The sequence below is a fragment of the Streptomyces sp. H51 genome, from assembly GCF_035656535.1.
GTDB lineage: Bacteria > Actinomycetota > Actinomycetes > Streptomycetales > Streptomycetaceae > Streptomyces.
Map to the genome: position 1 here is coordinate 198,492 of NZ_JAYMHD010000067.1, position 49,655 is coordinate 248,146.

Sequence of the window (49,655 nt, forward strand, 5' to 3'; positions counted from 1 at the left end):
CGCGAGGCGGAGATCGCGTCGGTGGCCCGCTACGAGCGCCTCTTCACCCGCTACCTCCTCGGCCACTTCGACGAGCACGCCCACGACGACGACGCCAACGACGATCCGCTGCTGGCGGAGGTCGCCGCGTCCGCCGTGGTCACCGCCCACAACCATGTCCTGCGGCGCTGGCTGCGGGCCGGCGGGCAGGGTGACGTGGAGACGCAGCTGGACCACGCCTTCGCGATCGTGCGCAGGACGTTCGGGACCGGCATCGGGGCCGGGCGCGGCCCGGCCGCGCGGTCCGCGGCGCCCGCCGCGGTCTCCGCGCACGGCGAGGTCCTGGTCACCGTGGCCCGCACCGACGCCCCGCTGGACGAGGTGATGCGGGCGATCGAGGAGGCCCTCAAGGACCGCTGAGCACCGCTGGACCCTCCTGACGCCATCGTGCCGAGGTGCCCTCGGACACATCGCCGCTGTGATGACGGCCACCCCTCGGGGTGGCCGTTTTGCCATGTCAGAAGTGCTTTTCTGGCAGCTTTCACGGTCCGTTCGATCGATCATCGCTCATTTGTTACGTAAAGATTTCATCTGAGGGCAATTTCTGGCACCCAGTGCCTTGTCAGGTGACACGGCGTGCCATACGTTGAAGATGTCCGGGCGGCCGGCGTGCGGAGACCTCGCGTACGCCGACTGTCCCCGCAAGCCCTCGGCCTGCGCGCCCGGACGCCTGCGTCACAGGCACCCTTCCGCGCCACAAAGCGCTGCCAGCAAGCACCACCCGCCGAACCGACGGCCCACCTCACACCCTCAGCAGCACCGACGTAACCCTCAGCGTCTCCCCTCAAGACGCCATTCGCCGGAGGCAACACCGTGACCGTGAAGGACATCCTGGACGCGATCCAGTCGCCCGACTCCACGTCGGCCGACTTCGCCGCCCTGCCGCTCCCCGAGTCGTACCGCGCGATCACCGTGCACAAGGACGAGACGGAGATGTTCGCGGGCATGACCACCCGCGAGAAGGACCCGCGCAAGTCGCTGCACCTCGACGAGGTGCCGCTGCCCGAGCTGGGCCCGGGTGAGGCCCTGGTGGCCGTCATGGCCTCCTCGGTGAACTACAACAGCGTCTGGACCTCGATCTTCGAGCCGCTGTCGACCTTCGGGTTCCTGGAGCGGTACGGCAAGCTCAGCGAGCTCACCAAGCGCCACGACCTGCCCTACCACATCATCGGCTCCGACCTCGCGGGCGTGGTCCTGCGCACCGGCCCGGGCGTGAACGCCTGGAAGCCGGGCGACGAGGTCGTCGCGCACTGCCTGAGCGTGGAGCTGGAGTCCAGCGACGGCCACAACGACACCATGCTCGACCCCGAGCAGCGCATCTGGGGCTTCGAGACGAACTTCGGCGGCCTCGCGGAGATCGCCCTGGTGAAGTCCAACCAGCTGATGCCCAAGCCCGGCCACCTGAGCTGGGAGGAGGCCGCCGCGCCCGGCCTGGTCAACTCCACCGCCTACCGCCAGCTGGTCTCCCGCAACGGCGCCGGCATGAAGCAGGGCGACAACGTGCTGATCTGGGGCGCCTCCGGCGGCCTCGGCTCCTACGCCACCCAGTTCGCCCTGGCCGGCGGCGCGAACCCGATCTGCGTCGTCTCCTCGCCGCAGAAGGCGGACATCTGCCGCTCGATGGGCGCCGAGGCGATCATCGACCGCAACGCCGAGGACTACAAGTTCTGGAAGGACGAGCACACCCAGGACCCGAAGGAGTGGAAGCGCTTCGGCAAGCGCATCCGCGAGCTGACCGGCGGCGAGGACATCGACATCGTCTTCGAGCACCCCGGCCGCGAGACCTTCGGCGCGAGCGTGTACGTCACCCGCAAGGGCGGCACCATCACCACCTGCGCCTCGACCTCCGGGTACATGCACGAGTACGACAACCGCTACCTGTGGATGTCCCTGAAGCGGATCATCGGCTCGCACTTCGCGAACTACCGCGAGGCCTGGGAGGCCAACCGCCTCATCGCCAAGGGCAAGATCCACCCGACGCTCTCCAAGGTCTACTCCCTGGAGGACACCGGGCAGGCGGCCTACGACGTGCACCGCAACCTCCACCAGGGCAAGGTCGGCGTGCTGTGCCTGGCCCCCGAGGAGGGCCTGGGCGTGCACGACGAGGAGATGCGCGCCAAGCACATCGACGCCATCAACCGCTTCCGCAACATCTGAGGACAGCGGAGGTATCGCACATGACTGAGCGTCAGGCGCCGCAGGCGCGCAAGGACAGGGACCGGCCGTGGCTCATGCGCACGTACGCCGGCCACTCCACGGCCGAAGCGTCCAACGAGCTGTACCGGCGCAACCTCGCCAAGGGCCAGACCGGCCTGTCGGTGGCGTTCGACCTGCCGACGCAGACCGGCTACGACCCCGACCACGTCCTCGCCCGCGGCGAGGTCGGCCGGGTCGGGGTCCCGGTCTCGCACCTCGGTGACATGCGCCGGCTGTTCCAGGACATCCCCCTGGAGCAGATGAACACCTCGATGACGATCAACGCCACGGCCATGTGGCTGCTGGCGCTCTACCAGGTCGTCGCGGAGGAGCAGGGCGCGGACATCACCAGGCTCCAGGGCACGACCCAGAACGACATCGTCAAGGAGTACCTGTCCCGGGGCACGCACGTGTTCCCGCCGGGGCCGTCGCTCCGCCTGACGACGGACATGATCGCGTACACGGTCTCCCACATCCCGAAGTGGAACCCGATCAACATCTGCAGCTACCACCTGCAGGAGGCGGGCGCCACGCCGGTGCAGGAGATCGCGTACGCGATGTCCACCGCCATCGCGGTGCTGGACGCCGTGCGCGACTCCGGTCAGGTGCCCGCCGAGAAGTTCGGCGACGTCGTCGCCCGCATCTCCTTCTTCGTGAACGCCGGCGTGCGGTTCGTCGAGGAGATGTGCAAGATGCGCGCCTTCGGCCGGATCTGGGACCAGGTCACCCGCGAGCGGTACGGCATCCAGGACCCCAAGCAGCGCCGTTTCCGCTACGGGGTCCAGGTCAACTCCCTCGGCCTGACCGAGGCGCAGCCGGAGAACAACGTCCAGCGCATCGTCCTGGAGATGCTGGCCGTGACGCTCTCCAAGGACGCCCGCGCGCGTGCCGTGCAGCTCCCCGCGTGGAACGAGGCCCTCGGCCTGCCCCGGCCGTGGGACCAGCAGTGGTCGCTGCGCATGCAGCAGGTGCTGGCGTACGAGAGCGACCTGCTGGAGTACGCCGACATCTTCGAGGGCTCGAAGGTGATCGAGGCCAAGGTCGCCGAGCTGGTCGAGCAGTCGCTCGCCGAGATCGAGCGCATCCAGGAGATGGGCGGCGCGATGGCGGCCGTCGAGTCCGGCTACCTCAAGTCGCAGCTCGTCGCCTCGCACGCGGCCCGCCGGGCCCGTATCGAGTCCGGCGAGGAGAAGATCGTCGGCGTCAACATCTTCGAGACGACCGAGCCGAACCCGCTGACCGCGGACCTGGACACGGCCATCCAGACGGTCGACCCGGCCGTCGAGGCCCGCGTCATCGCCTCGCTCCAGCACTGGCGCGACACCCGCTACCAGCCGCCCTTCAACCACCCCCGGCCCTGCAAGGCGCTGGAGCGGCTGAAGGAGGCCGCCAAGGGCACCGAGAACCTGATGGAGGCCACCCTGGAGTGCGCCCGCGCCGGGGTGACGACCGGCGAGTGGGCCGGCGCGCTGCGCGAGGTGTTCGGCGAGTTCCGGGCGCCCACGGGCGTGTCGTCGGCGCCGGTCGCGGTGACCGCGGAGGCCGGCACCGCCCTCGCCGAGGTCCGCCGGAAGGTGGACGACACCGCCCGCGACCTGGGCGTCGGCAAGCTGCGCTTCCTGGTCGGCAAGCCGGGCCTGGACGGGCACTCCAACGGCGCCGAGCAGATCGCCGTGCGGGCCCGCGACGCCGGGTTCGAGGTGGTCTACCAGGGCATCCGGCTCACCCCGGAGCAGATCGTGGACGCGGCGCTCGCCGAGGACGTGCACGCGGTCGGCCTGTCCATCCTCTCCGGCTCGCACTCCCAGCTGGTGCCGGACGTGCTGGAGCGGCTCCGTGTGGCCGGTGCCACAGATATACCGGTGATCGCCGGTGGCATCATCCCGAGTGGCGACGCCGAACAGCTCAGGGCCGCCGGAGTGGCCGCGGTCTTCACCCCGAAGGACTTCGACATCACCGGCATCATCGGCCGCATCGTCGACGAGATCCGGAAAGCGAACAAGCTCGACCCCCTGGAGGTCCCCGCATGACCAGCCCTGCTCCCCAGGTCAACCGACTGCGCCCACGGCGCTCCTGCCTGGCCGTCCCGGGCTCGAACCCCCGCTTCCTGGAGAAGGCGCAGGGCCTCCCGGCCGACCAGGTCTTCCTCGACCTGGAGGACGCGTGCGCGCCGCTCGCCAAGCCGGAGGCGCGGCACACCATCGTCAAGTTCCTCAACGAGGGCGACTGGACGGGCAAGACCAGGGTCGTGCGCGTCAACGACTGGACGACCGAGTGGACGTACCGGGACGTCGTGACGGTCGTCGAGGGGGCCGGTCCGAACCTCGACTGCATCATGCTGCCGAAGGTGCAGAACGCCCAGCAGGTCGTCGCCCTGGACCTGCTGCTGACGCAGATCGAGAAGACCATGGGCTTCGAGGTCGGCCGCATCGGCATCGAGGCGCAGATCGAGAACGCGCAGGGCCTGAACAACGTCAACGAGATCGCCCAGGCGTCCCCGCGCATCGAGACGATCATCTTCGGCCCGGCCGACTTCATGGCGTCGATCAACATGAAGTCGCTGGTCGTGGGCGAGCAGCCGCCGGGCTACCCGGCGGACGCCTACCACTACATCCTGATGAAGATCCTGATGGCCGCCCGCGCCAACGACCTCCAGGCGATCGACGGCCCCTACCTGCAGATCCGCAACGTCGACGGCTTCCGCGAGGTGGCCGGCCGCGCCGCCGCGCTCGGCTTCGACGGCAAGTGGGTGCTGCACCCCGGCCAGGTCGACGCCGCCAACGAGGTCTTCTCGCCCTCGCAGGAGGACTACGACCACGCCGAGCTGATCCTGGACGCGTACGAGTACTGCACGTCCGAGGCGGGCGGCAAGAAGGGCTCCGCGATGCTCGGCGACGAGATGATCGACGAGGCCAGCCGCAAGATGGCCCTGGTCATCGCGGGCAAGGGCCGCGCCGCCGGCATGCAGCGCACCAGCAAGTTCGAGATCCCGGAGGCGTAGGGCCATGCAGTTCGGACGCACCTACGAGGAGTTCGAGGTCGGGGCGACGTACAAGCACTGGCCGGGCAAGACGGTCACGGAGTACGACGACCACCTGTTCTGTCTCCTCACCATGAACCACCACCCGCTCCACATGGACACGAACTATGCGGAGAAGACGACGGACTTCGGCAAGAACGTCGTCGTGGGCAACTACATCTACTCCCTGCTGCTCGGCATGTCCGTCCCGGACATCTCCGGCAAGGCGATCGCCAACCTGGAGATCGAGTCGCTGAAGCACGTGGCGCCGACCTTCCACGGCGACACGGTCTACGGCCAGACGACCGTGCTCGACAAGTGGCCGTCGAAGTCGAAGAACGACCGCGGCATCGTGTACGTCGAGACCAAGGGCTACAAGCAGGACGGCACGCTGGTGTGCGTGTTCCGCCGCAAGGTGATGGTCCCGACCGAGACGTACATCAAGGAGCGCGGCGGCGAGCAGCCCGGCCGCCCGGAACTTCAGGAAGGCTGATCGATGGCGCGCCTCGCCCAGACCTCCGGTCTGACCGACGTCCAGCAGGAGATCCTCTCCACCGTCCGCGACTTCGTGGACAAGGAGATCATCCCGGTGGCCACCGAGCTGGAGCACCGCGACGAGTACCCGCAAGCGATCGTGGACGGCCTGAAGGAACTCGGCCTGTTCGGTCTGATGATCCCCGAGGAGTACGGGGGCCTGGGCGAGTCGCTCCTCACCTACGCGCTGTGCGTCGAGGAGATCGCCCGCGGCTGGATGTCGGTGTCCGGCATCATCAACACCCACTTCATCGTGGCGTACATGCTCAAGCAGCACGGCACGCAGGAGCAGAAGGACCACTTCCTGCCGAGGATGGCGGCCGGCGACATCCGCGGCGCCTTCTCGATGTCGGAGCCCGGCCTGGGCTCGGACGTGTCCGCGATCACCTCCAAGGCGGTGAAGGACGGCGACGAGTACGTCCTGAACGGCCAGAAGATGTGGCTGACCAACGGCGGCACGTCGTCGCTGGTGGCCGTGCTGGTCCGGAGTGACGAAGGACACCCCGAGGGAACCGCGCCCCACAAGTCGATGACGACCTTCCTGGTGGAGAAGGAGCCCGGCTTCGGCGAGGTCCGCCCCGGCCTCACCATCCCGGGCAAGATCGACAAGATGGGCTACAAGGGCGTCGACACCACCGAGCTGATCATGGACGGCCTGCGCGTTCCGGCCGACCGGGTGCTCGGCGGGGTCACCGGCCGAGGTTTTTACCAAATGATGGACGGAGTCGAGGTCGGCCGCGTGAATGTGGCGGCGCGCGGCTGCGGCGTCGCTCAGCGCGCGTTCGAGCTCGGCGTCCAGTACGCCCAGCAGCGTCATACTTTCGGCAAGCCGATCGCCCAGCACCAGGCGATCCAGTTCAAGCTCGCCGAGATGGCCACCAAGGTCGAGGCCGCGCATGCGATGATGGTGAACGCGGCCCGCAAAAAGGACTCCGGAGAACGAAACGACCTCGAAGCAGGGATGGCGAAGTACCTCGCCTCCGAGTACTGCAAGGAGGTCGTGGAGGATGCCTTCCGGATCCACGGCGGCTACGGCTTCTCCAAGGAGTACGAGATCGAGCGCCTCTACCGGGAGGCCCCGATGCTGCTCATCGGTGAAGGTACCGCCGAGATCCAGAAAATGATCATCGGGCGCCGGCTGCTCGAAGAGTATCGATTCCAGGGTTGATTGTCCGGAGACGGGGTGTTTTCTTCGAGAAGAAGATCACACCCCGTAGGCATTCTTCGGACGCCGACTCGGCTGCCTGGCTTGCCCAGTTGTGGCCCTCGACCGGTACGATCCCGGAAAAGCCGCCGTCCCCCGTTCCAGCGCGGCATCATCCGCTACGAAGGTCATCCATGCCCCACAGCCAAACCTCTGCACCACGCGACAGCCTGGTCGGCGTACGCCTCGCGCGCGGAGCATCGCCGTGGCTCCTCCCGACCGTCGCCACCGCAGCCCTCAGCCTGATCCGGGCACGCCGCTCCGGTGTCGCCAAGGCCGTCGCCGTGCCCACCACCGCGCTCGCGGCGGGCATGCTGTGGTTCTTCCGCGACCCCGAGCGCGAGATCGCCCGGGGCCGGGTCATCTCGCCCGCCGACGGTGTGGTGCAGAGCATCATGCCGTGGAAGGACGGCCGCACCCGCGTCGCCATCTTCATGAGCCCGCTCAATGTCCACGTCAACCGGGCGCCGCTGGCCGGCACGGTGACGTCGGTCGAGCACATCCCGGGCGGGTTCGTTCCGGCGTTCAACAAGGAGAGCGAGAACAACGAGCGCGTAGTCTGGCATTTCGACACCGAACTCGGCGACATCGAGATGATCCAGATCGCCGGCGCCGTGGCCCGTCGCATCGTCCCCTACGTGCCGCAGGGCACCAAGGTCGAGCAGGGTGACCGCATCGGTCTGATCCGCTTCGGCTCGCGTGTCGACATCTACCTGCCCGAAGGCGTGGATGTCGCGGTCGAGGTCGGACAGAAGACCGTGGCTGGGGTGACTCGCATTGACCGTGATTGATCCGGATACACAGGCGGGCTGGGTGCCCGAGGCGGACGAGGCGGACGACGAGGAGGAGATGCCGCTCTCTCTCCGCCTCTCGATAGCGGACACGCTCACCCTCGGCAACGCCACGTGCGGCTTCATGGCCGTGTACTTCACCACCACCGGCATCCTGATCCCGCACCTCACGGGCGACCAGGAGACCGGCATGGCCCGCCACAGCGCGGCCACGGCGGTGATCCTGATGCTGTGCGCCGCGGTCTTCGACCTGTTCGACGGCCTGGTGGCGCGCAAGCTGCGCAGCTCGCCGATGGGCGCGGAGCTGGACAACCTCTCCGACCTCATCAGCTTCGGGCTGGCGCCGGCGTACTTCGTCCTGGTCTACGGGATGGTGGCCGACGACGCGCACCAGCGGGTGGCGGCGCTGGGCGCGATCGTGGTGCTCCTGGCGGTGGTGCTCAGGCTCGCGCGGTTCTCGTGCGTGACGATGAAGGACGGCATGTTCCAGGGCATGCCGTCGCCGTTCGGCGCGCTGACGGTCGTCTCGATCGTGCTGCTGGAGCTGCCCTTCGTGGCGACCCTGCTGGCGATCCTGGGCACGGCCTGGCTGATGGTGAGCCGGGTGGAGTACCCCAAGCCCCGGGGCCGTCTCGCGGGGGCGATGCTCTCGTGGATCGTCCTGTCGATGGGCCTGCTGGCGGCCTGGGCGTTCGACGCCCCGAGCGGCCAGCTGCTCCTGCAGACCGGCTGCGCCCTTCAGCTGGTCATGGGCGCGGTGATCCCGCTGTTCGCCACGGCCCGCCGGGTGAACAACTTCCGCGGCAACCGCCGCGAGGCGCGGGCGGCGCAGCTTCCGTAGGTCTCCGCGGCTTCCGAAGGGCCCGAGCCACCCGGCTCGGGCCCTTCGCCGTCTCCCCGCGGCACGGGCCGGCCGCCACCGGCCGGCCGCCCGTTCGCCCCGGCGTTGTTGACGCGCGTAGCGCTCTGGCCCACCCTGGTCGGGACTGCCGTGGGCGCGGCAACGCGCCCATCCATCCGGTGAGACGGTCGGGAGGCCGGGATGCTCAGACGGGCAACGCGTACTTTTCTCTCTTTTGTCATGATCATGTCTGGCGTGGTGCTCGGTGTGGGGGCGACCGCGGGCTCGGCACAGGCCGACGAGTGCTACACCTGGAGCCGCACCCTGTCGGAGGGCTCCTCCGGCAGCGACGTGACGCAGTTGCAGATCCGGGTCGCCGGCTGGGTGACGTCCGGCGAGCGGCTCGCCTACGACGGGAACTACGGCGCCCGCACCGCCGCCGCCGTCAAGAAGTTCCAGGCGGCGTACGGGCTCTCCGCCGACGGTGTCGCCGGTCCCGCGACCTTCAGCAAGCTCTACGCGCTGCAGGACCCCGACTGCACCCCCGTCCACTTCAGCTACTCCGAGCTCAACAAGTGCAACTCCGACTGGTCGGGCGGCGCGGTCTCGGCGGCCACCGCCAAGGCGAACGCGCTGAAGACCATGTGGAAGCTGGAGGCGATGCGGCACGCCCTCGGTGACGTGCCGATCAACATCTCCAGCGGCTTCCGCTCCTACGCCTGCAACAACGCGGTCGGCGGCGCGGCGAACAGCCGTCACCTCTACGGCGACGCGGCCGACCTGGTCGGCTCACCGAGCCTGTGCACCCTGGCCCGCGAGGCACGCGTCCACGGCTTCTCCGAGATCCTGGGCCCGGGCTACCCCGGCCACAGCGACCACACCCACGTCGCCTTCGACCCGTCGCCCTACTGGTCGGCACCCGACTGCGGCATCTGACGCGGCCCCACGGCGAGACCGGCGCCGTGCTCCCGCGGCGCGCGGCGCGCGGCGCGGGCACGTCACGGCGGCCGGAGCGCCGACGGTCACGGCGGCCAGGGCGCCGGCGGTCACGGCGGCCAGGGCGCCGACAGGCACGGCGACCGGAGCGCCGGCGGTCACGGCGACCGGTACGTCCCGCCGGGCCGGCGCCCGACGTCACCACATCCCGGCCGGGCGTCTCAGGTCAGGAAATCGCGGGCGATGCCCTCTGCCACCCGTTCCAGGATCGGGCCCGCGTCCGCGATGCACCTGGCGACGTCCGGCTCGGCCTGCGTCAGGGGGTAGGCGCGGCGGATGCCGGCCCGGCCCAGCGCCTCCGGAGGCAGCGCGAGGCGTCCGCACACCGCGACCACCTCCTTCCCGGCGGCGCGCGCCGCGGCGGCCACCCCCGCGGGGGCCTTGCCGTGCAGGGTCTGCTCGTCGAGGGAGCCCTCACCGGTGATCACGAGATCGGCCCGGTCCAGCGCGGGGGCGAAGCCCAGCACGTCGAGCAGCACCTCGATGCCGGGGCGGAAGCGGGCGCCGAGCAGCAGCGCGCCGAAGCCGATGCCGCCCGCCGCGCCCGCGCCCGGCGCGGCGGCGTACTCGGTGGCCCGGGCGCCGACGGCCTCCTCCAGCACCTTGGCGTAGTGCGCGAGGGCCGCGTCCAGCGTCTCCACGTCGTCCGGCGAGGCGCCCTTCTGCGGCCCGTAGACGGCCGGTGCGCCCTTCGGCCCGGTCAGCGGGTTGTCGACGTCGCCGGCGAGCACCAGCTCCACGGAGGCCAGGCGCGGGTCCAGTCCCGACAGGTCGGCGGACGCCAGGCCGCCAAGGCCGCCGCCGCCCGGCGTCACCGGCTCCCCCTCCGCGTCCAGGAACCGCGCCCCGAGCGCGGACAGCATCCCGGCGCCGCCGTCGGTGGTCGCGCTCCCGCCGACGCCGAACACGATCGTCCGGGCCCCCGCGTCCAGCGCGGCCCGCAGCAGTTCCCCGGAGCCGTGGGTGGACGCCGTCAGCGGCGCGAAGACGCCGGCCGGCAGGCGCTGCAGCCCGCTCGCCTCCGCCATCTCCACCACCGCCGTGTCGCCGCGCAGCGCGAACGCCGCCGTCACCTCGTCACCGAGCGGCCCCGCGACCCGCGCCTCCCGCCGCTCGAACCCGGCCGCGACGGCAGCGTCGACGGTTCCGTCGCCGCCGTCGGCCACCGGCAGCGACTCCACCGTCACCCGCGGCGCGACCCGGCGCAGTCCGGCCGTCACGCGCTCCGCGACCTGAACGGCCGTCAGCGACCCCTTGAACTTGTCCGCGGCGATGAGCACGCGCTGTGTCACTCGGATTCCCCTTGCTCCCCGGGCCTCGGGCACGTCAGGGCCAGTCGCGCCGCTGCGACCTTAACCGGCGGGCTCCCTCGCCGTCATGCCCCGTCCGTAGCCCGGGAACACCCTGTCGGACCCCTGTGCCGGGGAGCCGGGGGCGCGGGCGCCGCCGGATGCGGGTACACCGGTGCCATGACCCCTGTCGGTACTGAGAAGGAGCTCGCCGACCGCGTCCTCGGAGGCTGGCTGGGCCGGATCGCCGGCAACATGCTCGGCAAGCCGGTCGAGCAGGGCGAGGTGTGGACGCGGGACCGGATCGACCGTTACCTGCGGCGGGCGGGCGCCCTGCCGCTGACCGGCTACCTGCCGGAGCCGGCCGACGAGAGCGACCGTCTCGCGCTGCGGCCCGAGTGGCGCCGGTGCGTGCGCGGCCGCGTCGACGGCAGCTGCCGGGACGACGACGTCGACTACGCCGTCCTCGGCCTGCACCTGCTGGAGACCCACGGCTTCGCCTTCAGCACCGAGCAGGTCGGCGAGCTGTGGCTGCTGCGCCTGCCCTACCTCCAGACGTTCACGGCGGAGCGGGCCGCGTACCGCAACCTCACGGCCGGGCTCGGACCGCCGCTGACGGCGACGTACGACAACCCGTACCAGGAGTGGATCGGCGCCCTCATCCGCGCCGACGTCTACGGCTGGACCCGTCCCGGCGAGCCGCACCGGGCCGCCGCGCTGGCCCGCCGGGACGCGGTCCTGTCGCACACCGGCAACGGCGTGTACGGCGCGATGTGGGCGGCGGCGCTGATCTCGGCGGCGTTCACCGCGCCCACGGTCCGGCACGCCCTGGACACCGCGCTGACGGTGATCCCGGCGGGCAGCCGCCTCGCCCGCACCGTACGCCGCGTCGTCTCGCTCCACGACACCCGGATGAGGTGGGAGGACACGCTCTCCACGGTGGCGGAGGAGACGGCGGGGCTGCACTGGATCCACGTCGTCCCGAACGCGGCGGTGCTCACCGCCGGGCTGCTGTACGGCGACGGGGACTTCACCCGCACCGTCGCCCTCACCGTCCGCGGCGGCCTGGACACCGACTCCAACGGCGCGACCGCCGGCTCGGTGGCCGGGGTGCTGGCCGGGGCGGAGGCGATCCCCGCGGTGTGGAAGGACCCGCTGCGGGACACGGTGCGCAGCGCGGTGTTCGGCTTCGACGGGGTGGCGATCAGCGAACTGGCGGAACGCACCGTCCGGCTGACTCTGGCTACCCTTCCGGGATGACCACCACCCAGGACTATGCCACGTACATCGCCGGACTCCCCCGCGTCCTCGCCGCCACCGCCGTCCTCTTCCGCGACGCCGCGGGACGGGTGCTGCTCGTCGAGCCCGACTACCGTGACGGCTGGGTCCTGCCGGGCGGCACCGTCGAGTCCGACGACGGCGAGACCCCGCGCCAGGGGGCGCGCCGTGAGACCGCGGAGGAGATCGGGCTCGACCGCGAGCTCGGGCGGCTCCTCGCGGTGGACTGGGTGCACGGCACGGGCCGCCCGCCGCTGGTGGCATACCTGTACGACGGCGGGGTGCTGGCCGAGGACGAGTTCGGGGCGATCCGGCTGCAGGAGGAGGAGCTGCTGTCCTGGCGCCTGGTCCGGCCCGGGGAACTCGCCGACCACCTGCCGGGCGCCCTCGGCCGCCGCGTCCTGGCGGCCCTGGACGTCCTGGCCACCGGGTCGGGCACGGCGGAGCTGGAGAACGGGCACCGGGTGGACCGGTAGGCGTTCGCCGCGTCGCGGGCCGACAGGTTCGCCGGACGGCGGGCCGATAAGCGTTCGCCCCGCGACCGGGCCCCGCCTACCCTCGGCACCATGACCAAGCCCCTCGTCGCCATCCTCAGCGGCGCCGGTGTCTCCACCGATTCCGGCATCCCCGACTACCGCGGCCCGAACGGGCTGTGGCGGCGGGATCCGGAGGCCGAGAAGCTCGTCACCTACGAGCACTACATGGCCGATCCGGAGATCCGGCGGCGCTCCTGGCGGATGCGGCGCGACAACGGCGCCCTCCGGGCCGAGCCGAACGCCGCGCACCGGGCGGTGGCGGACCTGGAGCGGGCCGGGGTGCCGGTGCGGGTGATCACGCAGAACGTGGACGGGCTGCACCAGCTCGCCGGGATGCCCGCCCGCAAGGTGCTCGAGCTGCACGGCACCGCCCGCGGTGTGGTCTGCACGCGGTGCGGGGCACGCGGGTCGATGGAGGACGCCCTCGCCCGGGTCGCGGCCGGCGAGGACGATCCGCCCTGCCGGGACTGCGGCGGCATCCTGAAGTCGGCCACCGTGATGTTCGGCGAGCGGCTCGACCCGCAGGTGCTCGGCGAGGCCGTCGCGATCACCAAGGCGTGCCAGGTGTTCGTCGCCGTGGGCACCAGCCTGCAGGTGCAGCCCGCCGCCGGGCTCGCCGGCGTCGCCGCCGACCACGGCGCGCGGCTGATCATCGTCAACGCCGAGCCGACGCCGTACGACGAACTCGCCGACGAGGTGGTGCGCGAGCCGATCGGCACCGCCCTGCCCCGGCTGCTGCGGCGGCTGGCCGGCGAGGGCGCCGAGGACACCGAGGCTGCCGAGGGGCGGGTTCCGCGGGGGCGGTGACGGTACGGGCCTACGCGGCGCGCACCCCGTAGGGCCCTGGCCGGGGCCGGTCACCGGACGAAGAGGGCGGCTCCGCGTTCGAAGTCCAGCAGGCGGCGCTTGCGGTCCAGGCCGCCGCCGTAGCCGGTCAGGCTGCCGTTCGCGCCGACGACGCGGTGGCAGGGGACGATGATGCCGACCGGGTTGCGGCCGTTGGCCAGGCCGACCGCGCGGGCGGCGCCCGGGGCGCCGAGGGCCTGGGCGAGCTCGCCGTAGGAGCGGGTCTCGCCGTAGGGGATCTCGCGCAGCCCGTCCCAGACCCGGCGCTGGAACGGGGTGCCGTTCATGCGCAGTTCGAGGGCGAACTCCTTCAGCTCGCCCGCGAAGTACGCCGCCAGTTGTTCCTCGGCGGCACGGAAGAGGGTGTCGTCGCGCGGGCCGAAGGTCTCCTCCGGCGGGCGGTGGCGCTGCTCGGTCATGTAGAGGCCGCACAGGACCCCGTCCTCGGCGACCAGGGTGAGCGGGCCGCAGGGGCTGTCGGTGACGGTGTGGTGCTTCATGGACGTCCTCACACGGGAAGGAAGTTGATCGGGTGGCTGTCGGTCGCCCACAGGTACTGGACCGCGTACGCCCGCCACGGCCGCCACGCCGCGGCGCGCGCGGTCAGGGCCGCGGGGGTGGAGGGCAGGCCCAGTTCCCGGGCGGCCCGGCGGATGCCGAGGTCGGTGGGGAGGAAGGCGTCGGGGTCGCCGAGGGCGCGCATCGCGATGACGTCGACCGTCCAGGGGCCGAAGCCGGGCAGCGCGAGCAGGCGGGCGCGGGCCTCGGGCCAGTCGCTGTCGACCCCCAGGTTGAGGGTGCCGTCGGCCAGACCGCGCACGAGGGTGGTGAGCGTGGCGCGGCGGGTGCGGGGCATGGCCAGGGACTCGGGGTCGAGGGCGGCGAGCGCCTCGGGGGTGGGGAAGAGGTGGGTGAGGCCCCCCTCGGGGTCGTCGATCCGGTCGCCGTGGGCGGTGACCAGGCGGGCCGCGTGGGTGCGGGCGGCGGCGGTGGAGACCTGCTGGCCGAGGACGGCGCGCACGGCGAACTCCGCCTCGTCGACGGTGCGCGGCACGCGCCGGCCGGGCGCCTTGTCGACCAGCGGGGCGAGCAGCGGGTCCGCGCGCAACTGGTCGTCGACGGCGACCGGGTCGGCGTCGAGGTCGAGCATGCGCCGGCAGCGGCTGATCGCGACGGGCAGGTCGCGCAGGTCGCCGAGGGTGAGGCGGCAGGCGATGTGGTCCGGCTGGGGGGTCAGGGCGACGATGCCGTGGCCGTAGGGGAGGCGGAGGGTGCGGCGGTAGGCGCCGTCCCGCCATTCCTCCACGCCCGGTACGGCGGTGGCCGCGAGGTGGCCGAAGAGGTTGTCGGGGTTGAGGGGGGCGCGGAACGGCAGCCGGAGGGTGAGCGTGCCCGGGGTGGCCCGGGCGTCGTTCCGCGGTGCCCGGGCGCGCAGTTCGCTCGGGGTCAGGGCGTGCACCTCGCGCACCGTGTCGTTGAAGGTGCGGATGGAGGAGAAGCCCGCGGCGAAGGCGATCCGCGCCATGGGCAGCGCCGTCGTCTCGATCAGCAGGCGGGCGGTCCGGGCGCGCTGGGCGCGGGCCAGGGCGAGGGGGCCGGCGCCCAGCTCGGCCAGCAGCTGGCGCTCGATCTGCCGGGGGCTGTAGCCGAGGCGGGCGGCGAGTCCGGGCACGCCGTCGCGGTCGACGACGCCGTCGGCGATCAGCCGCATCGCGCGGGCCACGAGGTCGGCGCGCTGGTTCCACTCCGGGGAGCCGGGGCTGGTGTCGGGGCGGCAGCGCTTGCAGGCGCGGAACCCGGCCTGCTGGCAGGCGGCCGCGCTCGGATAGAAGGTCATGTTCTCCGGCCTGGGCGGCACGACCGGGCAGCTGGGACGGCAGTAGATGCGGGTGGTCAGCACCGCCGTGAAGAACCAGCCGTCGAAGCGCGCGTCCTTGGACCGGACGGCGCGCACGCAGCGCTCGGTATCGGTGTGCATCCCCTTCTGCATGTCTCCAGCATCGGGGACGGACCGGGCAGGAGCTGGCGGGAATCCGACATCGACCTCGCCTGTCCTGCGCCGGCCCGGATCGCATGACCCCGGCTGGTCCGAGACCCGCGTCAGTCCGAGAACCGCGTCGACGTCGGCCGCCGGGAGGCCGGTGTGGCCGCGCGGACGCTCGTCAGCGGGCGGAGCCGGTAGGTGTAGGCGTAGTCCCGGTCGGCGAGGAGCTTGTACGCGTCGTGCGTGTGGGCGCCCCAGCTGTTGTCGCCGCCGACGCCCATCTGCCGGTGGTTCACGCGCAGGACGACCTGCTCGCGGGGGTTGAGCTGGTAGGCGTGGCGGGCCCCGGCCGACAGGTCCTCCGGGGTGAAGTGGGAGGCGTTGACCTCCAGCAGCGGTTCCGCGGAGACCAGCAGGCCCCGGCCGCGCCCGTCGGTCAGGGCGGCCCAGCGCACGTCGGTCTTGTTGCCGTTCTCCTGCGGGCGGATGTACGGCGTCCACTGGCCGGAGACGGTCCCGGAGTACAGGCCGACGTCGGTGCCGGTGTTGCGGTCCCAGTGGTTCTCCTCGGGGCCGCGCCCGTAGTAGTGCAGGTGCTCCAGCCGGCCCGGCAGGAACAGCAGGGTGCCGACCTCGGGAATGTAGGGCAGGCTCGCGGCGCCGGGGTGGAGGGTGTTGTCGACCTTGATCTCGCCGTTGCCGAAGACGGTGTACGTCGTGGTGTACGCCGACTCGACCGTCGTCGGCAGCGTGCCGGTGACCTTGATCTCGACGGCCCGGTCGCGCAGGGCGCGCACGGTCACGTCCGTCACGGCGCGCCGGGCCCCGGCGTCGCGCCAGGTCCGGTTGCGGACGTGCTGGCCGTTGCCGCGGTCGTTGTCGGTGGGGGCCCGCCAGAAGTTGGGCACCGGGCCGGACTCGATCAGCCGGGCGCCACGGGCCTCGTACGAGGTGATGAGCCCGCTGCGCTTGTCCACGGTGACGGAGAAGCCGTCGCCGGTGACGGTGACGGTGCCGTCGCGGTCGTCGTGCCGCAGCGCCGGGACGCTCTCCAGGGGCACCGGCACCACGTCGGGGCTGCCCGCGTCCAGGGCGAGCTGCTGCCGGGCCACCTCGAAGCCGGCCGGCGCCCACCTGGTGGGCTCCTTGGTGGTGAACGACAGCTCCAGGAAGTACTCGGTGCCCGGAGCCGGGTCGCGCGGCAGCCGTACCGGCACCGTGACGTCGCGGCCGGCGAGCGGCGGGACGTCGAGCTGGGCTCGGCTGAGCCGGCCGCGTCGGACCGTCCTGCCGTCGGCGACGAGTTCCCAACAGCAGTCGAATTGCTGGAGGTCGGTGAACAGGTACTCGTTGGTGAGGGTCACCGTCCCGGGCGCGCCACCGGCGGCCGGGGACACCTGGACGGCCTGGTAGACCCGTTTGATCTCCGCCGCCTTGCCGGTGTGGCCGCGGTCGGCGGTGACGATGCCGTTCGCGCAGAAGTTGCCGTCGTTGGGGTTGTCGCCCCAGTCGCCGCCGTAGGAGAGGTACGTGTCCTCGGTGGGGCGTTGTTCGGTGAGGCCGGCCGTGGCCGCGTCGAACCAGAAGCGCACCCCGTCGTCGCCGGGACCGCGGTCGTCATCGGCCAGTTCGGCGGCGGTGAGGGCGCGGGCGTGGACGCGGGCCCGGCGGACGGTGCCGCTGAACTCGCGGGTGGGGTTGTCGGCGTCACCGGCGATCGCGAGGGGCGCGGCGCCGCTGTCGGGCCGCCGGGTGGTGGCGCGGGTGGCTCTGGCCACGCCGTCGACGTACAGGGTCAGCGCGCCCGCCGTCGCGTCGAAGACGCCCGCGACGTGGTGTTCGGTGCCGGTCCAGCCGCTCGCGGGCAGGGTCCAGCTCGTGCTGACCCACTGGCCGCCGCCGTGGACGAAGAACTCGAGTCTGCCGTCGGTCTGCTTCAGGGCGTACTGGGTGTCGCCCTTGGCGATGACGGGCTGGTGACCGCCCGTCACCTGCGGGGTGATCCACGCCTCCAGGGTCAGGGAGCCGGTGAGGTCGAGGCCCGGGTCACGGGCGAAGACGGTGGCGCCGCGTACCCCCTTGTCGCGGTCGAATTCGCCGGTCGGGTTCATCAGTTCGCCGCGCAGACCGCCCGGTCCGGTCTCGGTGAGGAACCTGCGCCGCGGGGCCGGCCGGCTCAGGGACTGGTCGACGAAGTCCCAGATCCAGCCGCCCTGCAACACGTCGTGGCGGCGGACGACGTCCCAGTACTCCTTGAAGTTGCCGTTGGAGTTCCCCATCGCGTGCGAGTACTCGATCATCACGTAGGGCCGGGTGTCGGCGGTGTCCCGGGCGCGTGCCTCGACGTCTGCCGGGCTCTCGTACATCTTCGAGCGGATGTCGCTGATCCCCGGGCGGTCGTCGCCCTCGTACTGGATGACGCGGGTGGGGTCACAGGAGCGGATCCAGTCGTGCATGGCGACGAAGGTGCTGCCGCCGCCCGCCTCGTTGCCGAGGGACCAGATGACGACCGAGGCGTGGTTCTTGTCGCGGTGGACCATGTTCCTCGCGCGGGCCACGCAGGCGGCGGTCCACTCGGGGTGGTCGCCCGGGTACTCGCCGCGGATGCCGTGCGTCTCCAGGTTGGTCTCGTCGACGAGGTACAGGCCGTACTCGTCGGCCAGTTCGAGCCACTGCGGGTTGTTCGGATAGTGCGAGGTGCGTACGGAGTTGATGTTGAGGCGTTTGACGATCTCGATGTCGCGGACCATGTCCGCGCGGGTGAGGGCGGTGCCGCGGAGGGGGTGCATCTCGTGCCGGTTGGTGCCGCGCAGCGAGACCGGCCTGCCGTTGATCCGCATCAGGCCGTCCACGAGCGCGAACTCCCGGATGCCGACGCGGTGCGAGAGGGTCTCGGTGACCTTCCCGGACGGGTCGCGCAGGCGCAGGACCGCGGTGTAGAGGTACGGGTCCTCGGCCGACCACAGCCTCGGCGCGGGCACGGCTCTCGCCGCCCGTACGGTCGTCTCGGCGCCGGCGTCGAGGTCCGCCGTCCGTTGCAGCGGGCGGGGCCAGACGGGGTGCCCGCCGGCGTCGTAGAGCTGGGTCTCCACGGTGTACCGGCCCCGGCCGTCGCCCGCGTAGTCGCGCACGCTCGCGGTGACCGCCAGCCGAGCGGTGGTGTGACCGTCGCCGAGCGGGGTCTCCAGCTTGAAGTCGCGCAGGTGCACGGCGGGCGTGGAGTAGAGGTAGACCGAGCGGAAGATGCCGCTCAGCCGGATCATGTCCTGGTCCTCCATCCAGTCGCCGTCCGAGAAGCGGTAGACCTCCACCGCGATCTGGTTGGCGCCAGGCTTGAGGTGCGCGGTGATGTCGTACTCGGCGGGCGTGTACGAGTCCTCGTGGTAGCCGACCAGCCGGCCGTTGATCCACACGTAGTGGGCCGACTTGACGCCCTCGAAGTGCAGGAAGGTGCGGCGTCCGGCCCAGTGGCGGGGCAGGGTGAAGGTGCGCCGGTACTGGCCCACGGGGTTGAAGCGGGTCGGCGCGGCCGGCGGCCGCGCCTCCTCGCCCAGGCCGTTGGGGCCCCACCAGGGGTAGGTGATGTTGAGGTAGATCGGGCGGTCGTAGCCGTGCAGCTGCCACGGGGAGGGGACGGGGACGGTGTCCCAGTCGCTGTCGTCGAGGTCGGTGCGGTGGAAGTCGGTGTCGCGGTCGCCGGGGCGGTCGGCGTGGGCGAACCGCCAGGTCCCGTCGAGGCTGAGCCGGTACGGCGAGCGGGTGCGGTCGGCGGCCAGCGCCTGCTCCAGGTCCGCGTAGGGCATCAGCGTGGCGTGCGGGGGCTCGGTACCGGCCTCGAACAGGCCGACGTTGCCGTTCCACTCGGGCGTGGCGTCGGCCGCCGGGTCGCCGGCCGCGTGGGCGGCGGCCGACGGCCGGGACAGGGCGAGGGCGCCGAGCACGGCGGCGGAGGACTCCAGGAGCCGGCGGCGGCTGACCACCGCGCGCCGGGGACGGTCGGGCTGGGACGCGTGCGGGTGGGGGTGCGCGTGCGGGTGCGGCATGACCGTGGCCTTCCTCGGGACGACCGTGTACGACACGGGCTTGAGGGTGCGTCAGGGTTCAGTGGAGTGGGGGTGTCGAACGGGGACGCGTGCGCTGTCGGCCGGCTGGCGGCGGAGTCGGTGGCGACGAACAGTGACGGATGGTGACGGTGTGACTACCGAGCCAGGCTCACCCTAGTACCCGAACACAATCGAATCAATTATCTTGTCCGACTCTGTGTGAACATGACGGCGCGGCGCCGACCGGCACATGGCCGACCGGGGCGGCGACGGGAGCCGCGCACGGACTGCCGCCGGCGCCGGGCCCCAGGGCCGATCGGGCGGCGGGTACCGCGCGGGCGCGCCCTTCCCGCGCCCACCGCCGGATCACGACCACGGCGACCGCGCGGCCGGCGGGACCAGCCGCGTTCACGCGCCGCGTCCGGGTCGCGCAGGGCAGCAGAGAACTCCAGCCCGCACACGTCACGCACGCGAGAACGCGCGACGTTTCGGTCTTCGAAGGGTGCCGCGACGGCGAAACGGGCCGGAAAACACACTTGTGATGTTCATCTCATATACCCATCATTACGCGTACATACCAGATGGGTATGAGGGAGGGAGAAACAGTAAAATGGTCAATCTCGGTCGCAAGTTAGCGTCAACGGCTGGTGTGGGCCTTCTCGCCGTAGGGGCGACGCTGGGGGCCGCCACCACGTCGTCGGCGGCGGCCTCGCCCCGCCCGGTGAGCGTGCGAGCCGGTGACGTACAGCCGTCCGCGGCGGGTACCTACTACGCGACGACGTGGGCCTCCGTCGCCAACCGCACGTGCGCGTCCACCAGTTGCTCGTCGAGAGGCACCCTCTCCGCGAACACGACCTACGTGATCAACTGCTGGGTCTACGGCCAGACCGTCACCGCCGAGGGATACACCAACAACGTGTGGCTGCAGGTCCGTTGGACCGACTGGAGTGTCGGGTACAGCAGCGCCATCTACTTCAAGGGCGACAAGTACGCCAACCTGCCGCTCAGCGCCCAGTGCTAGACGGCTCCTGAAGATCTTGGGGAGGGGCCGTCCGGCCGTCGGCCGGGCGGCCCTTCTGCGGCAGGTTCCGGGCGCGGTCAGGCGAGGTGCCGGGCGAACGCCTCGTACGCACGGTCGTCGAAGAGGACGAACCGTACCTCTTCGACGACCGTCGGCGTGGTGCGCACGGTGTCCAGCGCGATGCGGGCGGCGTCCGGCAGTGGCCAGCGGTAGACGCCGGTGGAGATCGCGGGGAAGGCGACCGTCCGGGCGCCGAGTTCGTCGGCGACGCGCAGGGACTCGCGGTAGCAGGAGGCCAGCAGGCCGGAGCGGTCCTCGGTGGCGCTGTGCACGGGGCCGACGGTGTGGATCACCCAGCGGGCGTCCAGGTTCCCCGCGGTGGTGGCGACCGCCCGGCCGGTGGCCAGGCCCTTGCCGTACTTGGCGGCGCGCAGCCTGCGGCACTCCTCCAGGATCGCGGGACCGCCGCGGCGGTGGATGGCGCCGTCCACGCCCCCGCCGCCGAGCAGGGAGGAATTGGCCGCGTTGACGATCGCGTCGGCGCTGACGCGGCTGATGTCGCCCTGGACGAGCGTGATGCTGGGGGTCATGTCCGCCGGAGTCGCTTCCACACGGCCTTGGCCGCGTTGTGCCCTGACATGCCGTGGACGCCGGGGCCGGGTGGGGTGGCCGACGAGCAGATGAAGACGGCCGGGTGCGGGGTGGTGTAGGGGGACAGGGAGAGTTTCGGCCGGAGCAGGGTCTGCAGTCCGGTGACCGCTCCGGTGGCGATGTCGCCGCCGACGTAGTTGGCGTTGCGGGCGGCCATCTCCGGCGGACCGGCGGTCGCGCGGGCGAGGACGCGGTCGCGGAAGCCGGGGGCGAAGCGCTCCAGCTGGCTCTCGACGGCGTCCGTGAGATCTCCGGTCCAGCCGCTGGGGACATGGCCGTAGACCCAGAAGACGTGCTTGCCCTCGGGCGCGCGGGTGGGGTCGACGACGCCGGGCTGGACCGTGATCAGGAACGGCCGGTCGGGCGCCCGCCCCTCCCGGGAGGCGGCGCGCAGGGCGGCGCCGATCTCCGCGCTGTCCGCGCCGATCTGTACGGTGCCCGCTAGGCGGGCCTCCTTCGCGGTCCACGGCACGGGGCCGTCCAGCGCATAGTCGATCTTGAAGACGCCGGGGCCGTAGCGGTAGTGGTCGTAGTAGCTGCCGAGGCCCGCGATGCGGGCCAGGGCGGTGGGCGAGGTGTCGAAGACGTACGCGCGGGCGGGCGGCAGGTCGTCGAGGCGCTTGACCTGGTAGTCGGTGTGGATGCTGCCGCCGAGGTCCGCGAGGTGGGCGGCGAGGGCGTCGGAGAGGGACTGGGAGCCGCCGCGGACCACGGGCCAGCCGCGGGCGTGCGCGGCGAGCGCGAAGACCAGACCGACGGCGCCGGTGGCGAAGCCGCTGAGCGGTGCCATGACGTGGGCGACGAGACCGGCGAACAGGGTCTTGGCCCGCTCGTCGCGGAAGCGGCGGATCAGCCACGTCGACGGGGGCAGGCCGGCCAGGCCGAAGCGGGCGAGGGTCAGCGGGTCGCGGGGCAGCGCGGTGAGCGGCAGCGACATGAAGTCGCGGACCAGGGTGTCCCAGCGGGGCAGGAACGGCTCGACCAGCCTGCGGTAGGCCCCCGCGTCCCGCGGGCCGAAGGAGGCCGCCGTCTCGGCGACCGACCGGGACAGCACGGCGGCCGTGCCGTCGGGGAACGGGTGCGCCATGGGCAGTTCGGCGTGCAGCCACTGGAGGCCGTACCGCTCGAGGGGCAGGGCGCGGAAGGCGGGTGAGCTGATGCCCAGCGGGTGGGCCGCGGAGCAGGGGTCGTGCCGGAAGCCCGGCAGGGTGAGCTCCTCGGTGCGGGCTCCCCCGCCGACGGTTCCGCGGGCCTCGAACAGGGCGACGGAGAAGCCGCGGCGGGCCAGCTCGACGGCAGCGGTCAGTCCGTTCGGTCCCGCGCCCACCACGACCGCATCGAGCATCGACGGCACCTTCGGACCCCCTCGTCAGCCGATGGCATGTGGGCATCAGGATAGGCGGGAAGCCGGCGCCCCCGGCCCGCAGGTCGCCGGCCCCCGCGTCGGCGTCAGGACCCGCCCGCGAGCAGCGCCCTGACCCTGCGGGCGGTGGCCGCGTCGCGGGCCGCGGTGAACGGCAGGGCGTTGCCGCCCGTGATCCGGAACGGCTCCCCGGTGACGGTCAGGTGCGCGCCGCCCGCCTCCTCCACCAGCAGCAGGCCCGCCGCGTGGTCCCACGCCGCCTCCCACGAGAAGGCGACCGCGTCCGACTCGCCGCGGGCGAGGGCGAGGTACTCCAGGCCGGCCGAGCCGCAGGGACGGGGCGCTACGCCGTCGGTCCACAGGCCGAGCAGGGCCCGCTTCTGGTCGTCCGTGGTGTAGTCCGGGTGCGAGGTGGCCACGCGCAGGTCGCGGCCCGGGTCGGGCGGACCGGCATGCAGCCGCTCGCCGTCGAGGAACGCGCCCCGGCCCCTCGCCGCCGTGGCCAGTCGGCCGAGCGCCGGTGCGTACGTCCAGGAGGCGAGCACGGTGCCGCGGTGGGCGAGCGCGACCAGGGTGCAGAAGCCGGGGTCGCCGTGCACGAACTGGCGCGTGCCGTCGACGGGGTCGACGATCCAGACCGGCACGTCGTCCCGTATCGCCTCGTACGACGCCGGGTCGGCGTGCACCGCCTCCTCGCCGACCACGACCGAGCCGGGCAGCAGCTTGCCGAGTTCCTCGGTGAGGTACCGCTCGGCGAGGCGGTCGGCGTCGGTCACCAGGTCGTGCGGGCCGCTCTTCTGGTCGACCTCGTGCGCGGCGAGACGGCGGAAGCGCGGCAGGATCTCGGCCGCGGCGGCCGCGCGGATCGCCTCCTCCACGTCGGCCGAGCGGCGGGCGAGAAACTCGTCGATGGTTTCCGTGTCTTCGATCATGGCTCCATGAGAGCACGCGCCACTGACAATCCCCACCCGTCCGGTGCACCTGCGGTGGAATCGGGATGAAATCCGGGAATCCGCGATTCCGGCGTTCCGGGCCGACGGCCTGACCGACGGCCCGGTCAACGGCCCACCGCGTACCCCTGCATGCCCCGCGGGTTCGCCGCCGCCGACAGGACTCCGGTGGCCGGGTCCCGCGCGACCGCGCACAGCCGCCCCTCCGACCAGGGGTCGCCCACGGTGACGCGGTGACCGCGCCGGCGCAGCTCCTCGACCACGGCCGGGTCCGTACGGGACTCCACGGTGACGCTGCCCGGCCGCATGCCGCGCGGGTAGAAGGAACCGGGGAAGCTGTCGTTGTGCCAGTTCGGCGCGTCGATCGCGCCCTGGAGGTCGAGTCCGCCGCGTACCGGGCCGCGCAGGGCGACGGCGAGGAAGAAGTGCAGTTGCCACTGGTCCTGCTGGTCGCCGCCGGGCGTGCCGAAGGCCAGCACCGGCTCGCCGTCGCGCAGGGCGAGGGAGGGCGTGAGGGTGGTGCGGGGGCGCCGGCCGGGCGTCAGCGAGTTCGGCAGGCCCTCCTCCAGCCAGGTCATCTGCAGCCGGGTGCCGAGCGGGAAGCCCAGTTCGGGGACGACGGGGTTGGACTGCAGCCAGCCGCCGCTGGGCGTGGCGGCGACCATGTTGCCCCAGCGGTCGACGACGTCCAGGTGGCAGGTGTCGCCGCGGGTCGCGCCGTCCGTGCCCACCTGGGGCTCGCCGGGGACCGGTGAGGCGGGGCCCTCGGCGACGGTGGGCTCACCGGCGCCCATCGGACTGAAGCCGGGGGGCTCGGCGGCGATGACGTGTGCGTGGGCGCTCAGCCGCGGGGTGCGTCCGCCGGGGCTGCCGGGCCGCAGTTCGTGGGAGGCCGTGTCGCCGATCAGGCGGCGGCGGGCGGTGTTGTAGTCCGCCGAGAGCAGGTCGCCGAGCGGCACCTCGGCCGCGTCGCCGTACCAGGCCTCCCGGTCGGCCATGGCGAGTTTGCAGCCCTCGACCAGCAGGTGGACGTAGTCCGCGGAGCCGTACGGCGGCAGTTCGGGCGGCAGCAGGGCGAGTTGCTGCAGCAGCACCGGGCCCTGGCTCCACGGGCCGGCCTTGCACAGGGTCCAGCCGTTCCAGTCGTACGTCGCCGGCGTCTCGTAGCCGGCGGACCAGCCGGCGAGGTCGGCGGCGGTGAGGGTGCCGGTGTGGCGTTCGCCGCTGGTGTCCATGGTGGGGCGGGCGGCCTGCCGCAGCAGGGCCTCGGCGACGAACCCGGTCCGCCACACCTCCCGCGCGGCCTCGATCTGCGCCTGCCGGTCCCCGGCGCCCGCGACCTCGGCGAGCAGCCGTTTCCAGGTGGCGGCCAGGGCGGGGTTGCGCAGCAGTTCGCCGGGGCGGGGCGCCCTGCCGCCGGGCAGGTACACGTCCGCCGACGAGGTCCACTCCGTCTCGAAGAGTTCCCGTACGGACTCGACGGTCGCGCCCACGTTCTCCACGGGCGGGTGCCCGTGTTCGGCGTATCCGACGGCGTACTTCAGGACGTCGGCCAGGGTCTTGGTGCCGTGGTCGCGCAGCAGCAGCATCCAGGCGTCGAACGCGCCGGGCACGGCCGCGGCGAGCGGCCCGGTGCCGGGGACGAGGTCGAGGCCGAGTGAGCGGTAGTGCGCGATCGTCGCGCCGGCCGGTGCCACGCCCTGCCCGCACAGCACCCGCACCTCGCCGCCGGCCGGGGCGAGCAGGATCGGCACCTCGCCGGCGGGTCCGTTGAGGTGCGGCTCGACGACGTGCAGCACGAACGCGCCCGCCACCGCGGCGTCGAAGGCGTTGCCGCCGTCCTCCAGCACGGCCATCGCCGACTGCGAGGCCAGCCAGTGGGTGGAGGACACCATGCCGAAGGTGCCCTGGAGGGTGGGCCGGGTGGTGAACCGCATCTCTCACCTCAGTCGTCGGGTGCCTCGGCCGGTCCGAAGCGAGCGCTCCCGCACGGAGCATTTCATCCCATGTTCGGGGATCTACGAAGATCACCGAGGAGGACGCGGCGGCCCGGCGCCGTACGCGACGGCACCGACGGCTGTCTCGTCCGTATCGTCGCGTACGGCGTCTTCGCCGCGGTGGAACGCCTGGAGAGTGCGCGCACCCCGCACACGGTCCGGGGGACGGCATGACCGGGGTCGCCGACCGCCGGCTCCCCCGCGGAGCGGGGCCGGCCCGGCGCGCCCGGCCGGTGGCCGTCGACCGGGCGCGCCGGGCGGCCGCCCGCCCTACGCTTCGGTAACCACGCGTGCACGGAGCGAGTTGGCACTTCCGTCTCGGAGGTACTCGTGTGAAACTACGCCCGTCCGCAGTGCGGACTGCTCCGCACACCGTCCCCCAGCGAGAAGTGTGCCCGTGCGTGATCTTCCTCTGCCGCTCGCGCTGGCCGCGCGCCTGACCCCGGTCGTCGTGCTCGCCACGGCGGGCTGGGCGCTGTCGTCCGGTTCCGCGACGCCGGCCGCCCAGCACAAGGACGCGCCGCGGACCGGCACCAAGTCGGCCTCCGCGCCGTCGTCGACGGCCGTCGCGAAGACCTACACCGCCGCTCCCGCGCCGTGCGGTGCCGTGGCGACGAAGACGGTCAAGTCGCTGGTGCCGGGGGCTAGGACGGCCGGGAAGGAGATCCGGTCGACGGACGAGACGCTGCGCCGCACCTGCTCCTGGAACGCGCTGAAGGGCTACGACTACCGCTGGCTCGACGTCTCCTTCGAGATCATGGACTCGGACCAGGCGGCGCAGAAGTCGTACCGGGCCCGGATCACCGAGAAGAGCGGCGGCGGGGACGTCCCCGGACTCGGCGACGCGGGCTACTCCGTCGTCAACCTCACCACCGAGGACAAGCAGCAGACCCGTGAGGGCGAGGTGGTGGCGCAGGTGGCCAACGCGCTGGTGGTCGTCACCTACAACGGCAGCGACTTCGAGAGCAAGAAGGCGCCCGGCACGGACGAGATCAACAAGGGCGCCATCAAGGCGGCGAAGGACGCGGTGGCGGCGCTGGAGGGCGGCCGGTAGCACCGGCCGCCCTCCTCCCGCCCGGTTCAGGCCTCCAGCCGCTGCCTGCCGCGCGGCAGCATCAGGGCCACGTAGAGCACCATCGACGTGCCCAGGCCCACCGCCCAGCCGTAGTCGGCGAGCGGCTGGAGGGCCGGGATCGGCCGTCCGTCGATCAGCGGCTTGAAGCTGGCGCCGCCGATCGCGAGGACCCCTCCGACGGCGAAGGCGGCGACGGCCCGCCAGTTCCAGCCGCCGTCGTACCAGTAGCGGCCGCCCGTGCGGTACAGGTCGACCAGGTCGAGCTTGCCGCGGCGCAGGATCCAGTAGTCGGCGATCAGGATGCCGGCGACCGTGCCGAGCAGCCCGCCGACCAGGCCGAGCCAGGTGAAGATGTAGCCCTGCGGGTCGGAGTACAGCTTCCACGGGAAGATCAGCACCCCGAGGACGCAGGTGGCCAGCGCGCCGACGCGGAAACTGATCTTCCGCGGGGCGATGTTGGAGAAGTCGAAGGCCGGGGAGACCAGGTTGGCCGCGATGTTCACGGACAGGGTGGCCACCAGCACGGTCACCAGCGCGAACAGCAGGCCGACCACGTTGTCGGTCTTGGCGGCCAGCTGGACCGGGTCCCAGACGGTCTCGCCGTACACCGCCTGCGAGCCGGAGGTGACCAGCACCGACAGCAGCGCGAAGAGCGTCATCGTGGTCGGCAGGCCGAGCGCCTGCCCCCAGGTCTGCGCCTTCTGGCTCCTGCCGTAGCGGGTGAAGTCGGGGATGTTCAGCGACAGCGTGGACCAGAAGCCGATCATGCCCATGAGGGAGGGCCAGAACAGCTTCCAGAAGTCGCCGCCCCAGCCGAGTTTGGAGGGCTGGTCGAGCAGCGGCCCGAAGCCGCCCGCCTTGTTGCTCATCCAGATCAGCATCACGAACGCGCCGACGAGCACGAAGGGCGCCGCCCAGTTCTCGAAGCGCCGGATGGTCTCCATGCCGCGGTAGATGATGGCGACCTGCAGCACCCAGAAGAGCGCGAACGACAGCCACATGGTCCATGCGTAGCCGCCGACGTGCGAGGCGTTCGCCCAGCTGTCGCCGATCAGCTTGCCGGCCAGGAAGTAGATCGCCTCGCCGCCGATCCAGGTCTGGATGCCGAACCAGCCGCACGCCACCAACGCCCGTACGACGGCGGGCAGGTTGGCGCCGCGCACGCCGAAGGAGGCGCGGGCGAACACCGGGAAGGGGATGCCGTACTTCGGTCCCGCGTGCCCGGTGAGCAGCATCGGGACGAGCACGATCAGGTTGGCCAGGGCGATGGTGAACACCGCCTGCTTCCAGTCCATGCCGACGGCGATCAGGCCGGAGGCGAGGGTCCAGGAGGCGGTGTTGTGGGCCATGCCGACCCACAGCGCGGAGAAGTTGTACGTGGTCCACGTCCGCTTCTCGACGGGGACCGGCAGCAGGTCGTCGTTGGCGTAGGGACCGGTGGGCAGCGGGGATCCCGGGGCGATCTCCACGCGTCCGTCGGGGCGGGTGACCTGGGCGGTCGGCGGTATGGCCGGGGGAGCGGTTTCGGTCATGGGCAGGCCAATCAAACGAGGGGTGGATCCGGAAAGGCCAGTGCGGGCTCCGGCCCCTCCCCGGCGCACGCCGGGGAGGGGTGAACGGGAGTGGGGGGACGGGACAACCCGGCTGCTTGGGTCAGGAGTTGACCGCGGGGATGACCTTCTGGCCGTACGCGTCGATCACGGCCTCCTGCGCGTCGTGCATGTCGTACACGGCGAACTGGTCGACGCCCAGTTCCCGCAGTGCGTTCAGTTTCTCGATGTGCCGCTCGACCGGGCCGACGACGCAGAACCGGTCGACGATCTCGTCGGGCACGAACGCGGTGTCCGGGTTGTCGGCACGCCCGTGGTGCGAGTAGTCGTACCCCTCGCGGGCCTTGATGTAGTCGGTGAGTTCCTCGGGGACCTGGGCGGAGTGCTCGCCGTACTTGGCGACCAGGTCGGCGACGTGGTTGCCGACCATGCCGCCGAACCAGCGGCACTGCTCGCGGGCGTGGGCGAGCGCCTCGGGCGAGTCGTCCTCGGTGACGTACGCCGGGGCGGCGACGCAGATCGTCACCTCGGACGGGTCGCGGCCGGCCGCGGCGGCGGCGTCCTTGACCGCCTTGACCATGTACTCGGTGAGGTAGAGGTCGGCGAGCTGGAGGATGAACCCGTCGGCCTCCTCGCCGGTCATCTTCAGCGCCTTGGGCCCGTACGCGGCCATCCAGACCGGGACTTCGGCGCCGGGCCGGATCCACGGGAACCTGACGGCGGTGCCGCCGCCGAGGTCGGCCTCCTCGCCGCGGCCCAGCGCCCGGATGACCTTCATGGCCTCGCTGATGCGGGCCAGGGTGTTGGGCTTGCGGCCCGCCACGCGCATCGCGGAGTCGCCGCGGCCGATGCCGCAGACGGTGCGGTTGCCGAACATGTCGTTGAGGGTGGCGAAGGTGGAGGCGGTGACCTCCCAGGTGCGGGTGCCCGGGTTGGTCACCATCGGGCCGACCTTCAGCCGCTCGGTGTGGGCGAGGATCTGGCTGTAGATCACGAACGGTTCCTGCCACAGCACGGCCGAGTCGAAGGTCCAGCCGTGGGTGAAGCCGTTGCGCTCGGCGCGCTTCATCAGATCGACGACCTTCGAAGCCGGCGGATCGGTCTGCAGGACGAGTCCGAAGTCCATGGGCGCCACTCCTAGTTGAGGTACTGACAGGTGGAGCGCGGGGTGTAGACGCCGTGCCCGGCGTGTCCGGTGTACTCCCGCTCGGTGATGACGGGTTCGCCGCGCGAGAGGACCGACTCGACCCGGCCGGTGGTGCGCTTGCCCTCGTACGCCGAGTAGTCGACGTTCATGTGGTGGGTGTCCGCGGACATGACCTGCTCGGCGTGCGGGTCGTAGATGACGATGTCGGCGTCGGCGCCGGGGGCGATGGTGCCCTTCTTCGGGTACAGGCCGAACATGCGGGCCGGGGTGGCGCAGGCGATCTCGATCCAGCGGCGGCGCGAGATGTGCCCGTCGACGACGGCCTGGTGGAGCAGGTCCATGCGGTTCTCCACGCCCGGCAGCCCGTTGGGGATCTTGGAGAAGTCGCCCCGGCCCAGCTCCTTCTGGCCGGTGAAGCAGAACGGGCAGTGGTCGGTGGAGACGACCTGGAGGTCGTCGGTGCGCAGGCCGTTCCACAGCCGGGCCTGGTGCTCCTTGGGGCGCAGGGGCGTGGAGCAGACGTACTTCGCGCCCTCGAAGCCGGGTTCGGCGAGGTTGTCGGTGGACAGGAAGAGGTACTGCGGGCAGGTCTCGCCGAAGACGTTCAGGCCCTCGTCGCGGGCCCTGGCCAGCTCGGCGACCGCCTCCGCGGCCGAGACGTGCACGACGTACAGGGGCGCGCCGGCGACCTGCGCGAGCTTGATGGCGCGGTGGGTGGCCTCCGCCTCGAGGAGGGCCTTGCGGACCTCGCCGTGGTAGCGGGGGTCGGTCTCGCCGCGGGCCAGGGCCTGCTCGACGAGGACGTCGATGGCGATGCCGTTCTCGGCGTGCATCATGATCAGGCCGCCGTTCTCGGCGGAGCGCTGCATGGCGCGCAGGATCTGGCCGTCGTCGCTGTAGAAGACGCCCGGGTAGGCCATGAACTGCTTGAAGGAGGTGACGCCCTCCTCCACCAGCAGGTCCATCTCCTTCAGCGTCTCCTGGTTGACGTCGGAGACGATCATGTGGAAGCCGTAGTCGATCGCGCAGTTGCCCTCGGCCTTGGCGTGCCAGGCGTCCAGGCCCTCGCGCAGGGAGTGCCCGACGCTCTGCACGGCGAAGTCCACGATCGTCGTCGTGCCGCCCCAGGCGGCCGCCCGGGTGCCGGTCTCGAAGGTGTCGGAGGCGGAGGTGCCGCCGAACGGCAGCTCCATGTGGGTGTGGACGTCGACGCCGCCCGGGATGACGTACTTGCCGGTGGCGTCGATGACGCGCTCGGCCGTCCAGGCCTCGGCGGCCGGGGTGCCGGAGGCGGCGAGGGCGGCGATACGGCCGTCCTCGATCAGGACGTCGGCGTGGATCTCGTCGGACGCGGTGACGACGAGGCCACCGCGGATGACGGTACGGCTGCTCATGGTCCCTCTCCTGCCAGGGTGAACGGTTCGGTCAGGGTGCGGTCAGCGGGGCGTACGCGTCGGGGCGGCGGTCCCGGAAGAACTGCCAGCGGTCGCGCACCTCGCGCAGCTTGGCCAGGTCCAGGTCGCGGACGACGAGTTCGGTCTCCTTGTCGCTCGCCACCTCGCCGACGAACTGGGCCTCCGGGTCCACGAAGTACGACGTGCCGTAGAAGTCGTTGTCGCCGTAACTCTCCACGCCGACCCGGTTGATCGCGCCGACGAAGTACTCGTTGGCGACGGCCGCGGCCGGCTGCTCCAGCTGCCACAGGTAGCGGGACAGTCCCCGCGAGGTGGCCGACGGGTTGAAGACGATCTCGGCGCCCGCCAGGCCCAGCGCCCGCCAGCCCTCCGGGAAGTGCCGGTCGTAGCAGATGTAGACGCCGATCCGGCCGACGGCGGTGTCGAAGACCGGCCAGCCCGCGTTGCCGGGGCGGAAGTAGAACTTCTCCCAGAATCCGGGCACCTGGGGGATGTGGTGCTTGCGGTACTTGCCGAGGTAGGTGCCGTCGGCGTCGATCACGGCGGCCGTGTTGTACAGGACGCCCGGCTGCTCCTCCTCGTACATCGGCAGGACGAGGACCAGGCCCAGTTCCCGGGCGAGCGCCTGGAAGCGCTTGACGATCGGGCCGTCGGGGATGCGCTCCGCGTACTCGTAGAACGCCTTGTCCTGCACCTGGCAGAAGTAGGGGCCGTAGAAGAGTTCCTGGAAGCAGAGGACCTGGGCGCCCTGCGCGGCGGCGTCCCGCGCGGCCTGCTCGTGCACCTGGATCATCGACTCCTTGTCGCCCGTCCACGCGGTCTGGAAGAGGGCGGCGCGGATCACTTGGCTCATCGGGACCTCCGGTCGCTCGGTGTGCGAGAAGGCTAGGAAGTCCGGGGGCGGGCTTTGAGGTGCACCGTGTCACGTCTGCGGGCGTGCGGCGTGCCACGTTGTCACCTTGTCGAGGGACCATGTTTCACCGCCGTTTTCCCTGGTCATCATGTGTTTCAGCCCTGTTGCGCGTCGTGTGCGAGGAGCGCGATGTGCACGGAGGCGGCCTGCTCGAAGTCGTCGAGGTCCACGCCGAGGCGGCCCTGGATGGCCTCCAGGCGCCGGTAGAGCGCGGGCCGGGAGACGTGGTGGAGCTGGGCGGTGCGGGACTTGTTGCGGCCGGTGGCGAGGTAGGTGCGCAGCACGGACAGCAGGGCAGCCCTCTCCTCTTCCGGCCCGCGCAGCAGCCCGTCCAGCTCGCGTTCGGCGAAGGACTGCACGTGCGGGTCGTCGCGCAGCAGCCGGATCAGGCCGCGCAGGTGCACGTCCCTGAGCCGGACGACGGCCGGCAGGTCCAGGGCGGCCGCGGAGTCGGCGACGGCGTCCGCGACGTGCTGGGCCTCGCGCAGCCCGGCGGGCACGTCGTCCCAGGCGGTGCGCGGGTCGGCCGCGGCGACCACCGTCCCCGGCGTCCCCGACTCGGTGCGCAGCCGTGCCGCGAAGTGGGCGGTGAGCGCCTGCGCGTCCTGGTCGCGGGCGAGGCTGAGCAGCACGGCGACGGCACCGTCGGCGAGTTCGGCGACCAGTCCGGACAGACCGAGCATGCGCAGCACCCGGTCGAGCCGGGCGGGGTCCTTGTCCCGCACGACCAGCGGCACGAAGGCGCGCCGGTTGACCGGCAGCCCGGCCGCACGCGCGCGCGGCAGCAGCTGCCTCGCCGGTACGACCCCGCTGACCAGGTCGGTCAGCAGGCTCTGCGCGGACTGCTCCTCCCAGCTGCAGCCCGTGTTGGAGCCGAGCATGCGGTGCAGGACGAGGGCCTCGGCGGCCCGGTCGGCGAGCAGCCGTCCGGTGGCGGTGTCGCCGCGGTAACCGCACAGCACGATCCGGCCCCACCGCTCGCCGCGTCCGCCGAGTTCGGCGCGGATCCAGCCGTCGCCCTCGCTGCCTCCCCCGGTGCCTGAACGGCCTGGGTCGTGCCCCCATGCCTGCCGGGAGATCCGCTCCCAGTCGCGCAGCACGTCGTCGACGGCCGGCCGCTCCCCCGCCGTGGCGAGGACCCGGTGGGCGAGGTTGGTGAGGACGACGGGGCAGGCGCTGTGCTGGGCGACCTCGTCGAGCAGGCGCTGCAGGGGCGCGCCGGTGGTGATCAGGCCGGTGAGGGCCGTGCGCACGGACTCCGAGAGGCTGACCGCGGCGAACTTCCGCCGCACCAGCCGGGACTGCACCTCCTCCGTCAGCTCCGCGAAGGGAAAGGGGCGGTGCAGGACTATCAGCGGCAGCCCGCACCGTTCGGCGGCCCGCCGCATGACGTCCGGCGGGGTGGGGAACGCCCGGCCCAGGCCCAGGACGACGGCGGCGGCCTCCGCGTGGTGCAGCGAGCGGATGTACTCGGCCTGCTTCTCCTCGTCGCCGGCGAGCAGCACGCCGGTGGTCAGCACCATCTCGCCGCCGCTGAGCATCACGCCCACGTCGGACGCCTCGGCGACGTGCACCCAGCGCACCGGCCGGTCGAGCCGGGCGGCGCCGGCCACCACCTCGGGCTCGCCGGCGAGCACCCGTTCCAGCGACAGCACCTGGCGGACGGACAGGGCCGGTTCCGGGTGCTCCGGCGGTTCCGGGCGGTCCGGGGATCCGAAGGTGGTGGTCATGGCGGTGTTCCCCTTTTCTGCGGCTCGGTTCGCCTCCGGGTGCCGGAGCCCGCGGCGAGAGGGCGACCGTGCTCGGCCCCTCGGGCCGCCGCACGCTCGCCCTCTCGCCGCCCTCTCGCCGCCGTCGTGCCCTTCGACTCGCTCGCCCTTGCACTGCTGCCTGCCGTCTGCTGCCTGCCGTCTGCTGCCTGCTGTGTGCTGCCTGTTGTCTGCCGTCTGCTGTGTGCTGTGTGCTGCCTGCCGTCTGCCGTCTGCCGTCTGCCGTCTGCCGCTACCGGATGCTCCGCAGCGCGTGTTCGAGGATCGCGGCGCCCTCCTCGGCCTCCGCCACCGTGAGGGACAGCGGCGGGGCGATGCGCAGGGCGCTGGTGTTGTGGCCGCCGCCCTTGCCGATGAGCAGCCCGTCGGCGCGGGCCTGTTCGAGCACGGCGGCCGCCGCGTCGAAGTCGGCCTCGTCCGTGCCGGGCCGGACCAGCTCGACACCGATCATCAGGCCGCGTCCGCGCACCTCCCGGACGTGCGGGAGCTGCGCGGCGACGGCCCGCAGCCGCTCGATGAGCAGCCCGCCGACCCGCCGGGCGTTGCCCTGGAGGTCGTGCTCCAGCAGGTAGGCGAGGTTGGCGAGGCCCGCCGCCATCGTGACCTGGGTGCCGCCGAAGGTGGAGATGCTGTTGGCGTCGAGGCAGTTCATGATCTCGGCGCGGGCGACGACGCCGCCGACGGACATGCCGTTGCCGATGCCCTTGGCGAAGGTGAGGATATCCGGCGGGCCGTGCTGCCCGTGCGCCTGCCAGCCCCAGAAGTGGTCGCCGGTGCGGCCCCAGCCGGTCTGCACCTCGTCGGCGATCCACAGCACGCCACGCTCGGCGAGCACCTTGCGGAAGGCCCCGTACAGGCCGTCGGGCGGTGAGGTGAAGCCGCCGACGCCCTGCACGGGCTCGGCGATCAGGGCGGCGGGCGGCCGGGTGTGGCCGAGCAGGTCCTGGAGGTCGTCGACGCAGGCGGCGACGAACTCGTCGTCGCCGAGGGAGGCGTACGGGCCCCGGGTGCGCACGCCGCCGTGCACGTACAGGGTCTGCAGCGGGGACAGCGAGGTCGGGGACCAGCCGCGGTTGCCGGTGATGCCGACGGCGCTGAAGGAGCGGCCGTGGTAGCTGTTGCGCATCGCCAGGATCACGTTGCTGCGCCGGTACGTCGTCGCCAGCAGCAGGGCGGTGTCGTTGGCCTCGGTGCCGGAGGTGGTGAAGAAGACGCGGGCGTCCGGGATGCCGCTCAACCGGGCGATGCGCTCGGCGAGTTCCACCATCGGCCGGTTGAGGTACAGGGTCGAGGAGTGGATGATCCGGCCGGCCTGCTCGCTCACCGCCTTGGTGACCTCGGGCAGCGCGTGCGCGGTCATGGTGGTGAGGATGCCGCCGAAGAAGTCGAGGTACTTGTTGCCGTCGGCGTCCCAGACGTGGCGGCCCTCGCCGTGGGTGATCTCGATCGGCCGGCCGTAGTAGAGGGCGAGCCAGTCGGGCAGGACGGCCCGGTGGCGGCCCAGCAGTTCCTCGCTCACGGGCGCACCAGCCCTTCGTACGCGTCGGGCCGCCGGTCGCGGTAGAACGCCCACTGCTGCCGCACTTCCTCGATCAGGTCGAAGTCGAGGTCGCGGACGAGGAGTTCCTCCTTGGAGTCGCTCGCCACGTCGCCGACGAACTGACCGCGCGGGTCGACGAAGTAGGAGGTGCCGTAGAAGTCGTTGTCGCCGTACTCCTCCACGCCGACCCGGTTGATCGCGGCGACGAAGTACTCGTTGGCGACGGCCGCCGCGGGCTGCTCCAGGCGCCAGAGGTGGCTGGACAGCCCGCGGTGGGTGGCCGACGGGTTGTAGACCAGCTGGGCGCCGTTGAGGCCGAGTTGCCGCCAGCCCTCCGGGAAGTGGCGGTCGTAGCAGATGTAGACGCCGACCTTGCCGACGGCGGTGTCGAAGACCGGCCAGCCCGCGTTCCCGGGTTTGAAGTAGTACTTCTCCCAGAAGCCCTTGACCTGCGGGATGTGGTGCTTGCGGTACTTGCCGAGGACGGTGCCGTCGGCGTCGATGACGGCGGCGGTGTTGTAGTAGAAGCCGGACTGTTCGATCTCGAACACCGGCACCACGATCACCATGCCGGTCTCCCGGGCGAGCTCCCGCATACGGCGCACGGTCGGGCCGTCGGGCACGGGCTCGGCCCAGCGGTAGTGCTCGGGCTCCTGGACCTGGCAGAAGTAGGGGGCGTTGAAGACTTCCTGGAATCCGATGATCTTCGCGCCCCGGCGGGCCGCCGCACGGGCGTGCTCCTCGTGCTTCGCCACCATGGACTCGGTGTCGCCGGTCCAGGTGGCCTGAACCAGAGCGGCGCGTACGACGTGGGCCATGAGCTGCTCCTTCGACGGGACGTCAGAGCCTCTACGCCCGTAGTCGCAGGTCGTAGAGGGATGAACGTAAGCCTCCGGGACGGCCTTGCCAAGACCATCGTCGTCAACCCGCGGAGTCGATCACGTTTCGCACTCCGGTGGGTGAGTGGAGTGGCCGGTGCGGACGGTGGGGAGGCCGGGCGGGGTGTCAGGCGGCGAGACCGGCCACCCGGAAGGCATGGACCAGGTCCCAGCGCCGCTCGTCGGACACGCCCTGCGCGGCCTGGAGCAGCAGCGGGGCGAGGGTCGGCGGGTCGGGCTCGGCGCTGCGGACCGCCTCCTCGGGGGTGCGGACGCGGACGTAGGCGTCCAGGAGTGCCCGTACCTCGCGGCGGCGCCCCTCGGCGACGAGGCCCAGCACGGCCTCGCCGATCTCGGCGGCGGGCCGCACGACGCCCTGGCGCAGGATCCGCTCACCGTCGGCCGGCCGGCCGGCCGCGACCAGCGCGTCGGCCGCGGCGACCAGGTGGTCGGCGGGCAGCGACGCGGCTTCCCACAACAGCGTCGCCCAGTCGGCGCCGAGCCCGGCGCGCTGCAGCTCGGCGGCGAGCAGCGGGAAGCGGCCGGGGGGCCAGTAGGCCGCCTCGACGAGCAGGACGTGCGCCTCCCCGCTGCGCCCCTCGGCGCGCAGCCGCAGCAGTGACTCGACGGCGGCCGCGACCTCGCGCACGGCCTCGCCGTCCACCGGCTCGGCCTGCGGCTGCGGCACCCGCGCCCGCCGTGCCCGCTGTGCCCCGTGTGCCTGCCGGCCCGCCTCGGCCGCGCCGGCGAACCGGGCGCCGCGCGGCGTACGGGCGCCCGCCGCGTCCGGCGCGGACGGGGCCGGCCCGGTGGCCGGCGGCACGGTCACGGGAGCGGCGTCCTCGTCCGCCATCCCGGCGAACCGGGCGCTGCCCCGGCGCCGCTTGCGCGACTTGGCGCCGTCGCCCGACGGCTGTCGCGGCGGGGCCGTCGCGGCGGACGCCGCACCAGGAGACCGTGGGCCCACACCGGCGTCCCCGGCCGCGTCGGTCGCTCCGGCTGCGTCGGCTGCTGTGGTCGCTCCGGTCGCTCCGACTGCGTCGGCTGCTCCGGCCGGCCACGCCTCCGGGGAACCGGGCCGTCCGGAGGACGCCTCCGCGTCCGCCCGGTCGCGCCCCGGGAAGCGCGGTACGGCGCCACCGTTCCCCGCCCCGACGTCCCACCGCCGCGGTACGCCGTCACGGCCACCGCCGGAGGTACCGGGGTCGGCGGTAAGGACGCCCGTCTCCGCCCGGGCCTCGATCCGGAAGACGGGCCGCGCCGCGCCCACACGCTCGGCCCCCACACGCTCGGCGCCCACACGCTCCGCGTACCGGGCATCGGCGCGTCCCGGGGACGGGGCGTCGGCACGCGCGGGTCGCTGGAGGCCGGCGCGGAACGCCACGTGCCGGGTGTCGCCGGCGGCGGCACGGGACACGGATCCTCCGGCGGGCCGGACGTCGCCGCTCGGCACGGCACCCTCCACGGACCGGGCCTCCGGTCCGTGGAGCGCGGCACCGCCCGCCGGGCCGGCACCGGCACGGGCACCGGTCGCCCCGGGCGTGCCGGTGCGGCCATGGGCGGCCCGGTGGGTCATGGCGTCCATACGGCCGCGGAGCTCGGCGCAGCGGGCGGTGGCCCGCTCGTGGTCGTCGCGGGCCCAGGCGAGTTCGACGCGCAGGGCGTCGGCCTCCTCGCGACCCGCGGCGCAGGCGAGCGCGCGGCCCAGTTCCGCCAGGCGTTCGGCGGCGTAGCGCTGCTCGCGGAGCATGACGTCGAACCGGTCGCCGAGGGCGTCCCGGCCGCCGGGCCGGGCGTCGTACGCGGCGGCCGCCGCCGCGTGCAGGGCTCGGGCGTGCTCCCGCTCATGGGCCACGGGCCCCGGCCCGGCCGCCGCGGCGAGATCCTGCAGCAGCGCCTCCACCACGTCCCAGGGCGGCATCTCGCGTCCGTCCCGGCACGCCCGCATCCCGTCCGGGTCGCGTTGCCAGAACACCGCACACCAGCCGCCGCCCTGGTCCAGGCGCCCCAGCAGGCCGTTCAGGTAGTTCGCGAACTCCCGTACCCTGCCGGGGAGTCGATCCACAGCCATCGCCCAACTCCCGCCAGACCGGAATACTCCGGCCCGTAGCCAACACCCGCCGTGTTACGGCGGCGCTACAGGGAGTTTTCGGGCCCGACGCGGAGTACGCCGATCCTGCCGGAACGTGACGTGCGACCGCCGCTCACAGCGGGACCGGCGCGCACCGGCCGACCAGCTCGTCCATCGACATCCCGAGGGCACCGGCGAGCGCGGCGACGGTGAAGAAGGCCGGCGTCGGAGCACGGCCCGTCTCGATCTTGCGGAGGGTCTCGGCGGAGATGCCCGCCTCGGCCGCCACGTCCACCATGCTCCGCCCGCCGCGGGCCTCACGCAGCAGCCTGCCGAGCCGCTCGCCGCGCTCGCGCTCTTCGGGGGTGAGAGGGGTGCGCACCATGACGCCATAGTAATACCGGTATAGTAATTGGGGCGACGTGGCGGTCCAGGTCAGGCCAGGGCGGGGCGGGGTGGCGCAGGGCAGCGACTCACGGCCCCGGCGCGGGCGCTGGACGTGCTCGACGGACCAGAACGTGCCATCGTGGCATGAGCGCCCTTTGTCCGGGTTACCCGCCCGACTCCGGCACAGTCGTCAGCGAAGGACCCAACACGATGACCAGCGGCTACCTCGGCCCGGAGGGCGACCCCTTCGGTGAATTCCTGGCCCGCTTCTTCGGCGGCCCCCGCCAGAGCCCGCGGCAGATCGACATCGGCCGGCTGCTCAGCCAGCCCGCGCGGGATCTCGTCCGCGGTGCCGCGCAGTACGCGGCCGAGCACGGCAGCCGGGACCTCGACACCCAGCACCTGCTGCGGGCCGCGCTGGCCGCCGAACCGACCCGGAGCCTGCTCAGCCGCGCCGGCGCGGACCCCGACTCACTGGCGACCGAGATCGACAAACGCTCCGGGCCGGTCCAGCACCCGGCGGGCGAGACGCCGCCGCCGACCTCGCTGTCCCTGACCCCGGCCGTGAAGCGGGCCCTGCTGGACGCGCACGAGCTGGCCCGGGCCGCCGGCGCCGGGTACATCGGCCCGGAGCACGTGCTCAGCGCGCTCGCCGCGAACCCCGACTCCGCCGCCGGGCACATTCTCAACTCGGCCCGCTACGCGCCGTCCGGCCCGTCCGAGGCGCCCGAGACGCCGCAGGGCCGTGCCGAACGGCCCCGGTCCACGGGCACGCCCACCCTGGACAAGTACGCGCGCGACCTCACCGACCTCGCCCGGCAGGGCCGCATCGACCCGGTGATCGGGCGGGACGACGAGATCGAGCAGACCATCGAGGTGCTCTCCCGCCGCGGCAAGAACAACCCGGTGCTGATCGGCGACGCGGGCGTCGGCAAGACGGCCGTGGTGGAGGGGCTCGCGCAGCGCATCGCCGACGGCGACGTGCCCGACGTGCTGGCCGGGCGCCGGGTGGTCGCCCTGGACCTCACCGGCGTGGTCGCCGGCACCCGCTACCGGGGCGACTTCGAGGAGCGTCTGAACAACATCGTCGGCGAGATCCGCGCCAACTCCGACCGGCTGATCGTCTTCATCGACGAACTGCACACCGTGGTCGGCGCCGGCGCGGGCGGCGAGGGCGGCGCCATGGACGCGGGCAACATCCTCAAGCCGGCCCTGGCCCGGGGCGAGTTGCACGTCGTCGGGGCCACCACGCTGGAGGAGTACCGCCGGGTGGAGAAGGACGCGGCGCTGGCCCGCCGGTTCCAGCCGATCCTGGTGCCCGAGCCGTCCGTGCCCGACGCCATCGAGATCCTGCGCGGGCTGCGCGACCGCTACGAGGCCCACCACCAGGTCCGGTACACCGACGAGGCGCTGGTGGCGGCGGTGGAGCTGTCCGACCGCTACCTGACCGACCGCCGGCTGCCCGACAAGGCGATCGACCTGATCGACCAGGCCGGCGCCCGGGTGCGGCTGCGGGCGAAGACGAAGGGCACCGACGTCCGCACCATGGAGCGCGAGGTCGAGCAGCTCACCCTCGACAAGGACCAGGCGGTCGCCGACGAACAGTACGAGCAGGCCACCCAACTACGCGACCGCATCGTGGAGTTGAAGCAGCAGATCGCCGCGGCGGGCGGTGACCAGCAGGCCGACGAGGGGCAGCACCTGGAGGTCACCACCGAGGCCGTCGCCGAGGTGGTGTCCCGGCAGACGGGCATCCCGGTCAGCAGCCTCACCCAGGAGGAGAAGGAGCGTCTGCTCGGTCTGGAGGTGCACCTGCACGAGCGGGTCGTCGGGCAGGACGAGGCCGTGCGCGTCGTCTCCGAGGCGGTGCTGCGCTCCCGCGCCGGGCTCGCCAGCCCCGACCGGCCGATCGGCAGCTTCCTCTTCCTCGGTCCGACCGGCGTCGGCAAGACCGAGCTGGCCCGGGCGCTCGCCGAGGCGCTGTTCGGCAGCGAGGAGCGCATGGTCCGCCTGGACATGAGCGAGTACCAGGAGCGGCACACCGTCAGCCGCCTGGTCGGCGCCCCGCCCGGGTACGTCGGCCACGAGGAGGCCGGACAGCTCACCGAGGTGGTGCGCCGGCACCCGTACTCGCTGCTGCTGCTCGACGAGGTGGAGAAGGCGCACCCCGACGTCTTCAACATCCTCCTCCAGGTCCTGGACGACGGACGGCTGACCGACTCGCAGGGCCGCACGGTGGACTTCACCAACACGGTCATCGTGATGACCAGCAACCTGGGCTCGGAGGCGATCACGCGGCGGGGCGCGGGCATCGGCTTCGGGGCGGGCGGCACCGACGCCGACGAGGAGGCGCGGCGCGAGCAGGTCCTGCGGCCGCTGCGGGAGCACTTCCGTCCGGAGTTCCTCAACCGCATCGACGAGATCGTCGTCTTCCGCCAGCTGACCGGTGACCAACTGCGGCGGATCACCGCCCTGTTGCTGGAGAGGACCCGTCGGCTGCTGCACGCGCAGGGCGTGACGGTGCAGTTCACCGACGCGGCCGTCGACTGGCTGGCCGAGCGTGGGTACCAGCCGGAGTACGGAGCCCGCCCGCTGCGCCGCACCATCCAGCGCGAGGTCGACAACGAGCTCTCCAAGCTGCTCCTCGACGGCCGGGTCGTCGAGGGCGGCCGGGTCACGGTGGGCGTCGAGGACGGGCGGCTCGCCTTCACCACGGAAGACCTGCCGCCCGCCCCCGAACTGTGAGCGCCACGCCCGCGCGAACCGCCCGCACGCACTGCAAGGCCGGGCGCGCCACCACCGCCTGACCTACGAGGCGCGGGGGCGCACCACCACCGCCGGGTCTACGAGGCCGGGCGCACCACCATCGCCGAGCCGCCGCCGCGCCGGACCTTCTCGGCGGCTGCCAGCCACCTGCCGTCGGGCAGGCGCTGCACACCGGTGGCCGCGCCGATCTCCGCGTTCGGCTTGAAGGAGTGGCCGATGGCCTCCAGTCGCGTCCTCAGCGGGCTGTCGTACAGGCCCGGTTCGAGTTCGGTCTGCGCCGTGTTGCGCTGGCTGGCGCGCGGCGCGGCGATGGCGTCGACCAGCGGCAGGTGCCGGTCGAGGAACCCGGTGAGCGTCTGCAGCACCGTGGTGATGATGGTGGACCCGCCGGGCGAACCCAAGGCCACCACGGGCCTGTTGTGCCGGTCGAGCACGATCGTGGGCGACATCGACGAGCGCGGCCGCTTGCCCGGCCCGGGCAGGTTCGGGTCGTGCACGGCCGGGTTGGCCGGGGCGAAGGAGAAGTCCGTCAGCTCGTTGTTGAGCAGGAAGCCGCGGCCGGGCACCGTGATGCCGCTGCCGCCGGTCTGCTCGATGGTGAGGGTGTAGGAGACGACGTCGCCCCACTTGTCGGCGACCGTCAGGTGCGTGGTGTTCTCGCCCTCGTACGTCGTGGGGGCCGCCGTGCCGCCGGACGCGCAGGCGGCCGGGTCGCGCGGGTCGCCGGGGGCCAGCGGGCTGCTGAGGACGGCGTCGTCCTTGACGAGGCAGGCCCGCGAGTCGGCGTACCTCTGCGACAGCAGTTCCTTCGTCGGGACGTCCTCGAAGGCGGGGTCGCCGACCCAGCGCCCGCGGTCGGCGAACGCGATGCGGCTCGCCTCGATGTAACGGTGCAGGTAGCGGACCTCGCTCGCCTTCGACAGGTCGGTGCCCTCCAGGATGTTGAGGGCCTCGCCCACCGTGGTGCCGCCGGAGGAGGAGGGCGCCATGGAGTACACGCCGAGACCGCGGTAGGAGGTCTTCGTCGGCGCCTGAAGCCCCGCGCGGTAGGCGGCGAGGTCCTTGCCGGACAGTTCGCCCGGACGGGCGTTCCAGCCCGAAGCGGGGTCCACCGGCGGGTGATTGACGGTGTCGACGATGTCGTCGCCGAGGTCGCCGTGGTAGAGCGCGCCGGTGCCCTTCCTGCCGAGTTCCTCGTAGGTGCGGGCGAGGTCGGGGTTCTTGAAGGTGGACCCGACGACCGGGAGCTGTCCGCCCGGCAGGAACAGTTCGGCGGTGTCCGGGAAGTACCGGAACCGGGTCTCGTTGGCGGCCGTCTGCGAGCGGAACGTGTCGTCGACGGTGAAGCCCTCGCGGGCGATCCGCTCGGCCGGCGCGAGCACCGTGCGCAGCTTTCTGCTGCCCCACTTCTCCAGCGCCGTCTGCCAGGTGGCCGGCGTGCCCGGCGTGCCGACGCTCAGGCCGCTGCTGACGGCGTCGGCGAAGGCGAGCGGCTTGCCGTTCTCCAGGAAGAGGCCGGAGTCGGCCGTCAGGGGCGCCGTCTCCCGGCCGTCGATGGTGTGCACGGTGCGGGACTTGGCGTCGTAGTAGACGAAGTAGCCGCCGCCCCCGATGCCGGAGGAGTACGGCTCGGTGACGCCGAGGGCGGCGGCGGTGGCGACGGCCGCGTCGACGGCGTTGCCGCCCTTCCTGAGCACCTCGATGCCGGCCGCCGAGGCGTCCGCGTCGACGCTCGCGACCGCGCCGCCGTAGCCGACGGCGACCGGGACCTTCTCGGGGGCCGTCGTCCCGGCGGCGGGCGGGGCCGCCGCCCCCACCGACACCACCGCGGCCGACACCACGAGGACCGGCAGTTTCCGTAAGACAGGCCGACGCATGCGCACCTCCAGTCAGGAACCGTCCGCGCAGCCTATTGCATCGCCGGAGCCCCGTCAGGAGCGCGTGAAGCGGTGCTCGAACACGGGTTTGCGTGGGCCCGCTACCATGCGCGCCCATGAATGACGACGTGCGCAACATCGTGCTGGGCGTGGTCGCGGCCGGCATCAGCGCGGCCCTCGGCTGGCTGGCCCGCACCTATCTGTGGAAGCGCAGGCTCCGTCGCAAGCAGGCCTTCTTCGGGCTGCCCGACAACTCCGAGACGCTGCTGGTGGTCAACCGGGAGCCGGGCGGCGCCGAACTGTCCGTCAAGCGCCACGACGTCTTCGCGCTGCTGGAACTCTCGGCGCTCATCAAGGACTGCAACGCGCACGCGCAGGTCGTCGCGCACGACGCCGCCCAGCAGGGCTTCGGCGAGCGCACCGAGTTCTGCGTCGGCGGCCCGGCGTCCAACCGCCGGATGGCGGCCCATCTCGACTCCCTGCTGCCCGGCGTCCGCGTCGACGTGAACGCCGAACCGGGCCCGGACCGGGCCGCGTTCCTGATCGGCAGCGAACGATACCGGCTGGAGGGCGGCCGCAGCGAGTACGTGATCCTCGCCCGGCTGACCGCCGGTGAACGCCGCGGGACACGGCCGGTGTTCCTGTTCTGCGGGCAGCGCGCGATCGACAACCAGGCCGGCACACGTTATCTGGCCCGCAATCACGAGCGGTTGTCCCGCAAGTACGGCAACCACTCCTTCGTCCTGCTGCTGCGGGTCGTCAACTCGCAGGCGTACGGCCCGGACGTGGTGGAACTGGTCGCCGACGTGACACGGGCCGCGCAGACGCCGCTGCCCGCCTCGTCCCCGGAGCCGACGCCGGCACCGGCGCCGGACCGCACCTCGCACCGGGCCGGTTGATACCGGCGGCACGGGGCCGGGAGCAGGAGGGCGGGGCGGGTGGGGGCGGCGGGGAGCCGGCGTTCGGTGGTGACGCGGCGGAGGTCCGGCGGGGCCTGGGCGGGGCCCGGGCGGGGCCCGGGCGGGGCCTGGGCGGGGCCTGGGCGGAGGTCCGGCCCCTCCGGCCGCGTCTTCGGCCGTGCTCCCGGCCGCGTGTGACGACGCGTCGGGTCGGGGTGCGTGCGCCGGTCGGGGTGCGTGCGCCCGGTGGGCGTCGAGCACAACCCGTCCGGCGCGCGGCTGACCTTCTCCTCACCGGCGGACGACCCGTCGTACGTGTCGGTCCCGCCGCGCGAGCAGTGATCTCCGGCCGGCGCCGGCCGGGTATGGCTCTGCGACTGCCGCCCCCCGCGGTCGCGAGGACCGTGGGCCCCACCCGGCAGCGGTGCCCCTGAAGGCGGTTCGGGCTTCACCGTGGGGTGAGCGGAACATCGTAGTCGAGGTTCGCGCGCCCGTTGCCCTCCGGCCGGCGCTCGACGATCTTGGAGAGCCGCCGCCCGAGGCGAAGACGCGGCGGCGGCTCACGCCTCGGCGACCTCGGCGTACAGCTGGGACAGCTCGGGAACGCCGCCGGCCGCCCACTCCCGGCCCGCGTCGACCACGTCGAACTCGCGCCCGGAGGCGAGCCGGACGACGGGCTGGCCGTCGGGCCGGATCTCCCACCCGGCGCCGGGCACCGTCCGCACGATGACGGTGCCCAGGTACAGGCCCGCGTCGTTGCCCAGCCAGGCGAGCGCCTCCTCGTCGTCGCGCCAGCGCGGCAGCACCTGGTCGAGTTCCTCCAGCGAGCCGGCGGAGTCGTCGAGCCGCACACCCTCCCGGGCCGCCTGGGAGCGCAGCAGTTCGCACTCGGCCAGGAGGTCGGCGAGGCCCTCCGCGTCACGGGGCCGTGAAGGCTCGCGCCGGTGTCCCAGAAAACGGATGTTCATATCTTCAGCCTCGCATCGACTCCGGCCGCCGCACCACAGGGCGCGCGGAACTCCGACCGCTCACCACCTCTTGCCAAGGTTATTCACCTCTCGTAGAGTTCAACGCGTCATGAGTTCAACGTCCGTTGACTTCGGCAGACAGGCGGGACTGGCCGCCTCGGCGCGGGAGCTGATCCTCCGGCTCGCGCCGGCCGCTACTGGCGCGAGCGCAAGCAGCACGACGTACGCCTGACGCTCACCCCGCGGTAGCGCAGGCCCCGCCCGGTGATCCGCCGGGCCCCACCGCTCCCGCTCCCGACGACGTGAGCGGGCCCCGTCCGCGGGTGGCGCACCGAGCCGCAACCCCATCAGTGAAGGGAACACGACATGCCGGAAGAGAAGAAGGTCATCCGCATCCACCTGGAGCCGGGGCAGGACGGCGTGACCCTGAGCGCCGTCGGCGCCGCGTCGGCCACCGCACCCGCCGAGACCCTGGTGGAGCCCACCAACATCACCGAGGCGACGGTCATCGAGGTCGAGATCTGATCCACCCGGGTGACGACCGGAGCGGAGCACCACCTCCCGGACCCGTAGAGGGACGGTCCGGGGAGCGCGCCCGACGAGCCCCTGACGAGGACGCACCGGGGCGGGCGCCGCACGGCCTTCCCGGCCCGTAGAGGGACGGGCCGGGGAGCGCGCCCGACGAGCACCCCGACGTGGACACACCGGGGCGGGCGCCGCACGGCCTTCCCGGCCCGTAGAGGGACGGGCCGGGAACGGCCGAGTCCGACGAGGTGTGAGGAGACGAGGTCGCGATGAGCAAGACGGTTGCTTCAGTCGGCACCACCGCCGTGCGCCCAGGCACAGGTCTCGCGCGGCTGCTCCGGGAGAACCCCGCGCTGCGGATCGGCCGGGACGACCACGACATCAACGTGACGGCCGACCACGGCGAGCGGCTGACGCCCGACGAGGTCGCCGACGCCCTGCGCGCCCACGCCCCCTGGCCGGCCGACGCCGCGATCGAGTCCGTCCGCCTCGGGGGCGGCACCGCCTCGCCGCTGGGCACCGAGCAGCTGCGGTGCCCGACCGGACACGTACGGGCCTCCTGCACGCTCACCGGGGACTGCGAGATCTCCCTCGAGGGAACCCCCGACAACTTCCCGCACGACGAACCGGCCGAGGCCTGCGAGATCGGCTTCGACCGGTTCAGCGTGGACGTGCCGTCGCAGCGCATCGGCAGCTTCGCCGACGCCGTGTGCCGGAGGTGATCCGATGAGCGTCGATCAGATCCAGGGGCACCGTCAGGTCCAGCGACCCCATGAGGTCGACCGGGTGCACCGGGTCCACCGGCACCTGCGGTGGCGCAGGGACGGCAGTGGGACGGCGTACCGCACCAGGCGGTCGTTCCCCGCCGCGCCGGCCAGCCGCACCGTGCTGCTCGCCGGCCCCGGAGCCGTCTCGGCCCTCGACGGCGAGGGCCGGGACGACCTGCTGCTCGGGCGGCTGACGGACCGTCTGGTCGGCTCCGGCGCACAGGTGCTGGAGTGCGACATGCCCGCCCGGGACCCCGGCACGCCCGCCGGGGAGCCCGACGTGCGCGCGCGGGCCGACCGGCTGCGGCAGCTGCTGGACGGCCACCGCCACCTGCTGACCGGGCCGCTCGTTCTGATCGGGTTCTCGCTCGGCGGACAGGCCCTGCTGCGACTGCTGGAGTCGGGCGCGCCGGCGCGCGCGGACCGGCTGGTCCTGGTGGGCACCGTGGTCGACGAAGACGTCTTCCTGACCTCTCGCATCCCCGCCATCGAACTCGTCTACGGCGGCCACGACCTGATCGGCTTCGTCGACAGCTTCGACACGTCACTGCCGCCGGTCGTCTTCGAGCCCACCGTCTACGCCGACTGGTCCGCACGCCACCTCATCGGCTCCCCCACGCCCGCGGTCCGGGTCCATGTGCTCGAAGGGCTCGGCCACACGCTCAACCCGTGCGGTTCGGGCCCCGCCCGGGATCCGCTCGCGGAACTCAGCTCGCTGGTGGTGCCTGCTTGGTGACGGGAGTCGGGGGCGGGCGGCGGGGGTCGGGGGCGGGCGCCGGGGGGCGCTCGGGTGCCGGGGGGCGCTCGGGGGGATCCGTCGGCTCCAGCGGCGTCGTCCGGTCCGTCAGCGCCGTCAGCTTCATCAGCACCGTTGTACCTCCCGGTCATTCCGGTCCGCCGAAGGAAAGAGGACGACATGCCCGCCACCGAGACGCTCTCCAGCCGGCGTTTCGACAAGATCACCGGCGACTTCGCCACCGGTGAGGTGCACTGGTCGAGCCCGACGACGGAGACGCTCGGCTCGCAGACCGGCAGCGTGATCTGCGACGTCGCCGGCGGCGCAGGCCACCTGGCGCTGTCCTTCGCCGACGAGCACCCGGCCCGGCTCGTCGGCTTGGACCCCGCGCCGTCGATGCCGCAGTCCTTCCGCGCACCGGCGGCGGAGCGGTCGGTCACCGTCGAGACCGCGCAGGCCGTCGCCGAGATGACCCGGCTGCTGCGGTCCGGCGGACGGCTGGCCGTGATCGGCCCGGAGGCCAACGAGGACCCGGAGATCGACACGCTCAACCACGAGCTGGAGGTCCTGCACGACCCGACCCGCATGCGCAGCTGCCCCCTCGACGAGTGGATCGGTTTCCCGCAGGGCGCCGGACTGAACGTCCCGGTCGCCCGCGGTGAGCAGGCCGAGAGCCGGACCGGCGTGCCGGTCGAGCGGTGCGGCGAGATCGCCTCCTCGTGGTGCGGCCCGGCGCCCCGGGCCGGCTGCTGCTCGGCGCCCTCGTAACCGGCGCCGGTGCGTGGGCGGCCCGGTTCAGCGGTCCCCCCGCCGAACCGGCGTCCGGCCCGTCCAGGCCGAACCGCTGACCGACATCCAAGGAGGAACCCGTGGGCAACACCCCTGAACAGTCCGTCATCATCGCCGGAGCCGGACCCACCGGACTCGCGCTGGCCTGTGAACTGGCCGCCGCCGGAGTGTCCTGCACCGTGCTCGAACGCCGCCTCACCACGTCCGAGCAGTCCCGTGCCATGGGCCTGTACAGCAGGACCATGGAGGTGCTCGACCTGCGCGGGCACGCCGACGCGCTGACCGCCGTCGGACGGCCGGTGGGCCGCATGGTGCCCGCGCGCGGCGCGGTCGTCGACTTCACCGAACTCGACACGCGCTTCCCCGCGCTGCACGTCGTGCCGCAGAGCCGTACCGAGGAGGTGCTGCAGCAGCGGGCCCTCGACCTCGGAGTGATCATCCAGCGCGGGGCCGAGGTGTACGGCCTGGAGCAGGACGGCTCCGGCGTCACGGTGCAGGTGCGGGGCGAGAGCGGGGAGTGGGAGGAGAGCGCCGACTACGTCGTCGGCTGCGACGGCGCGCACAGCGCCGTGCGCGAACTGTCGGGCATCGCGTTCCGCGGCCGTACGTACGACATCTCGCCGGTCCTCGCCGACGTACGGCTGCGCCGGCAGCCGCCGGACGACGTGCTGATGCTGTCCCGCGGCGGCGGAGTGGTGGTGACCGTGCCGTACGGTGACGGGCTGTACCGGATCGCGGTGGCGCGCCGGGACCGGCCCTGGACGCGGGAGCCGGTGACGGTGGAGGAGCTGGCCGACCTGATGACGCGGTCGCTCGGTTTCGACCCGGAGCCGTACGATCCCGTCTGGCTCGCCCGGTTCAAGATCCACCAGCGGATCGCTGACCGGTACCGGTCCGGGCGGGTGCTGCTGGCCGGGGACGCGGCGCACCTGCACTCGCCGCTGGGCGGGCAGGGGCTGAACCTGGGGATCCAGGACGCCGTCAACCTGGGCTGGAAGCTGGCCGCCGCGGTACAGGGGTGGGCGCCGGCGGGGCTGCTCGACTCCTACGAGGCCGAGCGGCGGCCGCAGGCCGAGCGCATCCTGCGGGCCACCGACCGGGCGACCTGGATGGCCACCAGTCCGTCGGCGGCGGTGACCACGCTGCGCCGGGTGATGCTGGGGCGGCTCCTCGGGCAGCGCCGGATCCGCCGGTTCGCCGGGGAGGCGATATCGGGGCTGCGGGCGGGGTACGGCGGGCGGGCCGGGCTGGGGCGTGGTGGGCTCGGGCTCGGTGGGCGGGGTCTGCGGGTGCGTTCGGGGCAGCGGGTGCCCGATCTGACGGTGCCGCGGCCGGAGGCGGCTCCGGTACGGCTGTACGAGCTGATGCGCGACGGCCGCTTTCTGCTGCTCGACCTCACCGCGGACGGGCGTGCCGCCTCGCTCGCCGAGGCGTGGGGGTCGCGGGTCTGTCCGGTCCGGGTCGCCGGGCCGGTGGCCAAACTCGGTGGCGTGGCCGTGCTGTTGGTCCGGCCGGACGGCTACGCGGCCTGGGTGGACGGCGAGTCGGACCCGGACGGCTGCGAGGAGCGGGTGCGGCGGGCGCTGCATCAGTGGTGCGGGACGGAGGGGCCCGTGGTGTCCTCGGGTTCCGGTGTCCTTCCGGCGGCCGGGGCTGTGGGCGGGGACGTTCGGGAGGCGGAGCCTTCGGACGCCGAGGTCGCGGGGGCCGAGCAGGTGTGACGCGGTTCGCGTCCGCAGTTGTTCGGTCGGGGGTGCGTTGCGCCCACGGCAGCATCGCGGGGGTGCGTTGCGCCCACGGCAGCATCGCGGGGGTGCGTTGCGCCCACGGCAGCATCGCGGGGGTGCGTTGCGCCCGCAGCGGCATCGCGGGGGTGCGTTGCGCCCACGGCGGCATCGCGGGGGTGCGTTGCGCCCACGGCGGCATCGCGGGGGTTCGCGGGGGTGCCGGCAGCATCGCGGGGGTGCGTTGCGCCCACGGCAGCATCGCGGGGGTGCGTTGCGCC

42 protein-coding genes (1 of these 42 only partly in view) are annotated in these 49,655 nt (G+C 72.7%); 23 read left to right on the top strand and 19 right to left on the bottom strand.

What is annotated here, in order from left to right; all coding sequences use genetic code 11:
* The 9 genes from VKA29_RS24235 to VKA29_RS24275 all read left to right on the top strand — a co-directional run.
* A protein-coding gene (locus VKA29_RS24235; protein WP_324788061.1) for a TetR family transcriptional regulator crosses the window boundary here: on the top strand, window positions 1-399 show its 3' end. Its footprint begins 432 nt before the window's first position; 399 of the gene's 831 nt are visible here — the last part of the coding sequence; the start codon falls outside the window, past its left edge; it ends in the stop codon at window positions 397-399.
* 459 nt (window positions 400-858) lie between these two features.
* Window positions 859-2,196 (top strand): crotonyl-CoA carboxylase/reductase, encoded by a 1,338-nt coding sequence (ccrA, locus tag VKA29_RS24240; RefSeq protein ID WP_324788109.1) that lies wholly within the window; start codon window positions 859-861, stop codon window positions 2,194-2,196.
* Window positions 2,197-2,216: 20 nt separating this feature from the next.
* Window positions 2,217-4,265, top strand: coding sequence for a protein meaA (locus tag VKA29_RS24245; RefSeq protein WP_324788062.1), 2,049 nt, complete (start codon window positions 2,217-2,219; stop codon window positions 4,263-4,265).
* Window positions 4,262-5,236, top strand: a complete 975-nt coding sequence (locus VKA29_RS24250; RefSeq protein ID WP_324788063.1) for an HpcH/HpaI aldolase/citrate lyase family protein — start codon at window positions 4,262-4,264, stop codon at window positions 5,234-5,236. The genes VKA29_RS24245 and VKA29_RS24250 overlap by 4 nt, the downstream gene beginning before the upstream one ends.
* Before the next feature lie 4 nt (window positions 5,237-5,240).
* Window positions 5,241-5,747: a MaoC family dehydratase gene (locus VKA29_RS24255; protein WP_324788064.1), complete on the top strand. Its 507-nt coding sequence runs from the start codon at window positions 5,241-5,243 to the stop codon at window positions 5,745-5,747.
* Between the two features lie 3 nt (window positions 5,748-5,750).
* Complete coding sequence (locus VKA29_RS24260) at window positions 5,751-6,956, top strand: acyl-CoA dehydrogenase family protein (protein WP_324788065.1); 1,206 nt, start codon at window positions 5,751-5,753, stop codon at window positions 6,954-6,956.
* Between the two features lie 170 nt (window positions 6,957-7,126).
* Complete coding sequence (locus tag VKA29_RS24265; RefSeq protein WP_324788066.1) at window positions 7,127-7,783, top strand: phosphatidylserine decarboxylase; 657 nt, start codon at window positions 7,127-7,129, stop codon at window positions 7,781-7,783.
* Between the two features lie 22 nt (window positions 7,784-7,805).
* Window positions 7,806-8,624 (top strand): CDP-diacylglycerol--serine O-phosphatidyltransferase, encoded by an 819-nt coding sequence (pssA, locus tag VKA29_RS24270; RefSeq protein WP_324788110.1) that lies wholly within the window; start codon window positions 7,806-7,808, stop codon window positions 8,622-8,624.
* Between the two features lie 201 nt (window positions 8,625-8,825).
* On the top strand, window positions 8,826-9,560 hold the full coding sequence (locus tag VKA29_RS24275) for a D-Ala-D-Ala carboxypeptidase family metallohydrolase (protein ID WP_324788067.1): 735 nt from the start codon (window positions 8,826-8,828) through the stop codon (window positions 9,558-9,560).
* Between the two features lie 221 nt (window positions 9,561-9,781).
* On the opposite strand, the gene VKA29_RS24280 is transcribed toward VKA29_RS24275, so the two are convergent.
* A complete protein-coding gene (locus tag VKA29_RS24280; RefSeq protein WP_420718551.1) occupies window positions 9,782-10,912 on the bottom strand; it encodes a glycerate kinase in 1,131 nt (376 codons plus the stop codon).
* Between the two features lie 177 nt (window positions 10,913-11,089).
* Here VKA29_RS24280 and VKA29_RS24285 point away from each other — a divergent pair, with 177 nt between their 5' ends.
* The 3 genes from VKA29_RS24285 to VKA29_RS24295 all read left to right on the top strand — a co-directional run bounded on the left by VKA29_RS24285 (window position 11,090) and on the right by VKA29_RS24295 (window position 13,530).
* Window positions 11,090-12,169, top strand: coding sequence for an ADP-ribosylglycohydrolase family protein (locus VKA29_RS24285; RefSeq protein ID WP_324788068.1), 1,080 nt, complete (start codon window positions 11,090-11,092; stop codon window positions 12,167-12,169).
* Window positions 12,166-12,663, top strand: a complete 498-nt coding sequence (locus tag VKA29_RS24290; RefSeq protein WP_324788069.1) for an NUDIX hydrolase — start codon at window positions 12,166-12,168, stop codon at window positions 12,661-12,663. Before VKA29_RS24285 ends, VKA29_RS24290 begins: the two co-directional genes overlap by 4 nt.
* A gap of 90 nt (window positions 12,664-12,753) precedes the next feature.
* Window positions 12,754-13,530, top strand: coding sequence for an SIR2 family NAD-dependent protein deacylase (locus VKA29_RS24295; protein ID WP_324788070.1), 777 nt, complete (start codon window positions 12,754-12,756; stop codon window positions 13,528-13,530).
* Window positions 13,531-13,580: 50 nt separating this feature from the next.
* Here VKA29_RS24295 and VKA29_RS24300 read toward each other — a convergent pair whose 3' ends face one another.
* From VKA29_RS24300 to VKA29_RS24310, 3 genes are all read right to left on the bottom strand, one after another.
* Window positions 13,581-14,069 (bottom strand): methylated-DNA--[protein]-cysteine S-methyltransferase, encoded by a 489-nt coding sequence (locus tag VKA29_RS24300; RefSeq protein ID WP_324788071.1) that lies wholly within the window; start codon window positions 14,067-14,069, stop codon window positions 13,581-13,583.
* Between the two features lie 8 nt (window positions 14,070-14,077).
* A complete protein-coding gene (locus VKA29_RS24305; protein ID WP_324788112.1) occupies window positions 14,078-15,547 on the bottom strand; it encodes an AlkA N-terminal domain-containing protein in 1,470 nt (489 codons plus the stop codon).
* Between the two features lie 122 nt (window positions 15,548-15,669).
* The gene (locus tag VKA29_RS24310) at window positions 15,670-19,596 is read right to left on the bottom strand and encodes a glycoside hydrolase family 2 TIM barrel-domain containing protein (protein ID WP_324788113.1); all 3,927 of its coding nucleotides are present in this window, start codon (window positions 19,594-19,596) and stop codon (window positions 15,670-15,672) included.
* Between the two features lie 721 nt (window positions 19,597-20,317).
* On the opposite strand from VKA29_RS24310, the gene VKA29_RS24315 reads away from it, so the two are divergent.
* Window positions 20,318-20,617 carry an SH3 domain-containing protein gene (locus VKA29_RS24315; RefSeq protein ID WP_324788072.1) on the top strand — a complete coding sequence of 100 codons (300 nt, stop codon included), beginning with the start codon at window positions 20,318-20,320 and terminating at the stop codon, window positions 20,615-20,617.
* Between the two features lie 77 nt (window positions 20,618-20,694).
* On the opposite strand, the gene VKA29_RS24320 is transcribed toward VKA29_RS24315, so the two are convergent.
* The 4 genes from VKA29_RS24320 to VKA29_RS24335 form a co-directional block, all read right to left on the bottom strand.
* Window positions 20,695-21,207, bottom strand: a complete 513-nt coding sequence (locus tag VKA29_RS24320; protein ID WP_324788073.1) for an O-acetyl-ADP-ribose deacetylase — start codon at window positions 21,205-21,207, stop codon at window positions 20,695-20,697.
* On the bottom strand, window positions 21,204-22,613 hold the full coding sequence (locus VKA29_RS24325) for an NAD(P)/FAD-dependent oxidoreductase (protein WP_324788074.1): 1,410 nt from the start codon (window positions 22,611-22,613) through the stop codon (window positions 21,204-21,206). Before VKA29_RS24325 ends, VKA29_RS24320 begins: the two co-directional genes overlap by 4 nt.
* Window positions 22,614-22,717: 104 nt before the next feature.
* Window positions 22,718-23,563: an inositol monophosphatase family protein gene (locus VKA29_RS24330; RefSeq protein WP_324788075.1), complete on the bottom strand. Its 846-nt coding sequence runs from the start codon at window positions 23,561-23,563 to the stop codon at window positions 22,718-22,720.
* Window positions 23,564-23,688: 125 nt separating this feature from the next.
* A complete protein-coding gene (locus VKA29_RS24335) occupies window positions 23,689-25,518 on the bottom strand; it encodes a gamma-glutamyltransferase family protein (RefSeq protein WP_324788076.1) in 1,830 nt (609 codons plus the stop codon).
* Between the two features lie 69 nt (window positions 25,519-25,587).
* On the opposite strand from VKA29_RS24335, the gene VKA29_RS24340 reads away from it, so the two are divergent.
* Window positions 25,588-25,752, top strand: coding sequence for a hypothetical protein (locus tag VKA29_RS24340; RefSeq protein WP_324788077.1), 165 nt, complete (start codon window positions 25,588-25,590; stop codon window positions 25,750-25,752).
* Between the two features lie 223 nt (window positions 25,753-25,975).
* Entirely contained in the window at window positions 25,976-26,632 is a 657-nt protein-coding gene (locus VKA29_RS24345) for a hypothetical protein (protein ID WP_324788078.1), read from the top strand.
* A gap of 26 nt (window positions 26,633-26,658) precedes the next feature.
* Here the strand turns inward: VKA29_RS24345 and VKA29_RS24350 are convergent, their stop codons facing one another.
* The 9 genes from VKA29_RS24350 to VKA29_RS24390 form a co-directional block, all read right to left on the bottom strand.
* On the bottom strand, window positions 26,659-28,185 hold the full coding sequence (locus tag VKA29_RS24350) for an NCS1 family nucleobase:cation symporter-1 (RefSeq protein ID WP_324788079.1): 1,527 nt from the start codon (window positions 28,183-28,185) through the stop codon (window positions 26,659-26,661).
* A 121-nt stretch (window positions 28,186-28,306) separates the two neighbouring features.
* The gene (locus VKA29_RS24355) at window positions 28,307-29,329 is read right to left on the bottom strand and encodes a TIGR03842 family LLM class F420-dependent oxidoreductase (protein ID WP_324788080.1); all 1,023 of its coding nucleotides are present in this window, start codon (window positions 29,327-29,329) and stop codon (window positions 28,307-28,309) included.
* An 11-nt stretch (window positions 29,330-29,340) separates the two neighbouring features.
* Window positions 29,341-30,744, bottom strand: a complete 1,404-nt coding sequence (gene hydA / locus VKA29_RS24360) for a dihydropyrimidinase (RefSeq protein WP_324788081.1) — start codon at window positions 30,742-30,744, stop codon at window positions 29,341-29,343.
* Between the two features lie 31 nt (window positions 30,745-30,775).
* Entirely contained in the window at window positions 30,776-31,618 is an 843-nt protein-coding gene (locus VKA29_RS24365) for a nitrilase-related carbon-nitrogen hydrolase (RefSeq protein WP_324788082.1), read from the bottom strand.
* Window positions 31,619-31,773: 155 nt separating this feature from the next.
* Window positions 31,774-33,408, bottom strand: coding sequence for a PucR family transcriptional regulator (locus tag VKA29_RS24370; protein ID WP_324788083.1), 1,635 nt, complete (start codon window positions 33,406-33,408; stop codon window positions 31,774-31,776).
* 271 nt (window positions 33,409-33,679) lie between these two features.
* Window positions 33,680-34,966, bottom strand: coding sequence for an aspartate aminotransferase family protein (locus VKA29_RS24375; RefSeq protein WP_324788084.1), 1,287 nt, complete (start codon window positions 34,964-34,966; stop codon window positions 33,680-33,682).
* Window positions 34,963-35,805: a nitrilase-related carbon-nitrogen hydrolase gene (locus VKA29_RS24380; RefSeq protein WP_324788085.1), complete on the bottom strand. Its 843-nt coding sequence runs from the start codon at window positions 35,803-35,805 to the stop codon at window positions 34,963-34,965. Before VKA29_RS24380 ends, VKA29_RS24375 begins: the two co-directional genes overlap by 4 nt.
* A gap of 187 nt (window positions 35,806-35,992) precedes the next feature.
* Complete coding sequence (locus VKA29_RS24385; protein WP_324788086.1) at window positions 35,993-37,936, bottom strand: hypothetical protein; 1,944 nt, start codon at window positions 37,934-37,936, stop codon at window positions 35,993-35,995.
* 133 nt (window positions 37,937-38,069) lie between these two features.
* On the bottom strand, window positions 38,070-38,321 hold the full coding sequence (locus tag VKA29_RS24390; protein WP_324788087.1) for a helix-turn-helix transcriptional regulator: 252 nt from the start codon (window positions 38,319-38,321) through the stop codon (window positions 38,070-38,072).
* A gap of 212 nt (window positions 38,322-38,533) precedes the next feature.
* Here VKA29_RS24390 and VKA29_RS24395 point away from each other — a divergent pair, with 212 nt between their 5' ends.
* Entirely contained in the window at window positions 38,534-41,068 is a 2,535-nt protein-coding gene (locus tag VKA29_RS24395) for an ATP-dependent Clp protease ATP-binding subunit (protein WP_324788088.1), read from the top strand.
* 98 nt (window positions 41,069-41,166) lie between these two features.
* Here the strand turns inward: VKA29_RS24395 and ggt are convergent, their stop codons facing one another.
* Window positions 41,167-42,966 carry a gamma-glutamyltransferase gene (gene ggt, locus VKA29_RS24400; protein ID WP_324788089.1) on the bottom strand — a complete coding sequence of 600 codons (1,800 nt, stop codon included), beginning with the start codon at window positions 42,964-42,966 and terminating at the stop codon, window positions 41,167-41,169.
* A 116-nt stretch (window positions 42,967-43,082) separates the two neighbouring features.
* Between ggt and VKA29_RS24405 the strand changes: the two genes are divergently transcribed.
* Window positions 43,083-43,865 carry a hypothetical protein gene (locus VKA29_RS24405; RefSeq protein ID WP_324788090.1) on the top strand — a complete coding sequence of 261 codons (783 nt, stop codon included), beginning with the start codon at window positions 43,083-43,085 and terminating at the stop codon, window positions 43,863-43,865.
* A gap of 560 nt (window positions 43,866-44,425) precedes the next feature.
* Here VKA29_RS24405 and VKA29_RS24410 read toward each other — a convergent pair.
* A complete protein-coding gene (locus VKA29_RS24410) occupies window positions 44,426-44,833 on the bottom strand; it encodes a DUF6278 family protein (RefSeq protein ID WP_324788091.1) in 408 nt (135 codons plus the stop codon).
* A gap of 109 nt (window positions 44,834-44,942) precedes the next feature.
* On the opposite strand from VKA29_RS24410, the gene VKA29_RS24415 reads away from it, so the two are divergent.
* From VKA29_RS24415 to VKA29_RS24440, 6 genes are all read left to right on the top strand, one after another.
* Entirely contained in the window at window positions 44,943-45,065 is a 123-nt protein-coding gene (locus VKA29_RS24415; protein ID WP_324788092.1) for a hypothetical protein, read from the top strand.
* Window positions 45,066-45,199: 134 nt separating this feature from the next.
* Entirely contained in the window at window positions 45,200-45,358 is a 159-nt protein-coding gene (locus tag VKA29_RS24420; RefSeq protein WP_324788093.1) for a hypothetical protein, read from the top strand.
* 269 nt (window positions 45,359-45,627) lie between these two features.
* Entirely contained in the window at window positions 45,628-46,080 is a 453-nt protein-coding gene (locus tag VKA29_RS24425) for a hypothetical protein (RefSeq protein ID WP_324788094.1), read from the top strand.
* A 4-nt stretch (window positions 46,081-46,084) separates the two neighbouring features.
* On the top strand, window positions 46,085-46,861 hold the full coding sequence (locus VKA29_RS24430) for a hypothetical protein (RefSeq protein ID WP_324788095.1): 777 nt from the start codon (window positions 46,085-46,087) through the stop codon (window positions 46,859-46,861).
* A 180-nt stretch (window positions 46,862-47,041) separates the two neighbouring features.
* Window positions 47,042-47,629 (top strand): hypothetical protein, encoded by a 588-nt coding sequence (locus VKA29_RS24435; protein ID WP_324788096.1) that lies wholly within the window; start codon window positions 47,042-47,044, stop codon window positions 47,627-47,629.
* A gap of 101 nt (window positions 47,630-47,730) precedes the next feature.
* Window positions 47,731-49,371: an FAD-dependent monooxygenase gene (locus tag VKA29_RS24440; RefSeq protein WP_324788097.1), complete on the top strand. Its 1,641-nt coding sequence runs from the start codon at window positions 47,731-47,733 to the stop codon at window positions 49,369-49,371.
* Window positions 49,372-49,655 lie beyond the last annotated feature (284 nt).

Bases quoted from the DNA above. Each gene is read 5' to 3' on its own strand.
- VKA29_RS24435 (WP_324788096.1), top strand. From the start codon at position 47,042: ATGCCCGCCACCGAGACGCTCTCCAGCCGGCGTTTCGACAAGATCACC.
- VKA29_RS24300 (WP_324788071.1), bottom strand. From the start codon at position 14,069: ATGAAGCACCACACCGTCACCGACAGCCCCTGCGGCCCGCTCACCCTG.
- VKA29_RS24250 (WP_324788063.1), top strand. From the start codon at position 4,262: ATGACCAGCCCTGCTCCCCAGGTCAACCGACTGCGCCCACGGCGCTCC.
- VKA29_RS24370 (WP_324788083.1), bottom strand. From the start codon at position 33,408: ATGACCACCACCTTCGGATCCCCGGACCGCCCGGAACCGCCGGAGCAC.
- VKA29_RS24405 (WP_324788090.1), top strand. From the start codon at position 43,083: ATGAATGACGACGTGCGCAACATCGTGCTGGGCGTGGTCGCGGCCGGC.
- VKA29_RS24365 (WP_324788082.1), bottom strand. From the start codon at position 31,618: ATGAGCCAAGTGATCCGCGCCGCCCTCTTCCAGACCGCGTGGACGGGC.
- VKA29_RS24275 (WP_324788067.1), top strand. From the start codon at position 8,826: ATGCTCAGACGGGCAACGCGTACTTTTCTCTCTTTTGTCATGATCATG.
- VKA29_RS24295 (WP_324788070.1), top strand. From the start codon at position 12,754: ATGACCAAGCCCCTCGTCGCCATCCTCAGCGGCGCCGGTGTCTCCACC.
- VKA29_RS24350 (WP_324788079.1), bottom strand. From the start codon at position 28,185: ATGACCGAAACCGCTCCCCCGGCCATACCGCCGACCGCCCAGGTCACC.
- VKA29_RS24340 (WP_324788077.1), top strand. From the start codon at position 25,588: ATGTTCGGGGATCTACGAAGATCACCGAGGAGGACGCGGCGGCCCGGC.
- VKA29_RS24290 (WP_324788069.1), top strand. From the start codon at position 12,166: ATGACCACCACCCAGGACTATGCCACGTACATCGCCGGACTCCCCCGC.
- VKA29_RS24390 (WP_324788087.1), bottom strand. From the start codon at position 38,321: ATGGTGCGCACCCCTCTCACCCCCGAAGAGCGCGAGCGCGGCGAGCGG.
- VKA29_RS24310 (WP_324788113.1), bottom strand. From the start codon at position 19,596: ATGCCGCACCCGCACGCGCACCCCCACCCGCACGCGTCCCAGCCCGAC.
- VKA29_RS24380 (WP_324788085.1), bottom strand. From the start codon at position 35,805: ATGGCCCACGTCGTACGCGCCGCTCTGGTTCAGGCCACCTGGACCGGC.
- VKA29_RS24255 (WP_324788064.1), top strand. From the start codon at position 5,241: ATGCAGTTCGGACGCACCTACGAGGAGTTCGAGGTCGGGGCGACGTAC.
- ggt (WP_324788089.1), bottom strand. From the start codon at position 42,966: ATGCGTCGGCCTGTCTTACGGAAACTGCCGGTCCTCGTGGTGTCGGCC.
- VKA29_RS24395 (WP_324788088.1), top strand. From the start codon at position 38,534: ATGACCAGCGGCTACCTCGGCCCGGAGGGCGACCCCTTCGGTGAATTC.
- VKA29_RS24320 (WP_324788073.1), bottom strand. From the start codon at position 21,207: ATGACCCCCAGCATCACGCTCGTCCAGGGCGACATCAGCCGCGTCAGC.
- VKA29_RS24335 (WP_324788076.1), bottom strand. From the start codon at position 25,518: ATGCGGTTCACCACCCGGCCCACCCTCCAGGGCACCTTCGGCATGGTG.
- VKA29_RS24430 (WP_324788095.1), top strand. From the start codon at position 46,085: ATGAGCGTCGATCAGATCCAGGGGCACCGTCAGGTCCAGCGACCCCAT.
- hydA (WP_324788081.1), bottom strand. From the start codon at position 30,744: ATGAGCAGCCGTACCGTCATCCGCGGTGGCCTCGTCGTCACCGCGTCC.
- VKA29_RS24410 (WP_324788091.1), bottom strand. From the start codon at position 44,833: ATGAACATCCGTTTTCTGGGACACCGGCGCGAGCCTTCACGGCCCCGT.
- VKA29_RS24415 (WP_324788092.1), top strand. From the start codon at position 44,943: ATGAGTTCAACGTCCGTTGACTTCGGCAGACAGGCGGGACTGGCCGCC.
- VKA29_RS24285 (WP_324788068.1), top strand. From the start codon at position 11,090: ATGACCCCTGTCGGTACTGAGAAGGAGCTCGCCGACCGCGTCCTCGGA.
- VKA29_RS24355 (WP_324788080.1), bottom strand. From the start codon at position 29,329: ATGGACTTCGGACTCGTCCTGCAGACCGATCCGCCGGCTTCGAAGGTC.
- VKA29_RS24305 (WP_324788112.1), bottom strand. From the start codon at position 15,547: ATGCACACCGATACCGAGCGCTGCGTGCGCGCCGTCCGGTCCAAGGAC.
- VKA29_RS24245 (WP_324788062.1), top strand. From the start codon at position 2,217: ATGACTGAGCGTCAGGCGCCGCAGGCGCGCAAGGACAGGGACCGGCCG.
- VKA29_RS24385 (WP_324788086.1), bottom strand. From the start codon at position 37,936: ATGGCTGTGGATCGACTCCCCGGCAGGGTACGGGAGTTCGCGAACTAC.
- VKA29_RS24330 (WP_324788075.1), bottom strand. From the start codon at position 23,563: ATGATCGAAGACACGGAAACCATCGACGAGTTTCTCGCCCGCCGCTCG.
- VKA29_RS24325 (WP_324788074.1), bottom strand. From the start codon at position 22,613: ATGCTCGATGCGGTCGTGGTGGGCGCGGGACCGAACGGACTGACCGCT.
- VKA29_RS24420 (WP_324788093.1), top strand. From the start codon at position 45,200: ATGCCGGAAGAGAAGAAGGTCATCCGCATCCACCTGGAGCCGGGGCAG.
- VKA29_RS24425 (WP_324788094.1), top strand. From the start codon at position 45,628: ATGAGCAAGACGGTTGCTTCAGTCGGCACCACCGCCGTGCGCCCAGGC.
- VKA29_RS24260 (WP_324788065.1), top strand. From the start codon at position 5,751: ATGGCGCGCCTCGCCCAGACCTCCGGTCTGACCGACGTCCAGCAGGAG.
- VKA29_RS24265 (WP_324788066.1), top strand. From the start codon at position 7,127: ATGCCCCACAGCCAAACCTCTGCACCACGCGACAGCCTGGTCGGCGTA.